Below are 57671 nucleotides of genomic sequence, written 5' to 3'. Positions count from 1 at the left end.
GCTGCCGGATGAACTCATCCGGCGGCGTTTTTCTGAATAGAACAATCCGGAATGGCTGATGAAAAGTGATGAAAACGGCCAGTCGTCGGTCGTCTGGTTTCTGAGCGGCATGCGCGGCCTGTTCAGCCTTCCCGCCTTTATCCTGATGTTGTCCTTCGTCGGCTTCTGTTCGCTGACGGCGCAGGCTGGCATTCCGCCGGAGCAGGTCGTGTTCATGACCGGCATGGTCTGGGCACTGCCGGCCAAGGTCATTCTCGTCAGCTCGATGATGAGTGGCGCAAGCCTCGCGGCCGCCTTCATTGCCGTCTCGCTCTCGTCCGTCCGGTTGATGCCGATGGTTGCTGCGCTCATTCCCGAGTTGCGCACGTCGAAGACACCGACATGGCTCTTGCTGTTTTTGTCGCATTTCGTCGCGATCACCGCCTGGGTGTTTGCGATGGAGAAGGTGCAGGCAGTGCCGCGCGAAAAACGTGTCGCCTTCTTCGCCGGCTTCGGCATCACGCTGGTCGTCGCCAACATGGTGCTGGTCGGCGTCGTCTATCACTTCGTTGCCGATTTTCCGCCCATCGTCGCGGGTTGCCTGTTTTTCCTGACGCCGATCTATTTCCTGGCGTCGATCTGGCATTCGGCGCGCCATCCCGTCGTCTATATCGCGCTGATTGTCGGCCTCGTCGCGGGGCCCTTGTTCTATTGGCTCGTGCCCGAATTCGACATCCTGCTTGCCGGCGTCGGCGGCGGCACGCTCGCGTGGGCCACGGAGCGGCTCTGGCGCCGTCGCCGGGAGATCGGCGCATGACTTGGCAGGATGGTTGGTGGGCCTACGCCTTCATTGCGATCGCCGGCTGGCTTGCGACCGACGTCTGGCGGTGGCTCGGCGTGATTGCAGGAAATCGGCTACGCGACGATTCCGAGGCGCTAAACTGGGTGAGGGCGGTGGCGACGGCGCTCGTCGCTGCCGTCATCGCCAAGCTGATCCTCTATCCCACAGGCGTGCTTGAGCAGTCGCCGCTCTGGCTTCGCCTGGGTGCCGTCGCGATCGGAGCATCGGCATTCTTCCTGCTCGGTCGCAGACCGGCAATCGGCATCGCGACGACCATTGCGACGTTGGCGGCCGGTCTTTGGTGGCTGGGCTTTTAAGGACTTTTTACCCAGCCGATGACGGCCGCTGACGCGGCCGTCAGATTTGCATTCAAAGCGCCTGGCGCACCTTCTCGGCATTGGCGGCCAGCACCGCGCCATCTTCCATCGTGCCCGAATGCGGCTTCAGCGGAACGCCGTCGCGCCGCGGAATGACGTGGAAGTGCAGATGGAACACCGACTGGCCGGCGGGCGCCTCGTTGAACTGCATGATCGTCACGCCGTCGGCGTCAAAGGCCTCCTTGGCGGCGACGGCGATTTTCTGGACGGCGGTGATCAGTGCCGGCAGGCTCGCAGCGTCGGCATCGAGCAGGTTGCGCGAAGGTGCCTTGGGGACGACGAGCATGTGGCCTTCAGCCTGCGGCATCACGTCCATAAAGGCGATTGTCGCATCGTCCTCGTAGACACGGTGCGACGGGATCTCACCTCGCAGGATCTTCGCGAAGATGTTGTTGGTGTCGTAAGCGCTCATTGTTTTTCCTCGTAGATTGGATCCGGTCAGTGCCGGAGAGCGGTTCAATCGTCCTGGCGCTCACCTTTTCGGAAAGGGCCGTGCTCGGCAAGAAACTCGGCCGTTTCTTCCACATCTCTGCGTTCGCGAACGAGATAATCCTCGACTGCGTGGGCAAGGCCGGGATGGCTGATGTAGTGGGCCGAATGGGTCGTAACCGGCATGTAGCCGCGGGCGAGCTTGTGCTCGCCCTGCGCACCGGCTTCCACGCGCTTGAGGCCCTTTGCGATCGCGAAATCGATGGCCTGGTGGTAGCAGACCTCGAAATGCAGGAAAGGGTGGTCCTCGATGCAGCCCCAGTGGCGGCCATATAGGGCGTCGCCACCGATGAAGTTGATCGCGCCGGCGATGTAGCGGCCGTTGCGTCGCGCCATCATCAGGACGATGTCGTCTGGCATGCGCTCGCCGATCAGCGAATAGAAGGCGCGCGTGAGATACGGGCGCCCCCACTTGCGGCTGCCGGTATCCATGTAGAACGTGAAGAACTGATCCCAGATCGCTTCCGTCAGGTCGCTGCCGGTCAACCAGTCTATGGTGATGCCGTTTTCGAGCGCCGCGCGGCGCTCCTTTTTCAAGGCCTTGCGTTTTCGGGAAGCCAGCGTCTCCAGGAAGTCGTCATGCGAGCCATAACCTTCGTTAAGGAAATGGAACTGTTGGTCGGTACGGTGCAGGAACCCAGCTCGTTCGAAGGTCGGCATCTCTGCCTCCGGAGCGAAAGTCACATGCGCCGACGAGGCATCGTGCCGCCGTGTTAACTCCTTAAGCCCTGCAGCAAGTCCATCCTGGACGGCCGAGCCGTCTTGATCCGAAACGGTCAAAAGGCGCGGCCCCGTTGCCGGCGTAAAGGGGATGGAACCTTGAAGCTTGGGATAGTACCGGCCGCCGGCACGCTCGAATGCATCCGCCCAGCCATGATCGAAGACATATTCGCCCTGGCTGTGGTTCTTCAGATAGCAGACGAGCGCCCCGAGAAGGTCTCCGCCGGCGCCTTCCAGCAGCAGGTGTTGGCCGAGCCAGCCGGTCTTGGCGGTGGCTGAACCCGATTCCTCCAGCGCCGAGAGATAGGCGTGCGAGACGAACGGGTTATAGACCGCTTCGTCTCGTCCCTTCACCGCGCCGGAAAGCATGTTCCAGCGCGCTGCCGGTATATCGGCAAAGGATTGCTCTATGCGGATGGTGACGGCGTCGGACATGAGCTCAGGAAATCAAGGCCTCCCGCGGGTCGAAACCCTCGAAGGTCATCTGGTCGGCATGGGCATAGGTGTAGTCTTCGGCCTGCCTGTCGCGCACGGTCCAGGTGATGATCGTCCGGCCGAGCGTGCGTTCCTTGGTGATGAACGAATTCGGCAGATGGCCGTAGTGATAGGAGATGAAGTCGAGGCCGAGCTGCATGGCCTCTTCGTGCACGAAAAAGGTTTCCGGCCTCGCACCCTCGGCGGTCAGCCCGAGCGGATAGGGCGCATCGAGCGCTTTCAGGTCCTTGAGCAGCCAATGGTCGAAGCTCATTAGCGCCACATGGCCCTTGTAGCCCTCGAGCGTTTCGAGCACGGCGGCGGCAAAACCCTCGTCGTCGCCCTTGCGTCCCTTGAGTTCGATGACGAGCGGCACGCGCCCTTTGACAAGGCGCAGCATCTGCGACAGCGTCGGGATCTTGTCCTTCGTGCCGCCGATCGCCATCAGGCCGAGTTCGCCTGCCGTTCTCGAGCGCACATCGCCCTTGATGCCGCACAGCCGCTCGGTGTCGTCGTCATGGAAAACCACCGGAACGCTGTCGGCGGTGTATTGCAGGTCGCACTCAATGGCGAAGCCGGCATCGGCAGCGCGGGAAAACGCCGAAAGCGTGTTTTCCCAGATCTGCTTGTTCATGTCATGATAGCCACGATGGGCGATCGGCTGCGCTTTCAGCCAGGAAATATCGGTCATGCCTGGCACCCGATCACGCGATCTCGATGACGGCGTCGATCTCGACGGCGGCATTGAAGGGCAGGGCGGCCATGCCGACGGCAGCGCGCGCATGCTTGCCGGCCTCGCCGAGCACGTTGGCCAGCAGGTTGGAGGCACCGTTGAGCACAAGATGCTGTTCGATGAATTCCGGTGTGGAGGCAACGAAGCCGTTGATCTTGACCAGCCGGCGGATGCGGCCGAGGTCGCCGCCGAGCGCGGATTTGGCCTGGGCGAGAATATTGATCGCGCAGAGTTCGGCGGCGCGCTGGGCGCCCGCGACATCGACGTCCTTGCCCACATGACCGGTCACTGCGATCTTCCCGCCTTCCATCGGCAGCTGTCCGGAGATGTAGAGCATCGAGCCGCTGATGACGTAGGGTACGTAATTCGCCGCCGGCGCTGCCGCCTGGGGAAGGGTGACGCCGAGGTCCTTGAGGCGCGTTTCGATCTCTGCGGACATGGAAAGCTCCGTTGTTGTCTTTTGTGTTAAAATCCGGCATTCAGGCCGGATCGCGGTGGGCGACGGCATTTAAATGTGGTGACGCCTCGCTTCTGCCGAAAGCTTGTTTATAGCATTGCCGGCGAGTCCAACAGGAGGAAACGGATGTTTCGTAAAGGCTTCGGTCTCGCCAGTTTCGGCAGCGTTTGCTTTGCAGCGATGACGGTTTCAGGCCTCAGCGCGGCGAGCGCAAATGTCCTTGTGCCGCATCGAGCCGTCTATGACCTCGAGCTCAAGGACGCTTCCGACCGATCGGGCATTTCCGGCATGTACGGCCGGATGGTCTACGAGTTCAACGGATCGGCCTGCGAGGGATACACGGTCAGTTTCCGCTTCGTGACGCAGGTCAATACCGGCGAAGAAACGCGCATGACCGACCAGCAGACGACCACCTATGAGGATCTGAAGTCCGGCAACTTCCGCTTTTTGACGCGCTCGTTCACCGACGAGAAGCTCGACAAGGAAGTGCGCGGCACGGCTCATGACGACAAGACCGGCGTCAAGGTCGAGTTGACCGCGCCGGACAAGCGTGAGGTCGAGCTGGCGGCAAGCCGGTTTCCGACCGAGCATATGGTCGAGGTCATCGACCGCGCAAAGAAGGGCGAAAGCTTCTTCGAGGCACGGATCTTCGACGGATCCGATTCGGGTGACAAGACGCTGATCACCTCGACCTTCGTCGGCAAGTCGCGCAAACCGACGGCCGACGAGCCGGATGCAGGCAAGGCTGGCAAGCTCGGGACCGAGAATTACTGGCCTGTCACCATCTCCTACTTCAACGACGACAAGAGCGGCGATGCGCTGCCGATCTACCGCATGTCGTTCAAACTGTACGAAAACGGCATTACCCGCGATCTGACGATGGACTACGGCGACTTCGTGCTGAGCGGTAAGCTCGCCGACCTCGAAGTCTTCAAATCGGAAGAATGCAAGTAGTCGATATGACAAAAACAGACTCCAAGTCTTGATTTGTCGGGCAGTTGCCGGTAAGGGGCTGCCCATTCCACACGTGAGGCATGGGATGTTCCGGGAGAAATCCGGATCGTTCCGCCGGTGGGTTTTTCGAAAGAAGAGCTCGACGTCTCGCGGAGGTTCAACCGGAAAAGGAGAAAAGGCATGGCATTGCCTGATTTTAGCATGCGCCAGCTGCTTGAGGCTGGTATTCACTTCGGTCACCAGACACATCGCTGGAACCCGAAGATGAAACCCTACATCTTCGGCGATCGTAACAACGTTCACATCATCGACCTCGCACAGACCGTTCCGATGCTGTCGCGCGCACTGCAGGTTGTTAGCGACACTGTCGCCAACGGCGGCCGCGTCCTGTTTGTCGGCACCAAGCGCCAGGCTTCGGAAATCATTGCTGACGCTGCCAAGCGTTCGGCCCAGTACTACGTCAACGCTCGCTGGCTCGGCGGCATGATGACCAACTGGAAGACGATTTCGAACTCGATCCAGCGCCTGCGCAAGCTCGACGAAATCCTCGCTTCGGAAGCTTCGGGCTTCACGAAGAAGGAGCGTCTGAACCTTGAGCGCGAACGCGAAAAGCTCAACCGCGCTCTCGGCGGTATCCGCGACATGGGCGGCACGCCGGACCTGATGTTCATCATCGACACCAACAAGGAATCGATCGCAATCGACGAAGCCAAGCGTCTTGGCATCCCGGTTGTCGCCGTCATCGACTCCAACTGCGATCCGGACCAGATCGACTACCCGATCCCGGGCAACGACGACGCATCGCGTGCGATCGCTCTTTACTGCGATCTCATCGCTCGTGCAGCCATCGACGGCATTGCCCGTCAGCAGGGCGCATCGGGCCGCGATCTCGGCGCATCGGCTGAAGCTATGATCGAGCCGGCGCTCGACGAAGCCTCCGAAGCCTGATCGGACGGCGCGGCGGACATAGGATCGCCGCACCAATCTAATGTCGGGACGAGGCCGTTTGGGATGAAAGATCTGAACGGCCTTGTTCTTTTCAGCGAGGGATGAGGCGGCTTGGGCCGGCGATCCGCGCACCGGACACGACAGCGGTGGGCGCGTTCATCACGGTGTCACATACGCAAGCCATTCCCTGCCAAACCTCCTGGTGCCGCGCCTCTTGCGGGCAGCGCGCCAGCCAAACAGACAAAGAGGCAAAAGATGAGTGTAACTGCAGCAATGGTGAAGGAACTGCGCGAAAAGACCGGCGCAGGCATGATGGATTGCAAGAAGGCGCTCGCCGAAACCAATGGCGACATGGAAGCTGCGATCGACTGGCTGCGTGCCAAGGGCATCGCCAAGGCCGACAAGAAGTCGGGCCGCACGGCTGCTGAAGGCCTCATCGGTATCGTTAGCGGCGGCGTCAAGGCTGTTGTCGTTGAAGTCAACTCCGAAACCGACTTCGTTGCCCGCAACGAAGCCTTCCAGGAACTCGTTCGCGGTGTTGCCAACGTTGCTCTCGGCACCGACGGTTCTGTCGAAGCCATTGCCAATGCCAACTACCCGGCAACCGGCAAGTCTGTCGACGACACGATCAAGGATGCGATCGCCACCATCGGCGAGAACATGACGCTCCGCCGCGCAGCCCTGCTGCAGGTCGAAGACGGCGTCGTTGCCACCTACATCCACAACGCTGCCGGCGACGGCATCGGCAAGCTCGGCGTTCTCGTCGCGCTGAAGTCGGTTGGCGACAAGGAAGTTCTGTTCTCGGTCGGCCGCCAGGTCGCCATGCACATTGCTGCCACCAATCCGCTGGCCATCCGCGCTGACGAAGTCGACGCCGCTGTTGCCGAGCGCGAACGCAACGTGTTCATCGAACAGTCGCGCGCTTCGGGCAAGCCGGACAACATCATCGAAAAGATGGTCGAAGGCCGCATGCGCAAGTTCTTCGAAGAAGTCGCGCTGCTGTCGCAGGCCTTCGTCATGAACCCGGAAATCACCGTCGGCCAGGCCATCAAGGATGCTGAAAAGCTCGCTGGCGCACCGATCGAAGTGACCGGCATGGCCCGTCTTCTGCTCGGCGAAGGCGTCGAGAAGGAAGAATCTGACTTCGCAGCCGAAGTTGCGGCTGTCGCCAAGGGCTGATTTCTTCACCCTTGTTTGGAAAACCTCAGGGCATCGCGTGACAACGCGGTGCCCTTCGTGTATCCGGCTTCGTCAATGCGCCGGACCCGCCGGAAAATGCTCCGCAGCGGTTGAAACCGGGTAGCGCACTATGTCCTTATACGCAGCGCGCCTTTTGCGTGCACGCGTACCGATCTGTTCAGGAGCGATGATGCCGGCCGAGCCAATCTACAAGCGTGTTCTACTCAAAGCCTCCGGTGAAGCCCTGATGGGAAGCCAGGGCTTCGGTATCGATGTGGCCGTTGCCGACCGTATTGCGGCAGACATTGCCGAAGCGCGCGGCATGGGCGTCGAAGTCGGCGTCGTCGTCGGGGGCGGCAATATTTTTCGCGGCGTCGCCGTAGCCTCCAAGGGCGGCGACCGAGTGACCGGCGACCATATGGGCATGCTGGCAACCGTCATCAATGCGCTCGCGCTGGCGACTTCGCTGCGCAAGCTCGACATCGACACGGTGGTGCTCTCGGCAATCGCAATGCCCGAGATCTGCGAAAGCTTCTCGCAGCGCGCGACGCTCTACCATCTGTCGCTCGGGCGCGTGGTGATCTTTGCGGGCGGTACCGGCAACCCGTTCTTCACGACTGATTCTGCCGCGGCTCTGCGCGCCGCCGAAATGGGCGCCGAGGCGATCTTCAAGGGCACGCAGGTGGACGGCATCTATTCCGCCGACCCGAAGAAGGACCCGACGGCGACGCGCTTCGACCACCTGACCCACAGCGCCGTCCTGGAAAAGGGCCTGGCGGTGATGGACGTGGCAGCGGTGGCGCTGGCGCGCGAAAATGCGATTCCGATCGTCGTCTTCTCGATCCACGAGAAGGGCGGCTTTGCTGAGATATTGACTGGCGGCGGCCGCGCCACCATCGTCACGGACAATTAGAAGCTGCCAGACAGCTATCTGCCGATGAAAGACAGAACGGGAGTTTTCGACCATGAGTGAAGGTATAGACCTGAAGGAACTGAAGCGTCGTATGGATGGCGCTATCTCCGCATTCAAGAGCGATATCGCGTCGCTGCGTACCGGCCGCGCGTCGGCGAATGTTCTCGATCCGGTGACCGTTGAAGCCTATGGCTCGCGTGTTCCGCTCAATCAGGTGGCAAACATCACCGTGCCGGAACCGCGCATGCTGTCCGTTTCGGTCTGGGACAAGCAGATGGTGGGCGCCGTCGATCGCGGCATCCGCGAATCGAACCTCGGCCTGAACCCGATCATCGACGGCCAGAACCTGCGCATCCCGCTGCCGGAACTCAACGAAGAGCGCCGCAAGTCGCTGGTCAAGGTTGCGCACGATTATGCCGAAAAGGCCAAGGTCGCGGTAAGGCACGTTCGTCGCGATGGCATGGACGACCTGAAAAAAGCCGAAAAGGATGGCGACATCGGACAGGATATCAGCCGTGCTCAGTCCGAGCGGGTGCAAAAGATGACCGATGAAACGATTTCCGATATCGACCGCTTGCTCGCCGATAAGGAAAAGGAAATCATGCAGGTCTGATCTGCCCCTGATCCTTGAGTCTCCTTTCGCGGACGCCTTATGCAAAATCTCCTCCCGATCACCGTTCCGGAACACGTTGCCATCATCATGGATGGCAACGGGCGCTGGGCGAACGCGCGCGGACTTCCGCGCACGATGGGGCACCGCAAGGGTGTTGAGGCGGTGCGCGACGCTGTGAAAACGGCGGCGGAAGCCGGGGTTCGCTACCTCACGCTCTTTGCGTTTTCATCGGAAAACTGGAACAGGCCGCAGGCCGAAGTGACGGATCTGATGGGCTTGCTCAAGGCTTTCATTCGCCGTGACCTTGCCGATCTGCATCGCGAAAATGTCCGCATCCGGATTATCGGAGAGCGGTCGAACCTGCGGGGCGACATCCTGCCCCTGCTGATCGAGGCCGAGGAGACGACGAGCGGAAATACTGGCATTACGCTGGTGATCGCCTTCAATTACGGTGCGCGTGACGAGTTGACGCGCGCCATGCGACGCCTGGCGACGGAAGTTGCCCAGGGACGCCTGGCTCCCGAGGACATCACGCCGGAGCGTATTGCCGCTTCGCTCGATACAGCCGGGATACCCGATCCGGATCTCATTCTTCGCACCAGCGGCGAAGAGCGGCTTTCAAACTTTCTGTTGTGGCAGGGCGCCTATTCGGAACTGCTGTTCGTTCCCGAGCTTTGGCCAGACTTCACACGCGAGACGTTCCTGTCCGCACTCGAGAAATTCGCCTGCCGCGAGCGTCGCTTCGGCGGTCTGGCGCAGCCGACGTTAGCGGTTGGTTCGTAATGCAAACAGAACTCAAGCTTCGCATCGCTTCCGGAGTGGTGCTCGCTGCGGTCGCCCTTGGCGCGACCTGGTTCGGCGGCTTGGCCTTCCAGCTGCTTTCGGTGGCAATCGCCTTGCTCGTCTACTATGAATGGTCGACGATCACCGGTCTTGCGGAGCGTGATTTCCAGGGCAACGCCTTCGGTTGGCTGTCTCTGGCGATAATCGTGGCGCTCATTCTTCTCGGAAACATCGGCTATAGTCTGCCGGCCCTGCTCCTTGCCGTCGTCATAACGGTGCTCTGGGTATCGCTCAAGAAGGGGAGTTGGTGGCTACCGGGCGGGATTGTCTACGCCGGATTGACGGGTATCTCGCTGGCTGCGCTGCGCGGCGCCGACAACCCTGGCCTGGTGGCGACTTTGTTCGTCTTCGCCGTCGTTTGGGGTACCGATATTCTTGCCTATTTCGTCGGCCGCGCCCTCGGCGGACCCAAGCTGGCACCGCGCATTTCACCCGGCAAGACTTGGTCCGGTGCGATTGGCGGCACCATCTGCGGTGTTCTAGCCGGAACGGCCGCTTTTATGGCATACTTCCCGCTGCAAGACCTCCGTATCCCGATGTTGGCGCTGGTTCTTTCCGTCGCGAGCCAGATCGGGGACCTCTTCGAATCCTTCATAAAGCGCCGCTTCGGCGTCAAGGATTCGAGCCATCTCATTCCTGGGCATGGCGGGGTCATGGATCGGGTCGACGGTCTGGTCTTTGCCTGTATCGCCACGCTGGTCCTTGTCCTGATACAGTATGTCGTCAGCGATGGGCGTCAGATCGCCTTCGGTTCGGTCCTGCTCGGCCTGTGATGCTGGTGGCAGGCACTTAAGGAAAGTCCATGACATATCTGCTTGATGCCCTGCAATTTGTGACCGGCTATATCGTTCCATTCCTGCTGGTTCTGACCCTCCTGGTCTTCGTGCACGAAATGGGACACTATCTCGTTGGCCGGTGGTCGGGCATTCGTATCCTCGCATTCTCGGTCGGCTTCGGGCCGGAACTGTTGGGCTGGACCGATAAGCATGGCACCCGGTGGAAATTCTGCGTGATCCCGCTTGGCGGCTACGTCAAGTTCTATGGCGACGAGGATGCTGCCAGTACGCCGGATTACAAGCGGCTCGAGACGATCTCGCCGCAAGAGCGGGCGCAAACCTTTCTCGGGGCCAAACTGTGGAAGCGGGCAGCGACGGTGGCCGCCGGCCCCATCGCAAATTTCATCCTTGCCATCGCCATTTTTGCCGTTCTCTTCGCCGTCTACGGGCGTTCGGTGGCAGACCCCGTCGTCGCTCAGGTCAAGGAGAATAGTGCCGCGGCCAAAGCCGGCATTCTGCCGCGCGACCGGTTGATCGCCATTGACGGGACCCCGGTGGCGACGTTCGACGATGTTCGCCGCTACGTCAGCGTGCGGCCGGAACTCGAGATCAAGATCCGGATCGAGCGGGACGGTGCATTCCTGGATCTTCCCATGGTGCCGGAACGGACCGAGATTTCCGACCAGTTCGGAAACAAGATGGAGATTGGCATCATCGGTATCGTCACCGATCAGGACGCCGGCAATTTCCGGCTGGTTACCTATGGCCCGATCGAGGCGATCGGGCAGGGTGCGCTGCAAAGCTGGCACATTGTTACCGGTACGTTCGACTATCTGGCGAATCTCGTTACCGGGCGGATGAAGGCGGATCAGCTTGGCGGCCCCATCCGTGTGGCCCAGGCGTCGGGCCAAATGGCGACGCTGGGTGTTGCAGCCGTGCTGCAGCTTGCGGCTGTCCTGTCTGTTTCCATAGGATTGCTTAACCTCATGCCCGTTCCGGTGCTTGATGGCGGCCATCTGATGTTCTATGCGGTTGAGGCCTTGCGCGGAAAGCCGGTTGGAGCCGCCGCGCAGGATGTCGCCTATCGGATCGGCTTTGCCATGGTGCTGATGCTCATGGTTTTTGCCACCTGGAACGACATTTCGATGTTCTTCGGCTAGCGTTCGGCCGGGGAGTGTTTGGGCGGAAACGACGACCGATACTGTGAACGATTGGATTTCAATGGCTTGTGCAGCAAGGATTTGTTTACGATAACTCGAATCTGTAGTGGCCGTTAAGCCACGGTTCGAATTGAAGTAAACAGAAATTAACGAGCTGGCTTGCTTGTATGGGAAAAGCGGGTAAAACGGCAACCGTGACCGGAGTCGGCACGAAATTGCCGCGCGACGTTGGGAAAAGGTAAGATTTGAACATGAAAGCTGGTTCAAGGTTTTTGAACGCGGTGTCTGCGTTTGCGCTATCCACGAGTATGGTGGTTTCTGGCGCTGGTGTTGGATTGCTCGCAGGCGCTTCCGTCGCAGAGGCCGCCACCATCAGTCGTGTTGAAGTTCGCGGAGCCACGCGCGTCAGCGCTGAGACGGTGCGCGCGAACATCACGATTGTTCCCGGTAAGAGCTTCAGCAATGCCGATATCGATGCTTCCGTGAAGCGTCTGTACTCGACCGGCTATTTCTCTGATGTCAGCATCAATATTGCCGGTGGCACGCTCGTCGTCACCGTCAGCGAGAATCAGCTGATCAACCAGGTTGTCTTCAACGGCAATCGGAAGATCAAGGACGACAAGCTGCAAGGTATCGTCCGCACACAGCCGCTCGGTCCCTACAGCGAAGCAACCGTCGAAACCGATATTCAGTCGATCAAGGAAGCCTACGCAGCGATCGGTCGCAGCGATATCACGGTGACGACCCAGGTTGTTCCGATTGCCGAAGGTCGTGTGAACCTTGCCTTCGTGATCAACGAAGGTGAGCGTACCAAGATTTCGCAGATCAATTTCGTCGGCAACGAAGCCTACAGCGATGGTCGTCTGCAGTCGGTGATCGCGACGAAGGAATCGGGTATCTTCTCGTTCCTGACCCGCAAGGACGTTTACAACCCGGACAAGCTGCGCGCCGACGAAGAGCTGCTGCGTCAGTTCTATTTCAACCGTGGCTACGCTGACTTCCAGGTCATTTCGTCCGAGGCTACGCTGAACGAGGCGACCAACGAGTACACGGTGACGGTCACCGTCGAAGAGGGTCCGCGTTACGACTTCGGTGCGGTTACGGTCGAATCGACGGTCGAAGGTGTGGATGCCGAAGCGCTGAAGGGTGTTGTGCTCAGCCGCGAAGGCTCGGTCTATAAGGCCAAGGATATTCAGGAGACGATGAGCGAGATTTCGAAGCGCGTCGCTTCGGCTGGCTACCCGTTTGCTCGCGTGACCCCGCGCGGTAACCGCGATCTCGGCAATCATACGATCGCAGTCGATTATCTCGTCGACCAGGGCGAGCGCGCCTATGTCGAGCGCATCGAAATCCGCGGCAATACCCGCACACGTGACTACGTTATCCGTCGCGAGTTCGACATGGGCGAAGGCGATGCCTTCAACCAGGAAATGGTAGCGCGCGCCAAGCGTCGCCTTGAGGCTCTTGGCTACTTCTCGACCGTCAACGTCTCGACGGCTCCCGGCAGTGCTGCCGACCGTGTCGTGGTTATCGTTGATGTTCAGGATCAGTCGACCGGTTCGTTCGGTATCGGTGCCGGCTACTCCGCTGGCAGCGGCGGCGGCTTCCTCGTCGAAGCCTCGATCGAGGAAAAGAACTTCCTCGGCCGCGGTCAGTACATTCGCGTCGCTGCAGGTCGCGGCGATGAGAGCCGGACTTACAACGTTTCGTTCACCGAGCCGTATTTCCTTGGTTATCGTCTGGCCGCAGGCTTCGACGTCTTCAAGAATGAAAACGACTTCGATGACGACAACTACAGCTATGAAGACCAGGGTTTCAGCCTGCGCATAGCGGCGCCGATCACCGAAAACCTGTCGACCACTCTGCGGTACAACTATACGCAGTTCGACTATAGCAGCGGTAATCTCGCAGATCTGTCGTCGCCTTACGTTCGCGCAGTTGAGGGTGGAAACTGGCTCCGTTCGTCGGTGTCGCAGTCGATCACGTACAACACGCTCGATGACGCCCAGCTGCCGCATGACGGCGTTCTTGCGACATTCACGCATGAATTTGCCGGTCTCGGCGGTGATTCTGACTTCTATAAGATGACCGGCAAGGCCAAGTGGTACTACACGGTTAACGACGAAGCGGACATCATTGCTTCGCTCGCGGGTGGTGCTGGCCATGTCTTCGAAACCGGCAGCGACCTGCAGGTCTTCGACCAGTTCCAGCTCGGCAGTAACGATATTCGCGGCTTCGAGCGTAACGGTATCGGTCCGCGCGACCAAAGAACGGGCGACGCGCTTGGCGGCACGACGTACTTCACAGCTTCGGCCGAAGCGACGTTCCCGCTTCCGGGTATCCCGCGTGACAGCGGTTTCCGCGGCGCGGTATTCGCCGATGCGGGTACGCTCTATAGCAACAAGGTCGCCATGTTGCCTTCGGAAACGGTGCAGGGCAACGGTTCCTCGCTGCGTGCGTCGGTCGGTCTCGGCTTGATCTGGGCTTCGCCGTTCGGTCCTCTGCGTGTCGACTACGCTTGGCCGATCGCGAAGGAAGATTTCGACAAGGTTCAGAACCTGAAGTTCGGTATTTCCTCGTCGTTCTGATAAAGAAGCAGTCCAGAACTGCCGAAAGTTGATTGTTCTGGAGTGTCCATGGAACAGAACTGGTTTTTTCCGCCCCATAAAGGGATTCGTTTGGGTGACCTGGCGAATCAAGTTGGGGCGGAACTGTCGGATGGCGCGGTTGCAGATCGCGCTATCCATTCCGTAGCACCTGTCTATCGGGCAAAGCCCGGCGACATCTGCTATATGCTTTCGCGCAAGTACCGCGCCGAGCTGGAGAGCTGCCAAGCTTCCGCGATTATCTGCGACAAGACGATCGCTCCGCTCGTACCGCCTCACATTCCCATTCTCCTGACTGGACGGCCGCATACGGCCTTTGCCTTGGCTGGCACGCTGTTGCACGAGGTGGCGATGCGCCCTGCGCGCAATACCAGCCTTGTTGGCATCTCGCCGGCTGCCTTCGTCGATCCGTCCGCGCGTCTGGAAGAGGGCGTTGAGGTCGAGCCGATGGCTGTGGTCGGAGCCGATGCGGAGATTGGTAGCGGCACCCGGATTGCTGCCGGCGCGGTGATCGGCCCCGGCGTTCGTATTGGCCGCGACTGCACGATCGCGGCAGGCGTCAGCGTTCTTTGCGCTCTTGTTGGCAACAACGTCATCATCCATCCCGGTGCCCGAATCGGCCAGGACGGGTTTGGCTACGCGCCGGGTCCCAAGGGTGGAATGATCAAGATCGTCCAGGTCGGGCGTGTGATCATCCAAGACCATGTCGAGATCGGTGCGAACACGACGATCGATCGTGGCACGATGGACGACACTGTCATCGGCGAATGGACGAAGATCGACAACCTTGTGCAGGTGGGCCACAACGTCCGCATCGGCCGCTATTGCGGTATTGTCAGCCAGGTCGGTATCGCCGGCAGCACCAGAATTGGTGACGGCGTGATGATCGGCGGTGGCAGCGGCGTCAACGGCCACATCACTGTGGGCGACGGCGTGCAGATTGCCGCGATGAGCGGCGTTGCAAGCGACGTGCCTGCGGGCGAGCGTTATGGCGGTATTCCAGCGCGTCCGATGCGCGATTTCCTGCGCGATGTCGCCGAAATGGCGTTGCGCGCAAGTGACAGACAGAAAAAGAAGGGTGGCACGAATGAGTGAGGCGGCAACGGTTCTGGGTACGGCGGATATTCAGGAGATCCTGAAGCTTCTCCCGCATCGCTACCCCTTCCTGCTCGTCGACCGGATCATCGAGATTGACGGCGACAATTCGGCGATTGGCATCAAGAATGTCACGGCAAATGAGCCGCACTTCACGGGCCACTTCCCGGAGAAGCCGATCATGCCGGGCGTATTGCTGATTGAAGGCATGGCGCAGACTGCAGGCGCGATCTGCGCGCGCAAGACCGCTTCGGGCACCAACCTCGTTTACTTCATGACCATCGACAATGCGCGGTTCCGCAAGCCGGTCGTTCCGGGCGATCGTGTCGAGTTTCATGTCGTCAAGCAGAAGCAGCGCGGCAATATCTGGAAGTTTCATTGTGACGCAAAAGTTGACGGGCAACTCGTCGCGGAAGCTGATATCGGCGCGATGATAGTCAGCACGGAAGACGCTTGAACATGATTGCAGCTACAGCGAAGATCCACCCTTCCTCGATCATCGAAGATGGGGCGAAGATCGGCGAGAACGTCACAATCGGCCCGTTTTGCTATATCGGGCCGAAAGTCGTTCTTGGTGACGATATGGAACTCAAGAGCCACGTCGTCGTGGACGGCCGAACGACGATCGGCAAGGGCTCCAAGATCTTCCCGAATGCTGTCATAGGTGGGGATTCGCAGAGCGTGCATCACAGCACGGTCGACACCATCTTGCAGATCGGCGACAACTGCACGATCCGCGAAGGTGTGACGATGAATGCGGGAACCGTCGAATATGGCGGTGCGACGATCGTCGGCAACAACAATCTGTTCCTCGCCTATTCGCACGTGGCGCATGATTGCCGCCTTGGGAACAACATCATCATGTCGAACAACGTGTTGCTGGCAGGCCATGTCACGATCGGGGACCGAGCGATCCTCGGCGGCGGCTGTGCTGTGCATCAGTTCACGCGCATCGGTCGGCAGGCGTTCATCGGCGGTCTTTCGGCCGTCAGCTACGACGTCATTCCCTACGGTATGCTCAACGGCAATCCCGGTGTTCTGAGCGGGCTCAACGTGGTGGGCATGACCCGCGCGGGCATCGAGCGTGCAACGATCCATGTCGTGCGTCGGGCCTACAAGCAGATCTTCGAAGGGCCGGAATCGGTTCGCGCCAATGCAGCCGCCATTCGTGCTGATTATGCCGACTGTGCACCGGTTGTCGAAATCCTCGATTTCATTGCAGCCGAGAGCGACAGGGCACTGTCGTCGCCAAGCCGCGGCAAGGTCTGAGCGTGACGTCGGCCAAGGCGAGCCGCGCGGCAAAAGGCGGCCGGCTCGCGATCATCGCCGGAGGCGGCGCGTTACCGCATCACGTGGCCGAGGCGGTTCGCGCCCGGGGAGAAGATCCCTTTATCATTGCGCTCTCGCGCGAAGCAGAAGAGAGCGATTGGCTGGAGTTTGACCACTCCGTTCTCGCTATTGGTGATTTCTCCGCAATCAGCCGCACATTTAGAGATGAAGGCATCGATCGGGTCGTGCTTTCGGGCTGGGTTCGCCGGCGGCCGGAATGGCGCGATATTCGCCCAACGCTGAAAACGCTTGCCAAGGTGCCAAGTGTGTTGAGGACGCTGGTATCCGGGGGGGACGACGCGGTCTTGCGCATGGCGATGCAACTCATCGAAGCAAGCGGTGCGCATGTGATCGGCGTGCATGAGGTTGTTCCAAACCTACTGGCAGATCCAGGACCTATAGGCGCCCTTGCGCCATCAAGCGATGATCGACGCGATGTTGCGGCTGGTATCGCTGCCGCCAACGCGCTCGGTGCTCTTGATGTGGGGCAGGGCGCAATCGCCGTGGGTGGCCGCGTGGTTGCGCTGGAGGGGGCTGAAGGCACCGATGCTATGCTTGAGCGCGTGGCGACACTCAAGGCGGAAGGACGCGTCTCGGCGCGCCGTCGAGGAGTGCTGGTCAAGCTGTGCAAGCCGGAACAGGATTTGCGCGCTGATCTGCCGTCGATCGGACCATCGACCGTCGCCGGCGCGGTTGCTGCTGGGCTTGCCGGAATTGCCGTCGAAGCCGGGCGCGCCCTGGTGCTCGAGCGCGCCGAGGTGATCGAGGCCGCCAACCGGGCAGGGCTGTTTGTCATCGGCGTCGAGCGCAGCGATTACCGGGGAAGGGCATGAGCGGACAGAGCTATAAACTGGCAGTGATTGCCGGCGAGGTATCGGGTGATCTGCTTGGTACAGATCTGGTCCGGGCACTGCGCATCCAGTGCGGCCGGGATGTCGATTTGGTCGGCGTCGGCGGTGACGGCCTGGAGAGCGAAGGTCTGAAATCGTTGTTCGACTATTCCGAACTGTCGATCATGGGCTTTTCGCAGGTGCTGGCGCGTCTGCCGAAATTGATTCTGCGCATCCGACAGACCGCAAATGCGATTATCGCAGCGCGCCCAGATGCGCTGTTGATCATCGATAGTCCGGATTTCACCCATCGTGTCGCGCGCCGGGTCCGCGCGGCACTTCCGGGTCTGCCCGTCATCAACTATGTCTGCCCGAGCGTATGGGCGTGGAAGCCGGAGCGTGCGCCGCGCATGCGCGGCTATGTCGACCACGTGTTGGCAGTTCTGCCGTTCGAACCCGAGATCATGCGCAAGCTCGAGGGGCCGCCGACGACCTATATCGGCCATCGTCTGGCCTCGGACGCGAATGTGCTCGCCGTTCGCGCCAGCCGACGTGAGAAATTGCGCGAGGCGAACGGGAGCTCTGTTTCGACCTGCCTGCTTCTGCCGGGCTCTCGGTCGAGCGAGATCGGGCGACTGCTGCCGATTTTCGGGCAGATGGTGGAAGAACTCGCGGCCCGGCATCCGGGCATCCGTTTCCTGTTGCCAACGGTTCCTCGCCAGGAAAACCTGGTGCGCGAGATCACGGCCGGTTGGAAGGTTCAGCCCGAGATATCTGTCGGTGCTGCCGAAAAATGGGCGGCCTTTGACAAGGCGGACGCTGCGATCGCCGCGTCCGGAACAGTCATTCTGGAACTCGCGCTTGCCGGTGTTCCCGTCGTCTCTACCTATGATGCCGACTGGCTCGTGCGGTTGCTGCATAGCCGTATCCGCATCTGGAGCGGGGCGCTCCCCAATCTGATCGCCGATTTCCCGATCGTGCCGGAGTATTTCAACCAGAGCATTCGCCCCGGTGCTCTGACCCGCTGGGTCGAGCGGCTGTCCGCCCCGACCGTCCAGCGCGCATCGATGCTGGATGGCTACGCGCTCGTACAAGAGCGCATGGCGACACACCGGCCGCCCGGCGAACTCGGCGCCGAGATCGTTTTGTCCTATCTGCAGAACAAGACAGGTCGTTAGGGCCACCGCCGTCGCATCGCAATTGTGGCGTTTCAAACACCCCAATTACAAAAGAGGCCGGAACATCATAACGATGTTCCGGCCTCTCAATGTGTAAGTCCGGCCATTTCTGACCGGGCTTTTCTTATTTCCCGATTGCAGCTTAGCGCTTGGAAACCGGCACGTAGTCGCGCTGCGGAGCGCCGACATAGAGCTGGCGCGGGCGGCCGATGCGCTGTTCCGGATCTTCGATCATTTCGTTCCACTGGGCGATCCAGCCGACGGTGCGCGCGAGCGCGAACAGTACGGTGAACATGGTGGTGGGGAAGCCCAGCGCCTTCAGCGTGATGCCGGAGTAGAAGTCGATGTTCGGGTAGAGCTTTTTCTCGATGAAATACTCGTCGGTCAGCGCGATGCGCTCGAGTTCCATCGCCACTTCGAGAAGCGGATCGTCCTTGTGGCCGAGTTCTGCGAGCACTTCATGCGTGGTCTTCTGCATGATCTTGGCACGCGGATCGTAGTTCTTGTAGACGCGGTGGCCGAAGCCCATCAGACGGAACGGGTCGTTCTTGTCCTTGGCCTTGGCGATGAATTCCGGAATACGGTCAACCGAGCCGATTTCGGCCAGCATGTTGAGCGCAGCCTCGTTGGCGCCGCCGTGAGCAGGGCCCCAGAGGCAGGCGATGCCGGCGGCGATGCAGGCAAACGGATTGGCACCGGACGAACCGGCAAGGCGCACCGTCGAGGTCGAAGCATTCTGCTCGTGGTCGGCATGCAGGATGAAGATGCGATCCATGGCGCGCGACAGCACCGGGTTCACGACGTATTCCTCGCAAGGCACGGCAAAGCACATGCGCAGGAAGTTCGAGGCGTAGTCGAGATCGTTCTTCGGGTAAACGAAGGGTTGGCCGATATGGTACTTGTAGGCCATCGCGGCGATGGTCGGCATCTTGGCGATCATGCGCAGCGAGGCGACCATGCGCTGGTGCGGATCGGTGATGTCGGTCGAGTCGTGGTAGAAGGCAGAGAGAGCGCCGACGCAACCGCACATAACGGCCATCGGGTGGGCATCGCGACGGAAGCCGGTGAAGAAGCGCGACATCTGCTCGTGCACCATGGTGTGGTGCGTGACGCGATAGTCGAAATCGGCCTTCTGCGCCTTCGTCGGCAGTTCGCCGTAAAGCAGGAGGTAGCAGACTTCCAGGAAGTCGCCATGTTCCGCAAGCTGCTCGATCGGGTAGCCGCGATGCAGGAGCACGCCTTCGTCGCCGTCGATATAGGTGATCTTGGATTCGCACGACGCCGTCGAGGTAAAGCCCGGGTCGTAGGTGAACATCTTGGTCTGCTTGTAGAGCGAGCCGATATCGACCACATCAGGACCGATGGACCCCGATCGCACTGGTAGCTCCGCCGACTTTCCATCGAGTGTTACGACCGCGCTTTTTTCTGTCATGGGGACCCTCCGTCTTATGGCAACGTGGCACAGAGATATGCCACGAAAATGAACGTTGCGAAGTTGCTATATGATTTATTTTCGGCTGCCAAGCTGTACGAAAGGCAAATTGTGCGATGCGAAAATGTGCATATGGCGACGCAATAATCGCACGTTAGGGCAATATGTCCAACGGGATCAATGGCGGTCAGAGCAATGGTGGGGGACCATTCCATATAGGTTTGCCGCTTTTTTCGGCAGATAGCGTCCAGGTTGCGGATCTGGTGCGTTGGTTGCATCATCCACGTCTACTGTCTTCGGGGGGAAGTGCCATACGATGAGCGAGATCGAAGTCCGGACTTCGATGCAGGATGGAATGCACGTCGCTCCAGCGCTACCCGCGTCGGTTTTGGCTGACGGCGCGCCTGCAACGCCTGCGAACAGGCACACCGAGCTCGTCTTTCGCCGTTTGAAGTCTTTGGCGATGGCTGCGCGCGCCCGCCTGCGACCGGCTGCCATTGCTTCATCCTGGCGCAGCGCCATCGAGGAAGAGGCTGCGTTCGGCCACGGATTGGTCCTGGTTCCGGTGCTGCTTGCCGCCGGCGTGCTGACGTGGCTTTCGCTGCCTTACGACCTCGGACTTGTCAAACTTGCACTGCTGCCTTGCGTTTTCGGAATAGCCGCCGTGTTGTGCAACGGGGCCGTGCGCGCCATTCGCCCGCTGATGATCGCCGCTGGATTGTTCAGCGCGGGCATGGTGCTTGTCGCGGTCGAAACGGCGCGTCTCGATACGGTCGTGCTCGATGGCCCGGTAACGACCAATCTGCGCGGAAAGGTGTTTTCGCGCGAGAAGAATGATCGTGAGCATTGGCGCTACGGCATTCTAATCGAGCAAACCACCAAGCCGACGCTGCGGCGGGCACCGCTCAAGGTCATGGTACTGTCACGTAGCCCGCACACACCGTTGGCGATCGGAGCCACGATCGAAGGCAGGGCACGCCTTTCTCCACCTTCGGGCCCGGCGCTACCGGGTCTCAACGATTTCGCATTTGACGCATACTTCAGGCAGATTGGTGCCGTCGGCTATTTCTACGGTGCGCCGCATAGCCCTGCGGTCGATAGCGCCGCGACAGGCGACCGCTCGCTTTGGGCGCAAATGGCAGAAGGTCTGGCCGCGATGCGCGCGACGGTCGGCGAGCGGATCCGCGGGGTGATCGGCGGCGACACCGGTGCGCTCGCGGCGGCCCTCGTGACAGCCGAGGAGAGAGCGATCGGTCGTGACACCGTCGAGATGCTGCGGCAGGCGGGGCTCGCACACGTACTGGCTATCTCCGGTCTCAACATGGTGCTCGCCGCGGGAACCTTCTTGATCGGGGCTCGAACGATCCTGAGCGCGGTTCCCGGATTGGCGCAGCGGGTGGCGATCAAGAAGATTGCCGCTGCCGGTGCGCTGGCCATGGTCTTTCTTTACATCCTGATTTCCGGCGGCGCTGTTTCCGCCGTGCGGGCGTGGATCATGATCTCGATCATGCTGGTGGCGGTGTTCTTCGATCGTATGTCGATCAGCCTGCGAAACATCGCGCTGGCTGCAATCGTCATCATCGTGATCACGCCATCTGCCGTTGCGGGGCCGGGGTTCCAGATGTCCTTCGCCGCCACGCTGGCGTTGGTTGCCGGTTACGCACGCTGGCGCGAGCGTGCTCAAGCAGATGAGCTGGCAGTCGCCGGACGCTGGTGGGGCAGGCGGCTCGTCATGGGCTTTGTCATCGGCGTGCTTGCGACCTCGCTGATCGGCGGCCTTGCGACGTCCGTCTACTCCGCCGCCTATTTCCAGCGCCTGCCGGCCTACGGCCTGCTCGCCAACGTCCTTGCAGCGCCACTGATCAGCATTGTCATCATGCCGTTCGGCCTGTTCGCCATGTTGCTGATGCCCTTTGGTCTCGAACAGTATCCGCTTGCCGTGATGGCATGGGGGCTCGACGGCATGCTGGTGATCGCCCGCTTCGTGACGTCGCTCGACGGCGAATTCCTGACTGGCCGCGTCGGGCCGTTGGCGTTCCTGCTCATTGCCTTTGGCGGCATCATCCTGTGCGTGTTGCGGACCTGGCTTGCGGCTCTGGGCGGCGTCGTGTTGCTCGTCGGTTTGATCTGTCTCGTCGTCGAGGACAGGCAACTGCCGGCGGTTGTGGTGTCGGAGGACGGGCGTCTCGTTGGATTGGTCACTGACGCCGCCATTGCGACGAACCGGGATCGGCCCTCGGATTTCCTCTTTTCACAATGGCAGCGCGCATTGGCGGTCGAGAGCCACGTCGCTCCAATGCCCGCGCTTGGGGCGGCAGCAGAGGGCCTCTATCCCGAAGCCAAACGCCAATCCGGCAAGGCAACGCCGCGCGTGTTCGATCCAGCGGCAGCCACCGCCATCCGCAAGGATATCAACGCGACGCTCAGCAAAGCTTCGCCCAATGTCTTTTCATGCCGCGAGAAACAATGGTGCGTCGCCCACAGCGATGCCGGATGGACGGTCGCTCTCATCGAAAATCCCAACCTGTTTGAGGTGCTGTGCGATCAAGCCGATCTGTTGATCGTGCCTGGAAGCTTCAACGAGCGGACCTGTTCATCCGGTCAGGCGCGGATTCTCAGTGGGCGCCTGCTGCGATTGTCAGGTGCGGTCGAGATTTTCGCAGAGCCGGCCCTCGGCAACCAGCGTCCGAGTATGCGTTTCAAGACGTCTTTTATGTCCCTGCAGCGCCCCTGGGAGCGTCATCGCGCCTATGACTGGCGACGCGGCGACTTCGACGATGATCCTCCACTCTTCTAGATCTTGAGGCTGGGCGGGCTGAAATGCGGGCGTGAAATTATTCTTGATTTATATACTCCACAAATCCTTGTGTTTCGGTCATAGTTTGTCGTAAAGAGCGCCCAATGCACGTTGAGGTGGCTCGAATTTCGGCTGCCAGTGATTTTGTGATGGCGAAACGGACCAGTACGCGAGGAACAAGATGCCCAACCGAACCCGATCGAAGCTGAGTTTTTTGGCGGCAGCGACATTGGTGCTGGCTTGCAGTGTTTCCTCAACGGTCGTTTTGGCTCAGGCCACCTCAATCGAGACAACAACCCCGACCACCGGTCAGGTTCAGAGCGCCGAACCAGCGGCAACGGCACCGAGCAACGCAGGTGCTGCGACCCAAGGCGAGCAGCCCGTGGCTTCTGGGGCAGTAACGTCGCAGCCCGGGGTCGCTCAACCGGCTGCCGGAACGCAGCCGACGGAGAACGGAATTGCTGTGACCGGAGCGGATACCGGCGAACAAACCCCGCCGGTATCGGTTGATACCCCGGCAGTCGGAGCGCCGTCGGAAGTCGCCGCCAACCCGATTCTGCCGCATGATCTCTCGCCGATGGGCATGTTCCTCGCTGCCGACATGGTGGTGAAGGCCGTGATGATCGGACTTGCGCTTGCCTCGGTGATCACCTGGGCAATATTCGTGGTCAAGACGTTCGAACTCTTTACCGCAAAGGCACGCCTTGGCCGTGCTGTCCGTCAACTCTCGGCTGCAAACGGATTGGCTGAGCTTAAGTCCACATTCGATGGCAGGTCGGGTCCTGCCGCGGAAATGGTTGCCGCTGCGATCGACGAGATGGTGCGTTCTGAGGCTGTGCTCGATCACGCGCCGGCGGCAGGTCTCAAGGAACGCGTCGCATCGCTGCTGACGCGCATCGAGGTTCGCGCCGGCAAGCGCATGACCAGCGGCACGGGCATTCTTGCCTCGATCGGATCCGTCGGTCCGTTCATCGGTCTGTTCGGAACCGTCTGGGGCATCATGAACTCCTTCATCGGCATCAGCAAAGCACAGACGACCAATCTGGCGATCGTTGCCCCCGGCATTGCCGAAGCGCTGCTGGCGACCGCAATCGGCCTCGTTGCCGCCATCCCCGCGGTTATCATCTACAACTACTTTGCCCGCTCGGTCGGTGGCTACAAGGTCGTCCTCGCCGACGCAGCAGCTGCCGTCGAACGGCTTGTCAGCCGTGATCTCGATCATCGTCTGGTCCGCAAGGCGCAACCGCGTCGCCAGGAGGGCTTCGCCCATCCGGCAGAAGCATCCATCGCAAGGATCGGGTGACATATGGCCGGCAAGGTTAGCGATAGCGGTGGCGATCTCGACGAGAACAGCGAGATCAACGTCACCCCCTTCATCGACGTCATGCTCGTCTTGCTCATCATCTTCATGGTCGCAGCGCCGCTTGCGACCGTGGATATGAAGGTCGATCTGCCGCAGTCAGTCTCCAAGCCGACGCCGCGTGACGACAAGCCGGTGTTCGTGACGCTCAACGCCGACCTCGGTTTGGCGATCGGCAATGAGGAAACGGCCCGCGAGGAGTTTGCGGCGGAGCTTCAGCGCCTGACCGAAGGTAACACCGAGACACGCGTCCTGCTGCGCGCGGACAAGGCCGTTGACTATGGCGAGCTGATGACGGTCATGAATCTCATCCAGAACGCCGGTTACACCAAGATCGCCCTCGTCGGGCTCGAAGGAGCGCCTGGCCGCTGACGCCGGGCGTTCTTTGTTCTCGCGGCAGGCTCTGCCGCACTTGCCGGACTGCGCAATCGCCGGTTCCGCTGTTTGCCGTTTCCTTTTTCCGCTGCAAGATGTCGCTGTCGCTTGAAACCGGCGGGGCGGCGATTTATGAGCTTATGTAAAGGCTCAACATTGGCAGCCAGAAGACGACTGCGCGGCTTGCCGGGATACCGGCGCCGCGCCCATCCGGACACGAGGGCAGTATGATGAATTTCGAAGCGGCGCGCACCAAGATGGTGGATAACCAGATCCGGACGACGGATGTCACGTCCCATGCGATCCTGTCCGCTTTCCTCTCCGTGCCGCGCGAAGAGTTCGTGCCCTCGCGCATGAAGGAACTCGCCTATATCGACGCCGACATCGAACTCGACGGAACCAAGGGCGCCGGCCCGCGGTACCTGATGGAGCCGTCACCGCTCGCCAAGCTGCTGCAGCTCGCCGAGATTTCGAAGTCGGACGTTGTGCTGGAGATCGGCTGTGGCACCGGTTACGCCTCGGCGCTGCTTTCCCTGATCGCCGGCTCGGTCGTCGCACTTGAAAGCGACGAGGTGCTTGCCGCAACGGCGACGGAAACGCTGGCCCGGCTCGGTTATGACAATGTTGCCGTCGTCACAGGCGATCTTGGCCAGGGCTATGCCGCCGAAGCGCCCTATGACGTCATCTTCGTTCATGGGTCCGTGGAGGTTCTTCCTGCGGCCTTGTTCGAACAGCTGCGCAACGGCGGCAGGCTGATTGCCGTCGAAGGCTTCGGTAATGCTTCGCGTGCTAAGCTTTATGTCCATGAGCATGGGAAGACGTCCGAAAGGGCGGACTTCAACACCGCGGTCAAGCCACTTCCGGGCTTTCGCCGCGAGCAGACTTTTGTTTTTTGAGGTGCCACTTATTGAGGTATCTCAACATTTGATTGTGCTGCTAAAATAGCAATGTTGCCAATTGGCAACGAACCACCTGTTTCTTTTTGAAATGATCATGCGCAGTATCGGTGTACAGTTGTGATCGTGCCGATTCCGGGTTTCAAAGAGTACTGAGGTAGTGATTTGCTCACCGGTGGGCGGTGTGAGCGCTTCATCGCCGTATTTAGGGCGGCTCGGTTTCGACTTCGGAATGGTGCCGCAGGAAATAGTGGGCTGGCATTGCCGCCCCGATCGGAGAGGGAAGTATGGTGTCGATTGTCCGCAAAGCAGCCTTTTGGGCTGCCGTCTCGACGAGTGTACTGCTTGCGCCGCAGGCCGTGCTGGCGGAGACGATCTTCGGCGCAATGGCCAAAGCCTATGAGAATAACCCGGATCTGAACGCTGCGCGTGCCGGTCTTCGGGCGACCGACGAAGGGGTGCCGATCGCGAAGTCCGGGTTTCGCCCACAGGTTTCGGCGTTTGCAAACGGAACGCTTTCCACTGTCCAGAACGACGTTATTGGAAGTCGGGACTTTCACCAGGGGCAGATCGGTGTCACCGTAACCCAGATGATTTTTGACGGCTTTCAGACGTTGAACAACGTTCGCGCCGCCGAATCGAATGTCTTCGCCAACCGCGAAGGGCTTCGGGCGAACGAAATCCAGATTCTGCTGGCAGCTGCGACGTCTTACGCCAACATCGCACGCGACCAGCAGATCGTTTCGATCCGCCGGCAGAACATCAACTTCCTCCGGGAACAGCTGAACGCGTCTCAGGCTCGTCTTGATGTCGGTGAAGGTACGCGCACTGACGTGAGCCTTGCCGAAGCATCGCTCGCCAACGCTCAGTCGCTTCTGATCAGCGCCATCGCGCAGCTGAAGCAGAGCGAGGCTGTTTATGTTCAGATCGTCGGCGTGGCGCCGACCGGCATCAAGCAGCCGGCACCTGCCTCAAAGGGGCTTCCGCGGTCGCTCGATCAGGCTGTTGCCCTTGGGCTGCGCCAGCATCCGACCATTCTCGCCGCGCAATACAATGTCGATACGGCCGGCTTCCAGGTGAAGTCAGCTGAAGGCACGATGCTCCCCGGCGTGACTATTCAGGGACAGGTCGGGCGCACGACGGGTAATTCCGGTGACGGCGTCGTCAGCGACACGTCGAGCCTCACGGCTCGCCTGACGGTGCCGATCTACCAGGGTGGCGCAGAATATGGTCAGATTCGTCGTGCCAAAGAGACCCTGGGGCAGCAGCGTATCCTGGTCGATTCGCAGCGTGCAGCCGTTCAGCAGAACGTCGTTACGGCTCATGCTCAGCTTGAGGCGGCGATTGCTCGTATCGGTGCCAACAAGACGCAGATCTCGGCCGCCAACATGGCGCTCGCCGGCGTCATCGAAGAGCGCAAGGTCGGCCAGCGCACCACGCTCGACGTCCTCGACTCGCAACAGACGGTGCTGAACGCGCAGGAACAGCTGGCGATTGCCCAGCGCGATGCTGTCGTAGCGAGCTACGGTCTGCTTGCCGCCACCGCGATCTTGAGCGTCAAGAGCCAGGGTTTGCAGGTTGCCGAATACCGTGCCGAAGAGCACTACGAGGCCGTCAAGGACAAGTGGTTCGGACTTCGAACCGTCGACGGCCGTTGATCAAGAAAACGCCTCGGGAAACCGGGGCGTTTCTGCTTCTGCCGATCAAAACAAATCTGTGCAACAATCCAAGTGTCTGATTCGCGGCGTATGTTTCGCCCGCGAACTCACTTAAGGTTTGTTTGCAATCGGCACATGCGTCGTTTCGGGACACATGCTCGGCCGCGTCAAACGGGGATAGAAATGGCACAGCTCAATGTCGCGCGTGAACCTTCGATGGATGAGATTCTCGCATCCATTCGTAAGATCATCGAGAGCAACGAGCCGGGGCAGATCGATTTCTCCTCGCAGGATCACTACGAGGACGATGCATCCGACGAAATCGAGTTGACGATCGACAGCGAAATCGAAGCAGCGGCTTTCGGCGGGCGGGACGAGAGCCTCGAAGCGTCAAAGCCAGCAACGTCTTCGCCGGCGATCGAGGTGGCCGTCATCCCTTCGGAGCCGCACGCGAACATCGCGCAGCCGCCGCTTTCCCTGGCCGATGTCGCTGCCCGGGTGCGGGCGGCTTCCGAGCGTCATACCGTGAGCTATTCGACGAAAGCGAACGCCAGCGACGAACCGTCGCGTAGTCTTCAGGATAGTCCGGTGATCACGTCGCGAATGGCTGCTGTCTCCGCGCCGCAGGCGCCGGCTGGTCGACTTCCGGTGAGTGAGGCCCAGCAGCCCGGCAACGAGAGTGTCGTGGTTGAAACCCCTGTAGCGGCGCCGAAGGTGGAAGCGCCTGTGGCCATCGCCATTTCGGCCGGTCCGGTGGCGCTCGTCGCTGAAGAACCTGTGGTCGAAAAAGCCGCGCCTGCGATCATTTCGGCCGAGGTCGGTCGTCAGGTTGCGCAGTCCTTTGACAATCTTGCCCAGGCGGTCGACCTCAGCACGCGTCGGTCGTTCGATGAAATTGCCGAAGAAATGTTGCGTCCGATGCTGCAGGAGTGGCTGGACGACAACCTGCCGACATTGGTGGAACGGCTCGTGCGGGAAGAGATCGAACGCGTCGCGCGCGGCCCCCGACGCTAATACCTGAGCCTTTCCGACACAGGGGCCGCGGAACAGTCGCGGCCTTTTTGCGTTCGTGTTGACTCGCACCGGTCGTTCCGGTTTACAAGACATAGACATCAATCTCCAAAATTGGCTTCAAAATGCTTGATAAGACCTACGATTCCGCATCCGTCGACCCGCGTATCGCCAAGAAGTGGGACGAAGAAAACGCGTTTCGTGCAGGTGCGGGAGCAAAGCCCGGCGCCGACAGCTTCTGTATCGTGATCCCGCCGCCGAATGTGACGGGTTCGCTGCACATGGGCCACGCGCTGAACAACACGCTGCAGGACGTGCTGGTACGGTTCGAGCGCATGCGCGGCAAGGACGTGCTGTGGCAGCCGGGCATGGACCATGCCGGCATCGCCACGCAGATGGTCGTCGAGCGCAAGCTGATGGAGCAACAACAGCATCGCCGCCAGATGGGTCGTGAAGCCTTTATCGAGAAGGTCTGGGAGTGGAAGGCCGAATCCGGCGGATTGATCTTCAACCAGTTGAAGCGGCTCGGCGCGTCCTGTGATTGGTCGCGCGAGCGCTTCACCATGGACGACGGCCTGTCTGAGGCCGTGCTTGAAGTGTTCGTCTCGCTCTACAAGGAAGGCTTGATCTACAAGGACAAGCGCCTGGTCAACTGGGATCCGAAGCTGCTGACGGCGATTTCCGATCTGGAGGTCGAGCAGCACGAGATCAACGGAAACCTCTGGTACCTGCGCTATCCGCTGGAGCCAGGCGTCACCTATCAGCATCCGGTCGCATTTGACGACGACGGCAAGGCGACGGAATGGGAAACCCGCAACTATCTGGTCGTTGCCACCACGCGGCCGGAGACGATGCTTGGCGACAGCGGCATTGCCGTCAATCCGGAAGACGAGCGCTATAAGCCACTCATCGGCAAACACGTCATCCTGCCGATCGTCGGCCGTCGCATCCCTGTGGTCGGTGACGATTATGCCGATCCGACTGCCGGAACCGGTGCCGTCAAGATCACGCCGGCGCACGACTTCAACGACTTCGACGTCGGCAAGCGTGCGGGCCTTGCTGCCATCAACATCCTGACCATCGAAGGTCGCATCACCATCAAGGACAACGAGGAGTTCCTCGAAGGCCTCAGCGATCCCGCCGCCTTGCACGGCGCGTGGGACGAGCTTGAGGGCAAGGACCGCTTCGAGGCGCGCAAGATCATCGTGCGGATTTTCGAGGAAGCTGGCCTGCTCGACAAGATCGAGCCGCACAAGCACATGGTCCCGCATGGCGACCGTGGCGGCGTGCCGATCGAGCCGCGCCTGACGGAACAATGGTATGTCGATGCCAAGACGCTGGCCAAGCCCGCGATTGCGTCGGTCAAGGAAGGCCGCACCAATTTCGTCCCGAAGAACTGGGAAAAGACCTATTACGAATGGATGGAGAACATCCAGCCGTGGTGCGTCTCGCGCCAACTCTGGTGGGGACACCAGATCCCGGCCTGGTATGGTCCGGATGGTCAGGTCTTCGTCGAGAAGACCGAGGAAGAGGCGCTGCACGCCGCCATCCAGCATTATCTCGCCCACGAAGGCCCGATGAAGGCCTATGTCGAAGACCTGCTCGAGAACTTCAAGCCGGGCGAGATCCTGACCCGCGACGAGGATGTGCTCGACACCTGGTTCTCCTCCGCGCTCTGGCCATTCTCCACGCTCGGCTGGCCGAACGAGACGCCGGAACTCGAAAAATACTACCAGACCGACGTTCTGGTGACTGGCTTCGACATCATCTTCTTCTGGGTCGCCCGGATGATGATGATGGGTCTGCACTTCATGAAGGACGCCGACGGCACGCCGGTTGAACCCTTCCACACCGTCTATGTCCATGCGCTCGTTCGCGACAAGAACGGGCAGAAGATGTCGAAGTCGAAGGGCAACGTCATCGACCCCTTGGAATTGATGGACGAATACGGCGCCGACGCGCTGCGTTTCACGCTGGCGATCATGGCGGCCCAGGGGCGCGACGTGAAGCTCGACACGGCGCGCATCGCCGGCTACCGCAATTTCGGGACGAAGCTCTGGAACGCCACCCGGTTCGCCCAGATGAACGGTGTCACCAACAGCGACGGCTTCATTCCTGAGGCGTCGTCGCTGACGATCAACCGCTGGATTCTGACCGAGCTTTCCCGGACCATCCGCGACGTTACCGAAGCGCTCGAAGGTTTTCGCTTCAACGAAGCTGCCGGTAGCCTCTACCGCTTCGTCTGGAACCAGTTCTGCGACTGGTATCTCGAACTGCTGAAGCCCGTCTTCAGCGGTGAGGATGAAGCGGCAAAGCGCGAATCCCAGGCCTGCGTCGCCTATGTTCTCGATGAGATCTACAAGCTGCTGCACCCGTTCATGCCCTTCATGACGGAAGAGCTCTGGGATCAGACGGCGGGTGAGGGACGTGAACGCTCAGGCCTGCTCTGCCACGCGGAATGGCCGTCAGCGTCCTATGCCGACGATGCTGCCGCCGACGAGATCAATTGGTTGATCGATCTGGTGTCGGGCATCCGTTCGGTCCGCTCCGAAATGAACGTTCCGCCGGCGGCAACCGCGCCGCTCATCGTCGTCGCCGCCAATGTGCTGACGCGCGAACGGCTGGAGCGTCACGCTTCGGCCATTGGCCGGCTGGCGCGTGTGGAGCATATCGATCATGCGTCCGTTGCCCCGCGCGGCAGCGCTCAGATCGTGATCGGCGAAGCGACGGCCTGCCTGCCGCTCGGCAACCTGATCGACCTCTCGGCTGAAAAGGCACGTCTTGAAAAGGCGATCTCCAAGGTCGATGTCGAGCGAGACCGTATTCTCGGCAAGCTGGCAAACGAGAAGTTCGTCGCCAACGCAAAGCCCGAACTGGTTGAAGCTGAGCGTGAACGTCTCGTCGAACTGGATCTGCAAAAGGACTCGCTCGGCGTCGCTTTGGCCCGGGTTGCAGAAGCCGGCTGAGCGCACCGAAAGGCCTGATTTTATGTCATCCGCGGCGGAAGCGCCGCGGATTTCGCATTTTCTGACGAGGCTGCTGCGTTTGTCGCCAAGCCGATTCGTCATGCCAAGGCGGCGGCTTTCTGTCGCATCGACTGGGGGAGTTTGAGTCTCGCTTTCAAACCCGAACCCGCCCTTTTTGGTGCAAAAACCGATGTTGTTGTTGTTGAGTAACACTTTCGGATTATATTGGAATACTATCCTAATGCTGGCTTCATGATCGGCCTTTCGCGCAAAATTCGTTCGATTTGCGTGGATTGTGTTCAAATGATGAGAATCTTACGTAAATTTTATGGCGCACAGGAGCGTCGCACCCCTAGAAAGCGGCATTTGCGATTTCACGCGATCGTGAGATTACTTTTCGCATAGGCGACGTGAGGTGGATTGTCGCAGATTGAAATGCAGGGGGAGGAGCTTGATGGCTCATGAGAATTTGAAGCGGGGCGTCCTGGCGTTGGCAGCCGGAATTCTGGTTGCATCGTCGGCGCACGCTGGCGGTCTTGAACGCGGCGGTTACAATATCGACCTGCTGTTCGACCCGTCCGATTACGCAGCCGAGGCCGCGGCCACATATGTTGTCCCGCAGCGTAGACTAAAGAATGTCGTAGATACTGATACTGGCAACACGGACCTCATCGGCGGGACGTTCGGTGGGGGAAACCTGAATTACCGTCCGAATACCGTTGATGACACCGAGAGCTACTGGGTGCCTCGTGTCGGCTTCAAGGCGGGCTTGACTGACGGTATCGACTGCATGGTGGACTACTCCCAGCCTTGGGGTGCGCACACCAACCCTGGCAAAAATTGGGCCGGCGCCAACAACAATATCGAAACGAAAGTCGAAAGCGACAACTACGCGGCGACCTGTTCCTACAAGTGGGATATGGGCCCTGGTCAACTCCGCATGATCGGCGGCGTCTTCTACCAGGAAGTGAACGGCTTCAAAGAGCGGTTGGTGCAGGACTACACGGGCACCGCACTGGCAGGCCTCTTTTCGGGCGTCGGCAGGCTGGAGCTCGAAGGCGATGGCTGGGGCTGGCGGACAGGTGTGGGCTATGAAATCCCTGAATATGCCCTGCGCGCGAGCCTCGTCTACAACAGTTCGGTAGACTTGGATAATCTTTCCGGGTTCATCGATCTGCGTCAGTTGGGCTTTGTCGTCCCTGGCGTCGGTCTGATTACCGGCACAAAATACGACGTAACCGGCTCGGCTTCGATGCCGGATTCGCTTGAGCTCAAGTTGCAGAGCGGGTTTGCACCGGATTGGGCTGCGTTCGGCTCAGTCAAGTGGACTGATTGGAGCCAGTTGCAGGTTCTGAAGTTCTGCCCGGCCACTGTATCGCGTACGACCCCCTGCACAAGCCTTGACCTGCTTTATCGCGACGGCTGGACCATTTCGGGCGGCGTCGGACACAAGTTCAACGACCAGTGGAGTGGGGCCGTCAGCCTGACCTGGGACCGTGGCACGAGCCATGGTTATGGCACCCAGACTGATACCTGGCTTTTGGGCACCGGTGTCTCGTATACGCCGACGAAAAATGTCGAATTCCGTCTGGCTGGTTCGGTAGGCATTCTGACGAGCGGTAGTTCTGGCGCCGTGACCTACCAGGGGGACGTCATCGGTGACGACGTATCGTATGACTTCGGCAATGATTTTGTCGGAGGGATTTCGACTGCCATCAAAGTAAAATTCTGATCTTCCATCGATCGGAATACTCAGGGCCCGGTTCATCGCCGGGCCTTTCTTTTTGCCTTGCGCGACATCTGTTGGTGACTGTTCCGCAGCCCGCCAATGTGACGATTCAGCAACACATTTAATGCTAGAGTTTGCTAGGGTCGGACTCAAGGTGAGTATGTCCATTTCCCGCCACAAACAGGGAGCAGCGATGTTGGGGACAAACGTGCAACTCGAAGATCGAGCCTGCAATGTTTGTAACGAAATGAAGTCATGTGTTGTCCTGAGTGAGCTGCCGCACTTCTGCGGAAATGGTCGGTTAAGGATACGCACAATGGAGTTTCATCCTGGACTGGGTGCGTCGATGTTGTCGGCGGTTTCGGTGAACAATTGAATGGCAAAGGGCTGTTCAGGCGTTTGTGTTTGCAGCGGTGATGAGTTCGGCGTGGCCGGCTGGAACGGAAGAATTAGACTGTGATGCTTGCGGGTGAACTGAAGTCTCTGAAGGTTGCGATGCTCGGCGTGTCGCTGGTGGTTGGCGGTGCGACGGCTGGTCCGGCGCGTGCCTTTGATCCGGGCACCGGGGTCAGCAAGGAATCCGGCCCGTTCGCCTTGTTCAAGTTCGGCTTCTCTGCCTACAAGAGCGGCCGCAAGGACGAAGCGGTCGAGGCCTACCGCTATGCCGCCGAGAAGGGGCATACCGGCTCCCGCTGGGCCCTTGCCAATATGTATGCCTATGGAGACGGCGTCGCTGAAAACGACCTCGAAGCCTTCAAGATCTATAGCGAGATTGCCCAGCAGGGTGTCGAACCCGGTTCCGAGGATACGGGGTATTTCGTCAATGCGCTGATCTCGCTTGCCGGCTACTATCGCCGCGGCATCCCCGACAGCCCGATCAAATCCGACATGTCTCAGGCCCGGCAGCTCTATTTCCAGGCAGCATCGACCTTTGGTGTATCGGAGGCCCAGTTCCAGTTGGCGCGCATGCTGCTTTCGGGTGAGGGCGGCAACGTCAATGTTCAGCAGGCCAAGAAGTGGCTGAACCGCGCGCGCAAGAATGGTCATGCCGGCGCCATGGGCGTTTTCGGCAACGTCATCTTCCAGGAAGGTCAGACCATCCGCGGTCTTGCCTATATGACCGCGGCTCTCGACCAGTGTTCGCCGAAGGACAGGCCGTGGCTGCAGTCGATGCAGGAGCAGGCCTTTTCTCTGGCAACCGAAGGTGACCGCCGCCAGGCGATCACGCTGTCGCAGAACATGCACACGCAGGGCGACGACGACTAAGCGCTTCCTGCGCATGACGACCAAGCGGTTCCAGATTAAGAGGAGCCGCAGAAACCCTCTATCTTTCCGCTGTTTCGCCTTTCCTGACGGAAACCGCTACGCACTTTTCCTGGAAACGCTCGAAGCGCTGCCCTCGCGCAAACCTCGGCGTCAAAGCGGGCGTTCGAACGCGAAATAGCCCGCGACCGGGACGTGGTCGGAAGGCTTCTCCCAAGCCCGCACATGTTTTTCGATCGATGTCGAAACCAGCCTGTCCTCGGCTTCCGGTGACAGCATCAGGTGATCGATGCGTATCCCGAAATTCTTCGGCCAGCACCCGGCCTGATAGTCCCAGAATGAGTAGAGCGGGACTTCATCCGTTGTCGAGCGAACGGCGTCGGTGAGGCCGAGGTTGCGCAGCTGGCGGAAAGCCTGGCGGGTCTCGGGCAGGAATAGGGCGTCGTTCTGCCAGACCTTGACGTCCCAGCAGTCGTGCTCCTCCGGAATGACGTTGTAGTCGCCAGCAAGAATGAACGGTTCTTCTAGCTGCAGGCGCTGCTCGGCATAGGCCGCTAGGCGCTGCATCCAGCGCAGTTTGTACGGATACTTCTCGCTGTCGACCGGGTTGCCGTTGGGCAGATACAGCGAGCAGACGCGGATGACGCCGCCGGAGACGGAAAACACGCCTTCGATAAAGCGCGCCTGCTCGTCCGCATCGTCGCCCGGGAGGCCGCGATTGACTTCGTCCGGTTTCAGCTTGGAAAGCAACGCAACGCCATTGAAGCCTTTCTGGCCGTGCGTTTCGACGTGATAGCCGAGCGCTTCGATCTCCAGGCGCGGGAAGTTTTCGTCGACCGATTTGATTTCCTGCAGACAGACGATGTCCGGATTCGATTCCTTCAACCATGCCAGCAGGCTGTCGATCCGCGCCTTGACGCCATTGATGTTCCAGGTGGCAATCTTCATGGCTCGAAACGCCCTTCCATGTCAGTGAATCCGCTCGGACCGTCTCTTGTAACGGCTCCGGATTCTTTTGACAAATCCGATACCTGCGGTCTTTTCGTCAAGATTGCCACCATGCATCCTTGACGCGCAGCGAATTTCAGTCACTTGCGCTCCGCGCGCACGGGCAGTGAATTGATTCCGACCGGGCGCAGGCTATAGTCCCGCTCATGATCGACCTCATCCAGAATTATTGGCCGCATTTTCTCGTCTTCCTGTCTTTCGTTCTGGGCGTGCCGGCGGCAATCCATGCCGCCATGACCAAGGACGATGTCAGGGCGGCCGCCGGCTGGGTCGGCGTTGTGCTGCTGTCGCCGATCGTTGGGGCGCTCGTTTACGGTGTTGCCGGTATCAACCGCATCCGCCGCTCGTCCATCGGCATGCAGCGTTCGCTGTTGCGCAGTCGCGGACCGGATCAGTTCGGGCTCTTCGACGTGTCCGATGCGGAAATCGGAACGCGATTCGGCCAGCGATTCGCGGCGATGAAAATCCTCGGCGACCGGGTGTCGCGACATGCAATGTCGACAGGCAACCGTATAACCATGCTGGAAGGCGGCGACGCGGCCTATGCCGCCATGCTGCACGAGATTGCCCATGCGCGCCGTAGTATCCTGCTGGAAAGCTACATTTTCGACCGCGACGCACTGGGTTTGCGCTTCGCGGACGCGTTGATTGCCGCGCGTGGACGAGGGGTGGACGTGCGGGTGCTGATCGATGCGGTGGGGGCCCGTTATTCGGTGCCGAGCATCGTGGGCTATCTCCAGGCGGCCGGCGTGCCGACAGCTGTCTTTAACGGCAACATCATCATGGGGCTCAGATTGCCCTATGCCAATCTGCGCACGCACAGGAAGATCCTGGTCGTCGATGGCAAGGTCGCCTTTGCCGGGGGCATGAATATCCGCGCCGGCTTCACCACCGAAATCGCTGGTCCGGAGGCGGCCTATGACACCCATTTCCGCATCACCGGCCCGGTCGTCGCCGACATCTTTCAGGTTTCAGCCGAAGACTGGCAGTTTTCGACAGGTGAGCCTCTGGCAAGCGATACCTGGAAGGCCGAGGCTGTGCCGCCGCCGGCAAAGACGCCGGGCATGCTGATGCGGGCCGTCCCATCGGGCCCCGACAGCACGAACGAAACCAATCACAAGATGCTGATGGGCGCCTTCTCCGTGGCGCGCAAGAACATCCGACTGATGTCGCCCTATTTCTTGCCGGACCGGGAACTGATCAGTGCGCTTGTGACGGCCGCGCGGCGCGGCGTCGAAGTCGATATCGTCGTGCCCGCCGTCAACAATCTACTGCTTGTCGACCGCGCCATGACCGCACAATTTGATCAGGTGCTGAAGGGGCATTGTCGTGTTTGGCGCGCGAAGGGCGCCTTCAATCACTCCAAGCTGCTCGCGGTGGACGAGCGCTGGGCCTATGTCGGATCGACGAACCTCGACCCGCGATCGCTGCGCCTCAATTTCGAGTTCGATCTTGAGGTGCTCGACGACGTTTTTGCTCGCGCGGTCAGCAGCCGCATCGCGGCGATCGTCGATACGGCGGAGGAAGTGACGATGCAGGACCTGAAGGCCCAGCCGTTGACGGCGCGCCTTGCCAACCGGCTGTTCTGGTTGGGATCACCGTATCTGTGACTGCGACGCGCACGAAGACGCGCCGCTTACTCAGATCGAAAAACTCGTTCCGCATCCGCAGCTTGCGACTGCATTCGGATTCTTTATCTGAAACGACTGGCCGAGCAGGTTGTCGACGAAATCGATCTCCGAGCCACCCATATAGACGAGAGACAGACTGTCGATCAGGACTTTGGCGCTGTCCTTTTCGAGCACGAGATCGTCGTCGTTCGCGTCGTCGACGAGATCGAACTTATAGGAGAAGCCCGAGCATCCGCCACCTTCGACGGAAACACGCATGGCATTCTTATGCCCGTCCGAACGCAGAATGGTGGCGATCCGCTTGGCCGCCGCGTCGGAAAGGGTCACTGTTTCCTGTGTCATATTTGCCTCCTGCCGGGGTCAAGAACCGGAGAGATTCGTTCTCATTGCACAATTGGCACCTGGCCGGTTTGCGCATCTCTTTTGATGACGAGCGCCAAGCCATTGCTTTGACTTCAGGAATCGGTCGATGTTTGGTCGACGCTTTCCCGTAGCTTTCACTATAGGTATGAAGGCTTGAATGTCCCGTCAATGGGACGACCACGCAGGTGTGAGATGACGTTCGACAAAAATGCGCTCGGCTTCGGTTACGGTGAACATGCGCCATTCGCGTCGAATCCCTGGACGACACGCGGCAGGCTCTACCCGGAGGCGACAAGCCCGACGCGATCCGATTTTCAACGCGACCGTGACCGCATCGTGCATACGACCGCCTTTCGCCGGCTGAAACACAAGACGCAGGTTTTCATCGCCGCCGACGGCGACCACTATCGCACCCGCCTGACCCACACGATCGAAGTGGCGCAGATCGCTCGCGCCCTGGCGCGGGCGTTGAAGCTTGACGAGGATCTCGCCGAAGGCGTGGCGCTCGTCCATGATTTTGGCCACACCCCGTTCGGGCATACGGGCGAGGATGCGCTGCATGACATGCTCAAGCCCTATGGCGGCTTCGATCACAATGCCCAATCGCTGCGCATCGTCACCAAGCTCGAGCGGCGCTATGCCGAGTTCGATGGCCTGAACCTCACCTGGGAAAGCCTGGAAGGGCTCGTGAAGCACAACGGGCCGCTTCTGACGCTCGACGGGCAGGGCACGCACGGTCCGGTGCCTCAGCCGATCCTGGACTATTGCGCCATTCACGATCTCGAACTCGCGAGCTTCGCCAGCCTTGAGGCGCAGGTGGCAGCTATCGCAGACGACATTGCCTACAACACCCATGACATCGATGATGGTCTCAGGTCCGGCTATCTGACTTTCGAGATGCTGGAAGACGTGCCGTTCCTCGCTCGCCTGATGCGCGAGGTCAGCGATCGCTACCCCGGTTTGGAGGCAGGCCGCTTCACCCACGAGATCATGCGACGTCAGATTACGGCGATGGTCGAAGACGTGATTTCGGTCGCGCAAGCCCGTCTTGCGGATGTGAGGCCAGAAAGTGCCACGGATGTCAGGCAGGCCGGCAAGGTCATGGCGACGTTTTCGGAAGAAATGAGCGAGACCGACAAGCAGATCAAAAGGCTGCTGATGACACGCATCTATCGCCACCCGGAGGTGATGCGGGTGCGCGAAGGTGCTGCGTCGATCGTTTGCGATCTCTACCGTGCCTTCATGGCCGACCCCTTGCTGATGCGCGAACACTATTGGATCGACCAGATCCCGGGGATGGCCGAGCCTGCGCGGGCGCGGCATGTCGGCGATTATCTGGCAGGCATGACGGATACCTTTGCCATCAGCGTTCACAGGCGTTTGTTTGACCATACGCCCGATTTGCGGTAGGGACGCCCCGCCCGGAGGCTTTTGGTTCAAGCGAACCGAGCCTCCTTTTGAGTTTTGCACCGACCATATTCTGTCGGGAAAAGCGGACGGATCAGATGAATCTCTTCACGGACTTCGAATCAAGAATTAAGGATATTCTCGAAACGCTTGATGCCGTTCGAGAAAAGCGATCCGAGCTTGATTTCAGCCGTATCAATGTCGAGCCGCCGCGCGACCCCAGCCATGGCGATGTCGCGACCAATGCCGCAATGGTGCTTGCCAAGCCGCTGGGGATGAATCCGCGCGCGCTTGCCGACCTGATCGTCGAAAAGCTCCAGCAGGACCCCGAGGTCACGGATGTCTCCGTTGCCGGTCCTGGCTTCATCAACGTGCGGCTTTCGGTTTCCTATTGGCAGAAGCTGTTGACGGTGATGGTTCGCTCCGGCGCCGACTATGGCCGCAGCACCACCGGCGCCGGTCGCAAGGTCAATGTCGAATACGTGTCGGCCAATCCGACGGGGCCGATGCATGTCGGCCATTGCCGTGGTGCTGTCGTCGGCGACGCCCTTGCAAACCTGTTGGCCTTCGCCGGCTACGAGGTGACCAAGGAATATTACATCAATGACGCCGGTTCGCAGATCGATGTCTTGGCGCGTTCGGCCTTCCTTCGCTACCGGCAGGCGCTTGGCGAGGAGATCGGTGAGATCCCGTCCGGCCTCTATCCCGGCGACTATCTCGTGCCCGTGGGCGAGGCGCTTGCCGACGAGTTCGGCACCAGCCTGCGGTTGATGCCGGAGGACAAGTGGATGCCGCTCGTCAAGGAGCGCACCATCGACGCGATGATGGTGATGATCCGTGAGGATCTTGCCGCGTTGAACGTCACCCACGACATCTTCTTCTCGGAGCGGACCCTGCACGCCAATGGCGCCGCGAAGATCCGCACCGCGATCAACGACCTGACTTTCAAGGGGCATGTCTACAAGGGCACGCTGCCGCCGCCGAAGGGACAACTGCCCGAGGACTGGGAAGACCGCGAGCAGACGCTGTTCCGCTCGACCGAGGTCGGTGACGATATCGATCGGCCTTTGATCAAGTCGGATGGAAGTTATACCTACTTCGCCGCCGACGTTGCTTACTTCAAGGACAAGTTCGACCGCGGTTTCGACGAGATGATCTATGTGCTTGGCGCCGACCACGGTGGGTACGTCAAGCGCCTGGAGGCGCTGGCCCGGGCGGTGTCCGGCGGCGCGTCGAAGCTGACTGTGCTGCTTTGCCAGTTGGTCAAGCTCTACCGTGAGGGTGAGCCGGTCAAGATGTCCAAGCGCTCGGGCGACTTCGTGACGCTGCGCGACGTCGTTGACGAAGTCGGTCGCGACCCGGTGCGGTTCATGATGATCTACCGGAAGAACTCCGAGCCGCTGGATTTCGATTTTGCCAAGGTGACAGAACAGTCCAAGGATAACCCGGTCTTCTACGTGCAGTATGCCCATGCCCGTTGCCGGTCAGTTTTCCGCCAGGCGGGGGACGCTTTCCCCGATCTCGACCTGTCTTCCGTCGATTTTGCCGGCGCAATCAACGGCGCGATCGTCGATCCGGCGGAGCTGCAGCTGGTGGCCAAGCTCGCAGAATATCCGCGTGTGGTCGAGGCTGCGGCACTGGCGCAAGAGCCGCATCGCATCGCGTTTTACCTGTACGATCTTGCCGCTGCCTTCCATGGACACTGGAACAAAGGTAAAGAGAATCCGGAATTACGTTTTGTTAACGATAAAAATAGAGAATTAAGTACTGCCAGACTCGGGCTGGTGCATGCTGTCGCTTCCGTACTGAAGTCGGGCCTGTCCATTACAGGCACCTCCGCACCGGAAGAAATGCGATAAGTATTGTCACCATTTTCCCACAATGCACTGGCAAGTGAATGCAGGCAATTGTGAGTGGAGAGCATGGCAGACAAACAATTCGCACGAAGCGGGCCGGCCGAATTCGATGTATTGGCAGACGATGATCCGTTGGCCGAACTCGCCCGGATCGTCGGCTACGATGCCCGGCCGGCTGTCCAGCAGTTGCAGGAATTGCAACGCCACCAGGAAGCCGTCCGGCAGGATCCGGCGTTCGACCTCGAGGAAGAGCTTCTTCGAGAGTTCGATACCTATGACGCGCCGCGCGCGGCAAATGTTCAGCCGGACAATGGACCGGTTGAACCTATCGCTTCTGTAGCGCAAGAGGTTCAGCAGGTTGAGCCGGCGCTTGAATTTGAGCCGTCCGAGTTTGCTGCGCCCGAATCGGCCCCGGTTGAAGAGGTGCAGGCGCTCGAGCCAACGTATCAGCCAGCTGAATTCGTGGAGCCATGGGCAGAGACCGTCGCTCCCTCCGGCGAGATCGACCACGCTCATGCCGAAGTCGTCGCTTTTCCTGAGGCGCCTTCCACTCCGGTCGCTGACCCGGTCGCATACGGCTTCGTTTCCGAAGAGGCCGAACCGACCTTCGATCTGGAGCATGAGCTCGAGCTTTCGCTTGGCGACGTCGATCTTTCTCCAGCGGCGGAGTTTGCGTCGGTCGAGCAGCACATAGCGGCACCTGAAGAATGGCATGCGCCGGTCGAGGATATTGCGTTCGACGTTTCGGATTTCACCAGCGAAATGGCGGCCGAGCAGGCTTCTTTGGCGGTTGACCCAACGTTCGAAGTCGCTCCGGCTGCCGACGGCAGCAATGCCTATGCGCTGGACAATCAATATGCGTACGAACCGGCCGTGATCGAACAGGCCGCTCCAATTGCGGCAGAGCCGATAACCGGCAATGCTGTCGACGAGCTTCTTGCCGATATCGAGCGGTTCCCGGTGCCGGCTGCAACGGGGTTGGTCGCCGCCGCGGTTCACACCCATCCCGCCGTCCATGCACGGGCTGAGCCGGTCGCAACCGGAGCAGCTCCCGTCAAGAAGAGCCCGTACCCCTTCACGCCGACTTTCAGCCGCGCCACTCCGGTCGCCTCGGCCTCCGGCGTCGGTCAGCAACGTGCCTTCGCCGGTCCGATCGTCTCTTCGATCCCCGCAGTTGCTGCCGCTGCAGTCGCTGTCCGAGCGGCCGCACCTGTTGCCCCTGAGGCCGTCGTTGAGCCTGTTCACCCGGCTATTGAGCCAGAGAACGAGCCGAGCTTCGACATCGAGAACTTCGAAATGGAGCTCTCGGATGTGGCGCTGGAGATGGAACTCCCGGCATTCGATGCTTCTGAAGATCTGGCGACTGCCATTCAGGAACCTGTTTTCGCAGCCGTCGAGCAGGCGCCTCCGCAGCGTGAAGAGCCTTTCGTCGCGCCGCCGATCGCAGCAGCGCCCATCGAAATCGAAGAGGCTCCTGTTGAAAGCGCGTTGCCTTTCGATCCCTCGATGATCGCCGAAGCCGACACCGGTGTCGCTCCGATCGCCGACATGGAGGTGCCGCAGTTGCCGGTCATCGAGACGGAAAAGCCGGTCGCCTATCCCGCCGACTATGATCTCGATATCGACGCGGAAATGGCACAGCTTTTCGGCACGCCGGCACCGTCCGCCAGGGAGACACAGGCTCGCCCCGCGGAGGTTCGTGAACCTGCGCGCGCTGCGCCAGCAGCCAAGCCGGCTGCATCGTTCGGCGCTGCCCCGATGGATGATTTCGACGAGTTCGAGAAGGCGATGGAAGAAGACTTCCGTCGCTCGATGGTTGAACGCCAGACCACGCCGCGCGAATCTGAGCGCGTGCAGCCGATGTCCGGCCAGGACGAAGAGGGTGTTTATAAGGAGTACGGTTCCGGTCGCCGCTCGCAGCGCGCAATGCTGCTGGCCGCAAGCGTCGCCGGCGTCATCATTCTCGGCGGTGCAGGCGTCTACGCATGGATGGGTGGCAGCGATGCCGCGTCGTCCGGTGAAGGACCCAAGATCATTCTCGCTGACAAATCGCCGGTGAAGGTCGTGCCGGAGGAAAAGGGCGGGAAGACCGTGCCGAACCAGGACAAGGCCGTCTATGACCGCGTTGCCGGTGCACAGGGCACAGGTCCTCGCCAGGAGGCGCTCGTCTCTTCCACCGAGGAACCGATGGATGTCGTGCAGCGGACGCTGACACCGGAAAACCTGCCGAATGACAGCAGCGATGAAGCGGATGCACTCGGCGTGACGTCGCCGAATGCGGACGAAGAGTCTGCCCGCCTTCTGCCTGACGACGGCGCTGCTGCGCCGGCCGATCAGGAAGAGGACAAGGCTCCCGCTGTCGCACCGCGAAAAGTCCGCACGATGATCGTTAAGCCGGACGGCACGCTCGTCGCCCGCGAAGAGCCGGTTGCTGCACCTGTCGCGGAAGTCGCCGGCAATGCTCAACCGGTTCCGGCAACGGCGTCCGGTCAGGTTGCTGCGTCAGGCGCCGAGGGCCAGGCCACTGCCGCGGGCGCCGGTTCCGAGCTTCGGGCAGCCGGACAGGCGCCGGCCAGCACCGACCAGGTCGCACTTGCCGCCGCAAGCAACGCGACTGTCGACGCGGGCGACCAGGCACCCTTGCCGCAGACCCGCCCGACCGAACAGGCGGCCAATGTGGCTGCAGCCGCAACTGCGCGCCCGGCGGAAACGCAGGCCGCGGCCAACGTTCCAGCGGATACCCAGCAGGTTTCCACCGCATCCGTTCCGGCTGGCACCTACTTCATCCAGGTGGCGTCGCTGCCATCCGAGGCTGAAGCGCAGAAGTCCTACAACAGCCTTTCCAACAAGTTCGGAAGCGTTATTGGCGGTCGCGGTGTGGATATCCGCAAGGCGGAAATTGCGGGCAAGGGCACCTACTATCGTGTCCGCATCCCGGCCGGCTCGCGTGAAGAAGCCAACGCCCTTTGCTCGCGCTACAAGGGTGCAGGCGGCAGCTGCCTCGTCACCAAGTAGTCAACGCGGGAATAGTGTTACGGGAAGGGCGCGGCAGAGATGCCGCGCCCTTCCTGTTTCAGCGTCAGTAGTCTGTGCATGACGCACACCGATGATTATTCTCGCTTCGCTGCCGGCAAGTGGCGCACTATGCTTTTCGGATGAGCGAATCAAAAGCATTTATCTCCGGCTGCAAAGGTCTTTCGCTTTCGGGCGAAGAGCGCAGCTTCTTTGATGCCGAGCGTCCCTGGGGCTTTATCCTCTTTGGTCGCAATATCGGTGACGAACAGCAGATTTTCGATCTGGTCGCAGCCCTGCGCGATAGTATCGGCGATCCAGCGGCACCCGTGCTGATCGACCAGGAAGGCGGGCGCGTCCAGCGCATTCGGCCGCCACTTGTCCAGCAGTACCCGAACGGTGCCGCGATCGGTGAAATCTATCGCCGCGATGCCGAAGGCGGCCTGCGGGCGGCCTGGTTGATGGGGCGGCTGCACGCCTTCGATCTGATGCGCTTCGGTATCACGGTCGATTGCCTGCCGGTGCTCGACGTGCCCGTTCCCGGCAGTCACGATGTCATCGGCAATCGCGCCTATGGACACGATCCGCTAAGCGTGACGGCGATCGGCCGGGCGATGGCGGAAGGTCTGAAGTCCGGCGGCATGCTGCCTGTGATGAAGCATATGCCTGGCCATGGCCGCACCTTCGTCGATTCCCACCACAGCCTGCCTGTGGTCAGCGAGACATTCGAGGAACTCGCCAAGAGCGATTTCCTGCCCTTCATCGCGATGAAGGACGAGGTCATGGCCATGTCGGCGCACATGGTCTTTACGGCGATCGATCCGGACAATCCGGCAACGACGTCCGCCAAGGTGGTGCGTGAAGTCATCCGCGGTCACATCGGTTTCGACGGACTGCTGATGTCCGACGACGTTTCGATGAACGCGCTGGCCGGCGACATGTCGACCCGCGCGCGCAACATCATCGACGCCGGGCTTGATCTTGTCTTGCATTGTCATGGCATAATGGACGAGATGAAGGCTGTAGCGGATGTCGTCCCGGTTCTGGCGGGAGAGACATTGCGCAGGGTAAGGGCCGCCGAGGCCGCCTTCCGCAAGCCGGACAATGCGAACGAACAGGACCTGCGGGCCGAGTTCAACGGTCTGTTCGCAACTGTTTGAGGACGGGTACGGCCGGCGGGAAAGGATCGGGCTGTCGTGAGTAGTGTGGGCGAAAAACAGGGAAGGTCCGGGCCGAAAGCGCCGATGGATCCTCTGTGGCAGGACGAGACCGCGGAGCGGGGGCTGCACGAAGAGGCGCTTGTCATCGACATCGCCGGCTTCGAAGGCCCGCTCGATCTGCTTCTCCATCTTGCCCGCAGCCAACGGGTCGATCTTGCCCGCATCTCGGTGCTGGCGCTTGCCGAGCAATACATCGCCTTCGTCGAGCGGGCGCGCAGCATCCGCATCGAACTGGCCGCCGACTATCTCGTCATGGCGGCCTGGCTTGCCTATCTCAAATCGCGGCTGCTGATCCCGCAGCAGGCCAAGGACGACGGCCCTTCGGGCGAGGAGATGGCCTCGGCGCTGGCGTTCCGGTTGAAGCGCCTCGAAGCGATGCGTGAGGCCGCGACCCGGCTGATCAATCGAAACCGTCTCGGTCGCGATGTCTTTGTCCGGGGCGCGCCGGAGCATATCGTCACCGAGCGGAAGTCGGACTACGATGCTTCGCTCTATGATCTGCTTTCCGCTTATGCGGGTTTGCGGCAACGCACGGCGATTACGCAGGTAACGATCGAAAAGCGCCATGTCTGGTCGCTTGCCGATGCGCGATTGATCCTGGCGCGCATGATCGGTCACCTCGATGACTGGACCGCACTCGATCACTTCCTTCTGCGTTACATGACGACGCCGAAAGAGCGGGCGACGGCGATCGCCAGTTCGTTTGCGGCGTCACTGGAAATGGTGCGCGAGGGACGGCTGGAAATCCGCCAGGAGGAAGCGTTCGCGCCGATTTATCTGCGGCGCGGGCCAAACCCGATCGATGCCGCAACGCTCGCCGATATGGAGGCAGCCCGTGGCTGAGCCGCAGAAATACTTGCCCGGCGTGGACGAAGAAGAGGGCGAGAACGACGGTCCTCTCATCGATCCACGTGCGGAACAGGAAGCCGAGCGAATTGCCGAAGCGCTGGTCTTTGCCTCTGCACAGCCGGTCTCGGAGACTTACATTGCGAGCCGCCTGCCGGGCGGCACCAAAGTCCCGCGTATCATGGCGCGGCTGAAGGCGATTTATGCCAGCCGCGGCGTCAACCTGGTGCAGGTGGCCGATCACTGGGCGTTCCGGACTGCCGCCGATCTGTCCTTCGTCGTGCAGACCGACGAGCAGGAGGTTCGCAAGCTGTCGCGTGCCGCGCTCGAAGTCCTGGCGATCATCGCCTATCACCAGCCAGTCACTCGTGCCGAGATTGAAGATATTCGTGGTGTGCAGACGTCCAAGGGCACGCTCGATGTGTTGATGGAGGCCGGTTGGGTCCGCTTCCGCGGCCGCCGGCGAACGCCTGGGCGTCCGGTCACCTTCGGAACGACACGCGATTTTCTCGACCACTTCGGTCTGGAGGAACTGCGCGATCTGCCCGGCATCGAGGAATTGAAGGGTGCGGGGCTTCTATCCGGCCGCGTCCCGTCCAACCTGCATATTCCCGTGCCCATGGGCGATGATGACTTGGCGGAAAACGAGGATCCGATCACCCAGCTCGATCTGGAGGAGCTGGGGCTCTTGACTCCGAAGGGTGAAGAGGCCGATTAAAAACCTGATTGGAGATATCGGCTTTCTCCGTCGAGCCTGCACCCGGCATGGTCGCTGCGGTGCCACCGGTGTCAAGGAATACGCAGCATGGTTTCAGATACGCAGCACGTGCCCGTCATGGCAACGCGACGGACGGCGGGCGTATCTTTCGCGGCGAGCCTGACATTCGAGGATATCCACCACAGCTATCACTCCAAGGAAACGATCAAGGGCGTCAGCCTGGCGGCAAAGGCCGGCGAGGTCCTATGCCTGCTCGGTCCCTCCGGTTCCGGCAAGACGACGCTGTTGCGAATTGCCGCCGGCATCGAGATGCAAAGTGCGGGCCGCCTCCTGCTCAATGGGCAGGAGATTTCCGGCCCATCGATTTTCCTGCCGCCGGAAAAGCGTGGTGTCGGGCTGATGTTCCAGGACTTCGCGCTGTTTCCCCACATGACCATCCGCGACAACGTTCGCTTTGGACTGACCGCTCTTCCCAAGAGAGAGGCGTTGATCCAGGCCGATGCGGCGCTGGAGCGGGTGGGCCTGTCGCATTATGCCGACCGTTATCCCCATGTGCTTTCAGGCGGCGAGCAGCAGCGCGTGGCACTTGCCCGTGCGCTCGCACCACGGCCGGCCGTGTTGCTGATGGATGAACCTTTTTCGGGGCTCGACTCGCGGCTCAAGGATTCGATCCGCGCCGATACGCTTGCCATCCTGCGGGAGACCCGAGCCACAGCGATTGTCGTCACGCATGATGCCGAGGAGGCGATGCGCATGGCCGACCGGATCGCTCTGCTCAAGGATGGACGTCTGGTGCAGGTCGGTACCGCCGACGAGCTTTATCGCAAGCCACGGGACCTTTTTGCCGCCGGTTTCTTTTCTGAAATCAACGTGTTCGAGGCGCGAGTGCGGGACGGCCGCGTTGACACGCCGCTTGGTGGCGTGGATGCCGGCAGGTATCGCGACGGGCAGCATCTTTCCGTAGCCGTGCGACTATCGGGCCTGCATGTCGGCGAAGACGAGGGCGATATACAGGCACGGATCGTGTCGCGTCGTTTCATCGGCGTCGTCGAACTGCTAGAGCTGGCTGTGCCGGGCTGCGACGGAACAGTGCGCGCTCGCATCCGGGCGGACCAATTGCCGCAAGGATTGCGCGATGTAATGCTTTCAGTTAACGAGCGCGATATATTGCTGTTTGAAAAAGATGTTCCGACATCTTAGGGTCTGTGACGAAATGAGGCTGTGCTGGTGGCGCGCCTGAAAATTGACACGCGAATAGAGCCTAAATCGGGGAAGGCTCAGAGGGAGTAAACGCATGGGTTCCTTTAGTATCTGGCACTGGCTGATCGTTCTGGTCGTGGTGTTGTTGTTGTTCGGCCGCGGCAAGATTCCGGAACTGATGGGCGACGTTGCCAAGGGCATCAAGAGCTTCAAAAAAGGCATGAACGACGATGACGTCGCCTCTGCCGACAAGCCGCTCGACGGCAAGACTGTCGATCACAAGTCTGACGAAGTTCGCTAAAGATCGAGCACCGATAGGGCCAGGCTGGGATTTCGTCCCGGCCGGCTGCATCACGGGTTTGCAGGACATATCGAATGCTTGATATCGGCTGGACCGAACTAGTCGTCATTGCCATCGTATTGATCGTTGTTGTCGGACCGAAGGATTTGCCGCCGATGTTGCGGGCCTTTGGCCGCATGACGTCGAAGTTGCGTGGTATGGCCTCTGATTTCCGTCAGCAATTCGATGAGGCGCTGCGCGAGGCGGACCTCGAAGATGTCCGCAAGACGATCAGCGATGCGCAAAGCCTCAATCCGGCAAATGCGTTGCGCGATGCCATGAATCCGTTGCGCCAGATCGGCAACGAGATCAAATCCGATCTCCAGAAGGCAGCCACGCCGGACAAGCCTTCGGTTCCCTCACCAGAGCCTGCAGTCACCTCCGCAGAGCCGGTGACTGCTCCTGTCGTCGCTGCGGCTGAGGCAAAGCCGGCAGACAGTGTTGCGGCTGCGGCAATCGGCTCTGCCAGCCGCCAGATGCAGCGAGCCGAAACGGCTGAGCCTGCAGTAAAGCCGAAGCGGACAGCGAAGGCAAAGGCCGACACAGCCTCGGCGCCAAAGAAGGCTTCCGTCACGAAGGCGGCCGCAGCGGAGGTGGCGCCCGCCAAGGCTGCCGCGAAGAAGCCGGCCGTCAAGAAGCCCAGCAAGGCCGTTGTCGAGGCGCCAAAAGAAACGACACAAAAGACACGCGCGACAACGCGCAAGAAAGGTGACGCATGAGCGGCGATATCGAGGACCGGCCGCAGCCGCTGATCGAACATCTGATCGAGCTCAGAAAGCGGCTGATGTGGGCCGTTGGTGCGTTCTTCATCGCCTTTCTCGTCTGCTTCTATTTTGCCAAGGGTCTGTTCAACCTGCTGGTTCTGCCGTTCAAATGGGCGGTTGCCTGGGCGGGGATGGATCAACGCAATGTCGAGCTGATCTATACGGCGCCGCAGGAATTCTTCTTCACACAGATCAAGGTGGCGATGTTCGGCGCCTTGGTGATCGCCTTTCCGGTTATCGCGTCGCAGATCTACAAGTTCGTTGCTCCGGGTCTATACAAAAACGAACGCGCGGCATTTCTGCCGTTCCTGATCGCTTCGCCGCTTCTGTTCCTGCTTGGCGGCGCGCTGGTCTATTTCTTCTTCACGCCGATGGTCATGTGGTTCTTCCTGGCGATGGAACAGGGCGCTGACGAGGGCCATGTGGCGATCCAGCTTCTGCCGAAGGTCTCGGAATATCTGAGCCTGATCATGTCGCTGGTCTTTGCTTTCGGCCTCGTGTTCCAGCTGCCGGTGATCACCACACTGCTTGCGCGTGTGGGGTTCGTCACTGCCCAGGGGCTTGCCGAGAAGCGCAAATACGCGATTGTGATCGCCTTCGTCGTCGCGGCCGTCCTGACGCCGCCGGACCCGGTTTCCCAGATCGGCCTTGCACTGCCGGCCATCCTTCTCTACGAAATTTCGATCCATATGGCGCGACTCGTCGAAAGACGACGGGCAGCGGATGCGCTCCAGCGCGATGCCGCCCAGTCGCAGGAAGAAACTTCCGAAGAGGTTGGCTCTGCACAGAGCTGAGCATTCGACGGTTCCGCGCCGTGACCTGAAAAACGCGTGGAACGACAATGCTTGATATCAAATGGATCCGTGAGAATGCCGATGTGCTGGACGCCGCCCTGGCGAAGCGGGGCGCGGAACCATCGTCCGCGTCGCTGATCGCCATCGACGAACGCCGCCGCACGATCCTTCAGTCGCTGCAGGACATGCAGTCGCGCCGCAACGCGGCGTCGAAGGATATCGGCGCAGCCATGGCGCAGAAGAACAACGAGCTTGCCGAAAAGCTCAAGGCCGAAGTGGCCGAACTCAAGAACTCCATGCCGGCGCTGGAGGAAGAGAGCCGCCAGGTCGAGGCCGCACTGAACGACGCCCTGTCGCGCCTGCCCAACATTCCGCTCGACGACGTCCCTGTCGGTTCGGACGAGGCGGGTAATGTCGTGACGCGCGTCATCGGCGCCAAGCCCACCTGGAACCACCAGCCGCGCGAGCATTTCGAGGTCGGCGAGGCGCTCGGGCTGATGGATTTCGAAGGCGCTGCGCGCATTGCCGGATCGCGCTTCACCATCCTGAAGGGCCAGCTCGCACGGCTCGAACGTGCGCTTGGCCAGTTCATGCTCGACCTGCACACCCAGGAGCATGGCTATACCGAAGTCCAGCCGCCGCTCCTGGTGCGCGATGATGCGATGTACGGCACCGGGCAATTGCCGAAATTTGCCGAGGACCTGTTCCGCACCACCGATGACCGCTGGCTGATCCCGACAGCCGAAGTGCCACTGACCAACATCGTGCGCGAGCAGATTCTCGACGGCGAAAAACTGCCGCTGCGCTTCACGGCGCTGACGCCATCCTTCCGTTCGGAGGCCGGTTCTTCGGGCCGCGACACGCGTGGCATGCTGCGCCAGCACCAGTTCAACAAGGTCGAACTCGTTTCGATCACGGATGCGGAAACATCCGTTGCCGAGCATGAGCGCATGACCGCCTGTGCCGAAGAGGTGTTGAAGCGTCTGGGGCTGCACTACCGTGTGATGACGCTCTGCACCGGCGACATGGGCTTTGGCGCCCGCAAGACCTACGATCTCGAGGTCTGGCTGCCGGGCCAGGATACTTACCGGGAGATTTCGTCCTGTTCGGTCTGCGGCGACTTCCAGGCGCGGCGCATGAATGCGCGTTACCGCAACAAGGAAGACAAGGGCACGAGGTTCGTTCATTCGTTGAACGGCTCCGGCGTCGCCGTCGGCCGGGCCTTGATCGCCGTTATCGAAAATTATCTGAACGCCGATGGTTCGGTTTCGGTGCCGGATGTCCTGCTTCCCTATATGGGCGGCCAGACGCGTATCGAAAAAGTGGCCTGACGGGAAAGAAGTCGCAATGCGGATCCTGCTGACAAATGACGACGGCATCCACGCCGAGGGCCTTGCGGTCCTCGAGCGGATTGCGAGGACAATTTCCGATGATGTCTGGGTGGTGGCGCCCGAAGCGGATCAGAGCGGTCTTGCCCATTCGCTGACACTGTCGGAACCTTTGCGCCTGCGTCAGATCTCCGAGAGGCGGTTTGCTCTGAGAGGCACCCCGACCGACTGCGTCATCATGGCCGTGCGCAAGGTGCTGGACCGCAAGCCGGATCTCGTGCTCTCGGGTGTCAATATCGGCGCGAACATGGCGGACGACGTGACCTATTCCGGAACCGTTGCCGGCGCGATCGAGGGAACGCTGCAGGGAATTCGCTCCATGGCGCTCAGCCAGGCCTATAGCCATGTCGTTGGAGAGGCCGTTGCCTGGGATGTCGTCGAGCGCCATGCGCCTGCGTTGATCCGAAATCTGCTGGCGGTCGACCTGCCTGATGGAACGCTGCTCAACCTCAACTTCCCGAAATGTTCTGCCGACGCTGTCGCCGGCACGGAGGTGACCTCGCAAGGCAAGCTCGATTTCGGCTTGACGATCGACGAGCGTTCCGACGGCCGTGGGTTTCCTTACTTCTGGCTGCGCTTTGGCGAGCGCTTTGGCGATTTCCGCGCCGGTACCGACATCCACGCCCTTCGGGAAAACCGGATCTCGGTGACGCCGCTGAAGCTTGATCTGACCGACTACACTGTGCAGGATCGCCTAGCGCGAGCCTTGAGCGAAGGGGCCGTCGATTGAGCGGACGTGTTTCGGAACAGGAAGGCTTTGCGGCGATGGTCCTGCGGCTTCGCGGTGAGGGCATCAGCAACCAGAGCCTACTGAACGCGGTCGAGCAGACGCAACGCGGCCATTTCACACCTCCGCAATTCCAGGCGGACGCATATTCCCAACGAACGATCCCGCTCGATTGCGGCTCGTTCATGGAAGGATATGACTTCGCGGTTCGGTTGCTGCACTGCCTCAATCTCAAGTCCGGCCAACGTATTCTGGAAGTCGGCACCGGCAGCGGCTTTACCGCCGCGGTGATGGGGCGCATTGCCGAGCGCGTGCTGACGATCGATCGCTATCAGACACTCGTCGCCACCGCCCAGAAGAACCTGGAAAAATCAGGCGTTCGCAACGTCATCGTCCGCCAGGCCGATGGCAGCGCGGGGGTGCCGGGCGAGGGTACGTTCGACCGCATCCTGATTACCGCTGCTTTCAACAGTCTGCCGCGCATGTTCTCCGACCACCTTGTTTCCGGCGGAACGCTGGTGGTTCCGATCATGATGAGTGAAACGCATTGTCGGGTGGTTCGTGTCAGCCGCACCGGCAGCCGTTTCGACCGCGAGGATCTGTTTGACGCGCCTTACATTCCGATCGTGACGCAACTGGCGTCTTACCTCTAAGCCGCGGGCCGCGTGAGCGGATCGATGCGGCAAGTTGATCGATGCAGCCAAGGGGCTGCCCGCCTCAAAGAGGTTCTGCGCTCGACTCTGCTCACATTCATGCCGAGGGATTGGCTTGCTGCACTGCGCCGCGCGGCAAGGCCAAGTTCATGGATTGTGATGTGTCGACGAGACAGGCGCGTCAGAGCGCAGTCGTGAGATGATCGCCCTGGCCGCCTGACGCTGGGGTAGGCGCTCGCCCGCTCAATCGGTCATTGGTTAATAAAATCCTAATCCCTCCAGTTTCGCGCAAGCTTCGCGCCATACGCCTTCGACTGCACGAAAGGTCTGGCCTTGCGAGTCGCTGAATTTCTATGCGGTTCGGAAAGGTGATCTGGTCGTGCGGTTGACGGAGACGGCACATGCAGATCGCGAACAGGCTGACGGCTGCCACATCAGGCGACGGATTGGGCAATCTTGCCGGTCGTGCGACTGGACAATCCGGTGCGGGTGGCAAGGACGAAAGTGCTGCGCAGGCCATGCAGGCCACCTTTTTCGATCCGACGCCACGCATTTCGCTTTCCGCCGATGCGCTGCTCTACCTCAGCCAGAACAGGAAGTCCTCCGATGGGCAACCCGCGCTGACGCGCGACGAATGGAACAACCGCTTGTCGCCGCAACTGGCCTTGCGAGAGTACCAGGCCTTCGGAAAGTTTATCGAGACTGGCGACCATCGCGGCTACTACAAGGGCTTCATCGAGTATTACGATGGCCTGCGATCGGAAGACCAGAATAGCCTGCGCTATTTCGGGACACGTGAGGCGGCTGTCGCCGGGCTACGCTCGCTCGAATACGAGCAGGCAAGTGGCCTTGAGGCCGAGACCACCTTCCAGACGCTGGTGAGTGTGCTTCTCGAGGAAGACAAGACCGCTCTGTCGGAAGTGCCGGCGGTACCGGCGGGACGACAGATCTTTGCCTGGGATCTGACGAGCATCAGCTATGAGGACGAGCCAACCGAGCGGCGCACCGTCTCGGAGATCGAGCGCCTTTATTCCGAACTGATCTAGGTTCATTGTGCGCTTGTTGGCGCGCCGCGCATCGTTCTATGGTTAGCATTCTCTCAAACTAGGCCTTTGGTGGTGCCGACCTTAACCGCGCGGTAACTCTAATACGCTTTAATAAACCCACATCGAGTTGCGTTCGGAGTGGGTAAGCGTCATGCGTCAGTTTGTATCTCCCAAGGTTGGAAAGTCCACGATCCGCCTGTGTGCAGCGGTCCTGTTGGCAGGTGTTGCCACCGGCTGCAGCTCCGACGCCAGCCGTTTCGACGGTTTGTTCTCGCGGTCGGACGCCTTGACCACCAACTCAATCCAGAGAAATACGACGCCGGTGCCGCGCGGCGATGTCGCCAACGGCCAGATGGCGGTCGTTTCACCGACCGACACGCGCAACTCGGCTCTTGGGCAGCCCTACCCATCGGCAAGCGGCGCCTACGATCCGGTCAATACATCATCCACGCCGATGTCCACCGCGCGCGCTGCCTCGACGCCGATGAATGTGCAGCGTTCGACGCTCGCTGAACCGACGGCAACCGCCAGCCGCGGTGTCGATCCGCAACCATTCCCGGCCGCCCGCCAGGTCGAGCAGGCGTCCGCAGCGACACGGCAGGCATTGCCGGCTGCCGCCAACGAGGCGGCGAGCAAGAGCGGCTGGACGACGCAGAACGCGCCGTCGGTCATGGTTCGCCAGGGTGACAGCGTTGCCATTCTCTCCAAGCGTTTCGGCGTTCCTGAAAAGGAAATCCTGAAGGCCAACGGTTTGAAGACTGCCGGTCAGGTCGAGCCCGGTCAGCGCCTCGTCATCCCAACCTTCGGTGTCGCGAGTAGTGCGGCGAAGGCTGCCGCCTCCAACACGCTCACCGACGTCGATGGCGGCAAGCGGCAGCCGTCGCCCTTGCCGACCGACCAGCGCGACGTCGCGATCTTGCCCGGCCAGTCGCAGTCCCGCGACAAGAGCGTAGGCAAGACCGATGTGGCTGCAGGCAAGGTCGCCTCGACGGGCGAGGGTGGTGGCGATGGTTCCTACACCGTCAAGCCGGGCGACTCGCTCAACCGCATTGCAAAGGCAACGGGTGTTTCAGTCGGGGCGCTCAAGCAGGCCAACGGCCTGACGGCAGAATCGATCCGCGTCGGCCAGACTTTGAAGGTGCCGGGTGCCGCAGGCGCCGCCACCGATCAGGTCAAGACGGCTTCCGTTCCGAAGAAGGCAGAAGGCCAGGTCGCTTCGCTCGACAAGAGCAAGCCCGCTGAATACCAGCCGCCGGTGGCCAAGCAAAGCGTCTCCGAAGTCGCCAGCAAGAATCCTGACGTTGACGAGGAATCGCCGAAGTCGACGGGCATCAGCAAGTATCGCTGGCCGGTTCGCGGTGCAGTCGTTGCCGGCTATGGCGCCAATGTCGATGGCAATCGCAACGACGGCATCAACATCTCCGTGCCCGAGGGCACACCGATCAAGGCTGCCGAAAACGGTGTGGTCATCTACTCCGGCAGCAGCCTGAAGGAACTGGGCAACGCTGTCCTCATTCGTCACGACGATGGCACTGTCACCGTCTACGGAAACGCGTCCGAACTGAAGGTCCAGCGCGGCCAGAAGGTTCAGCGCGGCCAGACCCTTGCCGCTTCCGGCATGACCGGTCGCGCAAGCCAGCCGCAGGTCCACTTCGAAGTGCGCAAGAACGCCAGCGCCGTGAACCCGGCAACTTTCCTGGAATAGACGGCTCAGCCGTCCAGCCGGTGGCGCAGGCGACCGGCCAGATCCTGAATGAACTGCCAGGCGACGCGGCCGGACCTTGCTCCCCGCGTCGTTGACCACTCCAGTGCATCGGCGTGCAGGGCGTCCTTGTCGACCACAAGGCCATAGTGGGCCGCATAGCCGTCGATCATCGCCAGGTAGTCGTCCTGGCTGCATTTGTGGAAACCGAGCCACAGGCCAAAACGATCCGAAAGCGACACTTTTTCCTCGACGGCCTCCGACGGGTTGATGGCGGTTGACTGTTCGTTTTCCATCATGTGCCGCGGCAGGAGATGCCGTCGGTTCGATGTCGCATAGAGCAGCACGTTGTTCGGCCGCCCTTCGACACCGCCGTCAAGCACGGCTTTCAGCGACTTGTAGGACGTGTCGTCGTGGTCGAAGGAAAGATCGTCGCAGAAGACGATCACCGGAACGGGGGCCGACTTCAGGATGTCCATCAGTGCAGGCAGCGTCGCGATATCTTCGCGATGTACCTCCACCAGCTTCACCGCGACACCCGCATCCCGCGCGACCTGCGCATGCACGGATTTGACCAGCGAGGATTTTCCCATGCCACGAGCGCCCCAGAGAAGCACGTTGTTTGCCGGATAACCCTGGGCAAAGCGCTGGGTGTTGTCGACCAGGATGTCGCGCACATGATCGACGCCTGTGATCAGCGAAAGTTCGATGCGGTTCGGTCTCTTGACCGGCTGCAGATGGTGCGTTGCCGGCGCCCAGACGAAACACTCGGCGGCGTCCCAATCGTTGGCGGCGGCAGCGGGGCCGGCAATGCGCTCGATCGCCGCGGAAAGCTTCTGCATTTCCTTGATGAGAACGTCGATCTTTGTTTCACCCATCGGTCCATCTCCGCTTGCTGAATCAGTCACTTGGCTTCGGTTTAACCGGGTAGCACGCAGGTTTGCGCTGGAAAAGGCCGCACCGGGCGGGAGAGGGGGTTCTCCTCTTGCGGAATTTATGTCAGAGGCACTGGAACGGATACGGGTGCCGTCGCTTTGCATTGCGGCTGCGCGCCCTTATATTCCGGCCGATTTGGCGCGGAGGAACCGCCGCATATTTTGAACTCAAGGAGTGATCGATGTTCATTACCGAAGCTTTTGCGCAGACAGCCGCCGCCCCGTCGACCGGCGGTGCGGACATTCTTATGTCGATTCTGCCGTTCCTGCTGATCTTTGTCGTCATGTATTTCCTCATCATTCGTCCGCAGCGTGCGCAGATGAAGCGCCGCGAAGAACTGCTGAAGAACATCCGTCGTGGTGATCAGGTCGTGACTGGTGGCGGCATCGTTGGCAAGGTGACGAAGGTTGTCGACGACGAACTGGAAGTCGAAATCGCCGAAGGCGTCAAGATCCGCGTCATTCGCGGCGGCGTATCGGAAGTTCGCGTCAAGGGCGAACCCGTAAAGGAATAATTGCAGTCCAGCCACATCCGGGAGCATCCGGGAAGCGGAGCGTTTGAGGCATGTCCAATCTGAAGCCGTTGAAGAGCGCTCTTGTTTGGCTGGCAGTGCTTTTGGGCATCGCGTTTGCGATGCCGAACTTCCTGACGAAGGAACAGGCTGATGCGCTGCCTTCGTGGCTCCCGCATCGCCAGGTGGCGTTGGGGCTCGATCTCCAGGGTGGCTCTCACTTCATGTTGCAGGCCTCGCGCGAGGACATCCTCGCCGAGCGGCTTGAAGCGGTGACAAATGATGTCGGCAAAGCGCTGCGCGATGCCGACATCGCCTATATCGGCCTGTCGGGCGAGGGGCAGTTGATCTCGCTGCGGGTCCGTGACCGGGCCAAATTGCCGGCAGCGCGTGCCGCACTTGCTCCGTTCATGGTTCCGGTGGAAACCGGTGGACTGGTCAACGACGAAATCACCGAGCTTGCTTTCGACAGCGCTGAAGAGGACGATTTGATCCGCCTTCGCCTGAGCGACGAAGGCATCGACTACCGCATGTCGCTGGCGTTGGGCCAGACCATGGATGTCGTTCGGCGCCGGATAGCTGAAGTCGCCGTAGCAGAACCTCTGCTTCAGCGCCGAGGCGATGACCGGTTGATCGTTCAGGTGCCGGGTCTGGCGGATCCACAACGCCTGAAGGATCTGCTCAGCCAGCGCGCCCGCATTTCCTTTCAGATGTTGAACGTGACCGTGCCCGTGCAGCAGGCCGTCGATGCGCAGCCGCCGGCCGGCCACGAAGTTCTGTATTCCTTCGACGATCCGCCGATCCCCTATCTCATCGAGAAAATCCCGCTGCTGTCAGGTGAAGATTTCACCAGCGCAGAACCGCAGATCGACGCGACAAGCGCCGAGGCATCGGTTGCCATCAAGCTGACACCCGCGACTACCGGTCGTGTCGCCGCCCTTCAGGCAAAGGGCGCCGACCAGAAGGTTGCGATCATTCTCGACGATCAGGTCGTCGCGACACCAACGATTGGCAACGCCGTCAAGGGCGATACCGCAATCATAGCCGCCGATCTGCCGGAGGAAGGCGCCGGCGATCTCGCAGCGCTCGTGAGGACCGGGCCGCTGCCGGCGACCTTGACGGTCGTTGAAGAGAGGACCGTCGGGCCAGGCGTTGGCGATGATGCGATCGGCGACGGTCTGAAGGCCGGCTTAGTCGCCGCCGTTGCCGTCGCTGGATCGATGGTCTTCTTCTACGGTGTCTTTGGCATCTTCGCCGTTGCGGCCCTGGCGGTGAACCTCATCCTGATCATCGCAGTCCTTTCAATAACCGGCGCCACGCTGACATTGCCGGGCATAGCCGCAATCATTCTGACCATTGGCGTTGCCGTCGACTCCAATGTGTTGATCTACGAGCGGATTCGCGAAGAGACACGGGGTGGACAGCCTCTGGTTCAATCGGTCAACAAGGGCTTTGCGCGTGCCTTCAGCAGCCTTTTCGATGCCAATTTGACGATGCTGATCGCAGGGGCGATCCTCTTCTACCTCGGGTCTGGTCCGGTGCGCGGCTTTGCGGTCACGCTGGCGATA

Annotated in this window: 51 protein-coding genes (1 of these 51 cut by a window edge); 43 read left to right on the top strand and 8 right to left on the bottom strand. The window is 60.6% G+C overall.

What is annotated here, in order from left to right:
• Window positions 1-58 precede the first annotated feature (58 nt).
• Complete coding sequence (locus BLJAPNOD_RS15330; RefSeq protein ID WP_115420409.1) at window positions 59-796, top strand: AzlC family ABC transporter permease; 738 nt, start codon at window positions 59-61, stop codon at window positions 794-796.
• Complete coding sequence (locus tag BLJAPNOD_RS15325) at window positions 793-1137, top strand: AzlD domain-containing protein (RefSeq protein WP_115420408.1); 345 nt, start codon at window positions 793-795, stop codon at window positions 1135-1137. The genes BLJAPNOD_RS15330 and BLJAPNOD_RS15325 overlap by 4 nt, the downstream gene beginning before the upstream one ends.
• Window positions 1138-1189: 52 nt before the next feature.
• Here the strand turns inward: BLJAPNOD_RS15325 and BLJAPNOD_RS15320 are convergent, their stop codons facing one another.
• Genes BLJAPNOD_RS15320 through BLJAPNOD_RS15305 form a run of 4 tightly spaced genes read right to left on the bottom strand, consistent with a single transcriptional unit; the run spans window position 1190 to window position 4052 of the window.
• Window positions 1190-1609, bottom strand: coding sequence for an HIT family protein (locus tag BLJAPNOD_RS15320; protein ID WP_077498302.1), 420 nt, complete (start codon window positions 1607-1609; stop codon window positions 1190-1192).
• A gap of 44 nt (window positions 1610-1653) precedes the next feature.
• Window positions 1654-2841, bottom strand: a complete 1188-nt coding sequence (locus BLJAPNOD_RS15315) for a GNAT family N-acetyltransferase (RefSeq protein WP_115420407.1) — start codon at window positions 2839-2841, stop codon at window positions 1654-1656.
• 4 nt (window positions 2842-2845) lie between these two features.
• On the bottom strand, window positions 2846-3571 hold the full coding sequence (locus BLJAPNOD_RS15310) for a glycerophosphodiester phosphodiesterase (protein ID WP_077498300.1): 726 nt from the start codon (window positions 3569-3571) through the stop codon (window positions 2846-2848).
• Window positions 3572-3584: 13 nt separating this feature from the next.
• Window positions 3585-4052, bottom strand: coding sequence for a RidA family protein (locus tag BLJAPNOD_RS15305; RefSeq protein ID WP_077498299.1), 468 nt, complete (start codon window positions 4050-4052; stop codon window positions 3585-3587).
• A 144-nt stretch (window positions 4053-4196) separates the two neighbouring features.
• Here BLJAPNOD_RS15305 and BLJAPNOD_RS15300 point away from each other — a divergent pair, with 144 nt between their 5' ends.
• The 14 genes from BLJAPNOD_RS15300 (at window position 4197) to BLJAPNOD_RS15230 (ending at window position 18494) form a co-directional block, all read left to right on the top strand.
• Window positions 4197-5024 (top strand): cell envelope integrity EipB family protein, encoded by an 828-nt coding sequence (locus tag BLJAPNOD_RS15300; protein ID WP_115420406.1) that lies wholly within the window; start codon window positions 4197-4199, stop codon window positions 5022-5024.
• A gap of 180 nt (window positions 5025-5204) precedes the next feature.
• Window positions 5205-5972 carry a 30S ribosomal protein S2 gene (rpsB, locus tag BLJAPNOD_RS15290; protein ID WP_077498297.1) on the top strand — a complete coding sequence of 256 codons (768 nt, stop codon included), beginning with the start codon at window positions 5205-5207 and terminating at the stop codon, window positions 5970-5972.
• A 255-nt stretch (window positions 5973-6227) separates the two neighbouring features.
• Complete coding sequence (gene tsf / locus BLJAPNOD_RS15285; RefSeq protein WP_077498296.1) at window positions 6228-7151, top strand: translation elongation factor Ts; 924 nt, start codon at window positions 6228-6230, stop codon at window positions 7149-7151.
• A gap of 190 nt (window positions 7152-7341) precedes the next feature.
• Entirely contained in the window at window positions 7342-8064 is a 723-nt protein-coding gene (gene pyrH, locus BLJAPNOD_RS15280) for a UMP kinase (protein ID WP_115421304.1), read from the top strand.
• 52 nt (window positions 8065-8116) lie between these two features.
• Complete coding sequence (gene frr, locus BLJAPNOD_RS15275) at window positions 8117-8677, top strand: ribosome recycling factor (protein WP_115420405.1); 561 nt, start codon at window positions 8117-8119, stop codon at window positions 8675-8677.
• Between the two features lie 39 nt (window positions 8678-8716).
• Window positions 8717-9460: an isoprenyl transferase gene (locus BLJAPNOD_RS15270; RefSeq protein ID WP_077498294.1), complete on the top strand. Its 744-nt coding sequence runs from the start codon at window positions 8717-8719 to the stop codon at window positions 9458-9460.
• Window positions 9460-10293, top strand: coding sequence for a phosphatidate cytidylyltransferase (locus BLJAPNOD_RS15265; protein WP_077498293.1), 834 nt, complete (start codon window positions 9460-9462; stop codon window positions 10291-10293). The genes BLJAPNOD_RS15270 and BLJAPNOD_RS15265 overlap by 1 nt, the downstream gene beginning before the upstream one ends.
• Before the next feature lie 29 nt (window positions 10294-10322).
• Window positions 10323-11456, top strand: coding sequence for an RIP metalloprotease RseP (rseP, locus tag BLJAPNOD_RS15260; protein ID WP_077498292.1), 1134 nt, complete (start codon window positions 10323-10325; stop codon window positions 11454-11456).
• 251 nt (window positions 11457-11707) lie between these two features.
• Complete coding sequence (bamA, locus tag BLJAPNOD_RS15255; RefSeq protein WP_077498291.1) at window positions 11708-14044, top strand: outer membrane protein assembly factor BamA; 2337 nt, start codon at window positions 11708-11710, stop codon at window positions 14042-14044.
• Window positions 14045-14092: 48 nt separating this feature from the next.
• Window positions 14093-15157, top strand: a complete 1065-nt coding sequence (gene lpxD / locus BLJAPNOD_RS15250) for a UDP-3-O-(3-hydroxymyristoyl)glucosamine N-acyltransferase (RefSeq protein ID WP_115420404.1) — start codon at window positions 14093-14095, stop codon at window positions 15155-15157.
• The gene (fabZ, locus tag BLJAPNOD_RS15245; protein ID WP_077498289.1) at window positions 15150-15614 is read left to right on the top strand and encodes a 3-hydroxyacyl-ACP dehydratase FabZ; all 465 of its coding nucleotides are present in this window, start codon (window positions 15150-15152) and stop codon (window positions 15612-15614) included. The genes lpxD and fabZ overlap by 8 nt, the downstream gene beginning before the upstream one ends.
• Window positions 15611-16426: an acyl-ACP--UDP-N-acetylglucosamine O-acyltransferase gene (gene lpxA, locus BLJAPNOD_RS15240; protein WP_199565944.1), complete on the top strand. Its 816-nt coding sequence runs from the start codon at window positions 15611-15613 to the stop codon at window positions 16424-16426. The genes fabZ and lpxA overlap by 4 nt, the downstream gene beginning before the upstream one ends.
• Window positions 16427-16428: 2 nt before the next feature.
• Window positions 16429-17319, top strand: coding sequence for a UDP-2,3-diacylglucosamine diphosphatase LpxI (gene lpxI, locus BLJAPNOD_RS15235; RefSeq protein WP_115420402.1), 891 nt, complete (start codon window positions 16429-16431; stop codon window positions 17317-17319).
• A complete protein-coding gene (locus BLJAPNOD_RS15230) occupies window positions 17316-18494 on the top strand; it encodes a lipid-A-disaccharide synthase (protein ID WP_115420401.1) in 1179 nt (392 codons plus the stop codon). The genes lpxI and BLJAPNOD_RS15230 overlap by 4 nt, the downstream gene beginning before the upstream one ends.
• Window positions 18495-18636: 142 nt before the next feature.
• Here BLJAPNOD_RS15230 and gltA read toward each other — a convergent pair whose 3' ends face one another.
• Window positions 18637-19926 (bottom strand): citrate synthase, encoded by a 1290-nt coding sequence (gltA, locus tag BLJAPNOD_RS15225; protein WP_077498285.1) that lies wholly within the window; start codon window positions 19924-19926, stop codon window positions 18637-18639.
• 463 nt (window positions 19927-20389) lie between these two features.
• Here gltA and BLJAPNOD_RS15220 point away from each other — a divergent pair, with 463 nt between their 5' ends.
• The 9 genes from BLJAPNOD_RS15220 (at window position 20390) to exoR (ending at window position 33984) form a co-directional block, all read left to right on the top strand.
• Window positions 20390-22723 carry a ComEC/Rec2 family competence protein gene (locus BLJAPNOD_RS15220; RefSeq protein ID WP_244611022.1) on the top strand — a complete coding sequence of 778 codons (2334 nt, stop codon included), beginning with the start codon at window positions 20390-20392 and terminating at the stop codon, window positions 22721-22723.
• A 382-nt stretch (window positions 22724-23105) separates the two neighbouring features.
• Complete coding sequence (gene exbB / locus BLJAPNOD_RS15215) at window positions 23106-24026, top strand: tonB-system energizer ExbB (protein ID WP_115421303.1); 921 nt, start codon at window positions 23106-23108, stop codon at window positions 24024-24026.
• Window positions 24027-24029: 3 nt separating this feature from the next.
• Window positions 24030-24455: a TonB system transport protein ExbD gene (gene exbD / locus BLJAPNOD_RS15210; protein ID WP_077498282.1), complete on the top strand. Its 426-nt coding sequence runs from the start codon at window positions 24030-24032 to the stop codon at window positions 24453-24455.
• A gap of 233 nt (window positions 24456-24688) precedes the next feature.
• The gene (locus BLJAPNOD_RS15205; protein WP_077498723.1) at window positions 24689-25354 is read left to right on the top strand and encodes a protein-L-isoaspartate O-methyltransferase; all 666 of its coding nucleotides are present in this window, start codon (window positions 24689-24691) and stop codon (window positions 25352-25354) included.
• Between the two features lie 287 nt (window positions 25355-25641).
• Complete coding sequence (locus BLJAPNOD_RS15200; protein WP_077498281.1) at window positions 25642-27012, top strand: TolC family outer membrane protein; 1371 nt, start codon at window positions 25642-25644, stop codon at window positions 27010-27012.
• A 183-nt stretch (window positions 27013-27195) separates the two neighbouring features.
• Window positions 27196-28026, top strand: coding sequence for a PopZ family protein (locus BLJAPNOD_RS15190; protein ID WP_115420398.1), 831 nt, complete (start codon window positions 27196-27198; stop codon window positions 28024-28026).
• 122 nt (window positions 28027-28148) lie between these two features.
• Window positions 28149-30989 (top strand): valine--tRNA ligase, encoded by a 2841-nt coding sequence (locus BLJAPNOD_RS15185; protein ID WP_115420397.1) that lies wholly within the window; start codon window positions 28149-28151, stop codon window positions 30987-30989.
• A gap of 454 nt (window positions 30990-31443) precedes the next feature.
• Window positions 31444-32721: an OmpP1/FadL family transporter gene (locus tag BLJAPNOD_RS15180; RefSeq protein WP_115420396.1), complete on the top strand. Its 1278-nt coding sequence runs from the start codon at window positions 31444-31446 to the stop codon at window positions 32719-32721.
• A 456-nt stretch (window positions 32722-33177) separates the two neighbouring features.
• Window positions 33178-33984: an exopolysaccharide production regulator ExoR gene (gene exoR, locus BLJAPNOD_RS15175; protein ID WP_115420395.1), complete on the top strand. Its 807-nt coding sequence runs from the start codon at window positions 33178-33180 to the stop codon at window positions 33982-33984.
• Window positions 33985-34134: 150 nt separating this feature from the next.
• Here the strand turns inward: exoR and xth are convergent, their stop codons facing one another.
• Entirely contained in the window at window positions 34135-34929 is a 795-nt protein-coding gene (gene xth, locus BLJAPNOD_RS15170) for an exodeoxyribonuclease III (RefSeq protein ID WP_115420394.1), read from the bottom strand.
• A 206-nt stretch (window positions 34930-35135) separates the two neighbouring features.
• Here xth and BLJAPNOD_RS15165 point away from each other — a divergent pair, with 206 nt between their 5' ends.
• Complete coding sequence (locus BLJAPNOD_RS15165) at window positions 35136-36599, top strand: phosphatidylserine/phosphatidylglycerophosphate/cardiolipin synthase family protein (RefSeq protein WP_115420393.1); 1464 nt, start codon at window positions 35136-35138, stop codon at window positions 36597-36599.
• Between the two features lie 30 nt (window positions 36600-36629).
• On the opposite strand, the gene erpA is transcribed toward BLJAPNOD_RS15165, so the two are convergent.
• Window positions 36630-36962, bottom strand: coding sequence for an iron-sulfur cluster insertion protein ErpA (gene erpA, locus BLJAPNOD_RS15160; protein WP_077498274.1), 333 nt, complete (start codon window positions 36960-36962; stop codon window positions 36630-36632).
• A gap of 213 nt (window positions 36963-37175) precedes the next feature.
• On the opposite strand from erpA, the gene BLJAPNOD_RS15155 reads away from it, so the two are divergent.
• The 15 genes from BLJAPNOD_RS15155 to BLJAPNOD_RS15085 all read left to right on the top strand — a co-directional run bounded on the left by BLJAPNOD_RS15155 (window position 37176) and on the right by BLJAPNOD_RS15085 (window position 54659).
• Entirely contained in the window at window positions 37176-38393 is a 1218-nt protein-coding gene (locus tag BLJAPNOD_RS15155) for a deoxyguanosinetriphosphate triphosphohydrolase (protein WP_115420392.1), read from the top strand.
• Between the two features lie 95 nt (window positions 38394-38488).
• Window positions 38489-40249: an arginine--tRNA ligase gene (argS, locus tag BLJAPNOD_RS15150; RefSeq protein WP_115420391.1), complete on the top strand. Its 1761-nt coding sequence runs from the start codon at window positions 38489-38491 to the stop codon at window positions 40247-40249.
• 63 nt (window positions 40250-40312) lie between these two features.
• Complete coding sequence (locus BLJAPNOD_RS15145) at window positions 40313-43261, top strand: SPOR domain-containing protein (protein WP_115420390.1); 2949 nt, start codon at window positions 40313-40315, stop codon at window positions 43259-43261.
• A gap of 140 nt (window positions 43262-43401) precedes the next feature.
• Window positions 43402-44418: a beta-N-acetylhexosaminidase gene (gene nagZ / locus BLJAPNOD_RS15140; protein ID WP_115420389.1), complete on the top strand. Its 1017-nt coding sequence runs from the start codon at window positions 43402-43404 to the stop codon at window positions 44416-44418.
• Window positions 44419-44502: 84 nt separating this feature from the next.
• Entirely contained in the window at window positions 44503-45321 is an 819-nt protein-coding gene (locus BLJAPNOD_RS15135) for a ScpA family protein (protein ID WP_115420388.1), read from the top strand.
• A complete protein-coding gene (gene scpB / locus BLJAPNOD_RS15130; RefSeq protein WP_115420387.1) occupies window positions 45314-46042 on the top strand; it encodes an SMC-Scp complex subunit ScpB in 729 nt (242 codons plus the stop codon). Before BLJAPNOD_RS15135 ends, scpB begins: the two co-directional genes overlap by 8 nt.
• 87 nt (window positions 46043-46129) lie before the next feature.
• Window positions 46130-47242 carry an ABC transporter ATP-binding protein gene (locus tag BLJAPNOD_RS15125; RefSeq protein ID WP_077498267.1) on the top strand — a complete coding sequence of 371 codons (1113 nt, stop codon included), beginning with the start codon at window positions 46130-46132 and terminating at the stop codon, window positions 47240-47242.
• A 94-nt stretch (window positions 47243-47336) separates the two neighbouring features.
• Entirely contained in the window at window positions 47337-47543 is a 207-nt protein-coding gene (locus BLJAPNOD_RS15120; RefSeq protein WP_025426854.1) for a twin-arginine translocase TatA/TatE family subunit, read from the top strand.
• 74 nt (window positions 47544-47617) lie between these two features.
• Window positions 47618-48301 (top strand): Sec-independent protein translocase protein TatB, encoded by a 684-nt coding sequence (gene tatB / locus BLJAPNOD_RS15115; RefSeq protein ID WP_077498266.1) that lies wholly within the window; start codon window positions 47618-47620, stop codon window positions 48299-48301.
• Entirely contained in the window at window positions 48298-49140 is an 843-nt protein-coding gene (gene tatC, locus BLJAPNOD_RS15110; RefSeq protein ID WP_077498265.1) for a twin-arginine translocase subunit TatC, read from the top strand. The genes tatB and tatC overlap by 4 nt, the downstream gene beginning before the upstream one ends.
• 47 nt (window positions 49141-49187) lie before the next feature.
• Window positions 49188-50471: a serine--tRNA ligase gene (gene serS, locus BLJAPNOD_RS15105; protein WP_115420386.1), complete on the top strand. Its 1284-nt coding sequence runs from the start codon at window positions 49188-49190 to the stop codon at window positions 50469-50471.
• A gap of 16 nt (window positions 50472-50487) precedes the next feature.
• Entirely contained in the window at window positions 50488-51258 is a 771-nt protein-coding gene (gene surE / locus BLJAPNOD_RS15100) for a 5'/3'-nucleotidase SurE (RefSeq protein ID WP_077498263.1), read from the top strand.
• Entirely contained in the window at window positions 51255-51908 is a 654-nt protein-coding gene (locus BLJAPNOD_RS15095) for a protein-L-isoaspartate(D-aspartate) O-methyltransferase (RefSeq protein WP_077498262.1), read from the top strand. Before surE ends, BLJAPNOD_RS15095 begins: the two co-directional genes overlap by 4 nt.
• Before the next feature lie 401 nt (window positions 51909-52309).
• A complete protein-coding gene (locus BLJAPNOD_RS15090; RefSeq protein WP_115420385.1) occupies window positions 52310-52954 on the top strand; it encodes a biotin biosynthesis protein BioC in 645 nt (214 codons plus the stop codon).
• A 151-nt stretch (window positions 52955-53105) separates the two neighbouring features.
• The gene (locus BLJAPNOD_RS15085; protein ID WP_115420384.1) at window positions 53106-54659 is read left to right on the top strand and encodes a peptidoglycan DD-metalloendopeptidase family protein; all 1554 of its coding nucleotides are present in this window, start codon (window positions 53106-53108) and stop codon (window positions 54657-54659) included.
• A 5-nt stretch (window positions 54660-54664) separates the two neighbouring features.
• Here the strand turns inward: BLJAPNOD_RS15085 and BLJAPNOD_RS15080 are convergent, their stop codons facing one another.
• On the bottom strand, window positions 54665-55534 hold the full coding sequence (locus BLJAPNOD_RS15080; protein WP_115420383.1) for an ATP-binding protein: 870 nt from the start codon (window positions 55532-55534) through the stop codon (window positions 54665-54667).
• A 239-nt stretch (window positions 55535-55773) separates the two neighbouring features.
• Between BLJAPNOD_RS15080 and yajC the strand changes: the two genes are divergently transcribed.
• Complete coding sequence (gene yajC / locus BLJAPNOD_RS15075) at window positions 55774-56106, top strand: preprotein translocase subunit YajC (protein ID WP_077498258.1); 333 nt, start codon at window positions 55774-55776, stop codon at window positions 56104-56106.
• 50 nt (window positions 56107-56156) lie between these two features.
• Window positions 56157-57671, top strand: the 5' portion of a protein-coding gene (secDF, locus tag BLJAPNOD_RS15070; RefSeq protein WP_115420382.1) for a protein translocase subunit SecDF. The gene runs 1056 nt beyond the window's last position; the window shows 1515 of its 2571 coding nt (coding positions 1-1515); its start codon is at window positions 56157-56159; the stop codon falls past the right edge of the window.

The organism is Ensifer sp. M14, from assembly GCF_003355565.1.
In the GTDB taxonomy this organism is placed as follows: domain Bacteria; phylum Pseudomonadota; class Alphaproteobacteria; order Rhizobiales; family Rhizobiaceae; genus Ensifer.
The sequence above is the reverse complement of the archived record's forward strand: the minus strand, read 5'-3'. Positions and strand labels throughout refer to the sequence as shown.

Bases quoted from the DNA above. Each gene is read 5' to 3' on its own strand.
- BLJAPNOD_RS15080 (WP_115420383.1), bottom strand. From the start codon at position 55,534: ATGGGTGAAACAAAGATCGACGTTCTCATCAAGGAAATGCAGAAGCTT.
- serS (WP_115420386.1), top strand. From the start codon at position 49,188: ATGCTTGATATCAAATGGATCCGTGAGAATGCCGATGTGCTGGACGCC.
- yajC (WP_077498258.1), top strand. From the start codon at position 55,774: ATGTTCATTACCGAAGCTTTTGCGCAGACAGCCGCCGCCCCGTCGACC.
- bamA (WP_077498291.1), top strand. From the start codon at position 11,708: ATGAAAGCTGGTTCAAGGTTTTTGAACGCGGTGTCTGCGTTTGCGCTA.
- BLJAPNOD_RS15305 (WP_077498299.1), bottom strand. From the start codon at position 4,052: ATGTCCGCAGAGATCGAAACGCGCCTCAAGGACCTCGGCGTCACCCTT.
- BLJAPNOD_RS15265 (WP_077498293.1), top strand. From the start codon at position 9,460: ATGCAAACAGAACTCAAGCTTCGCATCGCTTCCGGAGTGGTGCTCGCT.
- BLJAPNOD_RS15180 (WP_115420396.1), top strand. From the start codon at position 31,444: ATGGCTCATGAGAATTTGAAGCGGGGCGTCCTGGCGTTGGCAGCCGGA.
- BLJAPNOD_RS15085 (WP_115420384.1), top strand. From the start codon at position 53,106: ATGCGTCAGTTTGTATCTCCCAAGGTTGGAAAGTCCACGATCCGCCTG.
- BLJAPNOD_RS15315 (WP_115420407.1), bottom strand. From the start codon at position 2,841: ATGTCCGACGCCGTCACCATCCGCATAGAGCAATCCTTTGCCGATATA.
- BLJAPNOD_RS15330 (WP_115420409.1), top strand. From the start codon at position 59: ATGAAAAGTGATGAAAACGGCCAGTCGTCGGTCGTCTGGTTTCTGAGC.
- pyrH (WP_115421304.1), top strand. From the start codon at position 7,342: ATGCCGGCCGAGCCAATCTACAAGCGTGTTCTACTCAAAGCCTCCGGT.
- tatC (WP_077498265.1), top strand. From the start codon at position 48,298: ATGAGCGGCGATATCGAGGACCGGCCGCAGCCGCTGATCGAACATCTG.
- xth (WP_115420394.1), bottom strand. From the start codon at position 34,929: ATGAAGATTGCCACCTGGAACATCAATGGCGTCAAGGCGCGGATCGAC.
- rpsB (WP_077498297.1), top strand. From the start codon at position 5,205: ATGGCATTGCCTGATTTTAGCATGCGCCAGCTGCTTGAGGCTGGTATT.
- tatB (WP_077498266.1), top strand. From the start codon at position 47,618: ATGCTTGATATCGGCTGGACCGAACTAGTCGTCATTGCCATCGTATTG.
- BLJAPNOD_RS15135 (WP_115420388.1), top strand. From the start codon at position 44,503: ATGGATCCTCTGTGGCAGGACGAGACCGCGGAGCGGGGGCTGCACGAA.
- BLJAPNOD_RS15120 (WP_025426854.1), top strand. From the start codon at position 47,337: ATGGGTTCCTTTAGTATCTGGCACTGGCTGATCGTTCTGGTCGTGGTG.
- BLJAPNOD_RS15145 (WP_115420390.1), top strand. From the start codon at position 40,313: ATGGCAGACAAACAATTCGCACGAAGCGGGCCGGCCGAATTCGATGTA.
- BLJAPNOD_RS15185 (WP_115420397.1), top strand. From the start codon at position 28,149: ATGCTTGATAAGACCTACGATTCCGCATCCGTCGACCCGCGTATCGCC.
- surE (WP_077498263.1), top strand. From the start codon at position 50,488: ATGCGGATCCTGCTGACAAATGACGACGGCATCCACGCCGAGGGCCTT.
- BLJAPNOD_RS15155 (WP_115420392.1), top strand. From the start codon at position 37,176: ATGACGTTCGACAAAAATGCGCTCGGCTTCGGTTACGGTGAACATGCG.
- BLJAPNOD_RS15220 (WP_244611022.1), top strand. From the start codon at position 20,390: ATGGCTGCGCGCGCCCGCCTGCGACCGGCTGCCATTGCTTCATCCTGG.
- frr (WP_115420405.1), top strand. From the start codon at position 8,117: ATGAGTGAAGGTATAGACCTGAAGGAACTGAAGCGTCGTATGGATGGC.
- BLJAPNOD_RS15320 (WP_077498302.1), bottom strand. From the start codon at position 1,609: ATGAGCGCTTACGACACCAACAACATCTTCGCGAAGATCCTGCGAGGT.
- BLJAPNOD_RS15230 (WP_115420401.1), top strand. From the start codon at position 17,316: ATGAGCGGACAGAGCTATAAACTGGCAGTGATTGCCGGCGAGGTATCG.
- BLJAPNOD_RS15310 (WP_077498300.1), bottom strand. From the start codon at position 3,571: ATGACCGATATTTCCTGGCTGAAAGCGCAGCCGATCGCCCATCGTGGC.
- BLJAPNOD_RS15270 (WP_077498294.1), top strand. From the start codon at position 8,717: ATGCAAAATCTCCTCCCGATCACCGTTCCGGAACACGTTGCCATCATC.
- argS (WP_115420391.1), top strand. From the start codon at position 38,489: ATGAATCTCTTCACGGACTTCGAATCAAGAATTAAGGATATTCTCGAA.
- lpxD (WP_115420404.1), top strand. From the start codon at position 14,093: ATGGAACAGAACTGGTTTTTTCCGCCCCATAAAGGGATTCGTTTGGGT.
- gltA (WP_077498285.1), bottom strand. From the start codon at position 19,926: ATGACAGAAAAAAGCGCGGTCGTAACACTCGATGGAAAGTCGGCGGAG.
- erpA (WP_077498274.1), bottom strand. From the start codon at position 36,962: ATGACACAGGAAACAGTGACCCTTTCCGACGCGGCGGCCAAGCGGATC.
- BLJAPNOD_RS15165 (WP_115420393.1), top strand. From the start codon at position 35,136: ATGATCGACCTCATCCAGAATTATTGGCCGCATTTTCTCGTCTTCCTG.
- BLJAPNOD_RS15090 (WP_115420385.1), top strand. From the start codon at position 52,310: ATGCAGATCGCGAACAGGCTGACGGCTGCCACATCAGGCGACGGATTG.
- BLJAPNOD_RS15325 (WP_115420408.1), top strand. From the start codon at position 793: ATGACTTGGCAGGATGGTTGGTGGGCCTACGCCTTCATTGCGATCGCC.
- rseP (WP_077498292.1), top strand. From the start codon at position 10,323: ATGACATATCTGCTTGATGCCCTGCAATTTGTGACCGGCTATATCGTT.
- tsf (WP_077498296.1), top strand. From the start codon at position 6,228: ATGAGTGTAACTGCAGCAATGGTGAAGGAACTGCGCGAAAAGACCGGC.
- exoR (WP_115420395.1), top strand. From the start codon at position 33,178: ATGCTTGCGGGTGAACTGAAGTCTCTGAAGGTTGCGATGCTCGGCGTG.
- BLJAPNOD_RS15125 (WP_077498267.1), top strand. From the start codon at position 46,130: ATGGTTTCAGATACGCAGCACGTGCCCGTCATGGCAACGCGACGGACG.
- BLJAPNOD_RS15205 (WP_077498723.1), top strand. From the start codon at position 24,689: ATGAATTTCGAAGCGGCGCGCACCAAGATGGTGGATAACCAGATCCGG.
- BLJAPNOD_RS15200 (WP_077498281.1), top strand. From the start codon at position 25,642: ATGGTGTCGATTGTCCGCAAAGCAGCCTTTTGGGCTGCCGTCTCGACG.
- BLJAPNOD_RS15300 (WP_115420406.1), top strand. From the start codon at position 4,197: ATGTTTCGTAAAGGCTTCGGTCTCGCCAGTTTCGGCAGCGTTTGCTTT.
- exbD (WP_077498282.1), top strand. From the start codon at position 24,030: ATGGCCGGCAAGGTTAGCGATAGCGGTGGCGATCTCGACGAGAACAGC.
- nagZ (WP_115420389.1), top strand. From the start codon at position 43,402: ATGAGCGAATCAAAAGCATTTATCTCCGGCTGCAAAGGTCTTTCGCTT.
- BLJAPNOD_RS15190 (WP_115420398.1), top strand. From the start codon at position 27,196: ATGGCACAGCTCAATGTCGCGCGTGAACCTTCGATGGATGAGATTCTC.
- fabZ (WP_077498289.1), top strand. From the start codon at position 15,150: ATGAGTGAGGCGGCAACGGTTCTGGGTACGGCGGATATTCAGGAGATC.